Source organism: Pedobacter frigoris, from assembly GCF_032678645.1.
GTDB classification, from domain to species: Bacteria; Bacteroidota; Bacteroidia; order Sphingobacteriales; family Sphingobacteriaceae; genus Pedobacter; species Pedobacter frigoris_A.
The window spans coordinates 1,268,771-1,326,441 of sequence record NZ_JAVTSP010000001.1 but is presented as its reverse complement, the minus strand read 5'-3'; the positions used below and the strand labels follow the sequence as shown (position 1 = coordinate 1,326,441).

Here is a 57,671-nt window from a genome sequence, read left to right as displayed (position 1 = left end):
GTTAACGACGCTCCGGCGCCCTTGATTGCCTCCGGGCAAACCTCAAAATGGTGGAACCAATTCTGGAACCGGAGCTGGATTGAAATTACAGGAGATAAGAATGAGGAGTTGTCTAATTATACCCAGACGTATATCCTGTCTAAGTACCAATTGGCCTGTCAGATGCGGAATGATTTTCCTGCAAGATTTCAGGGTGGGATTTTCAATGTTGATCCGAAGTATGCCTACTATGCGACTGATGTCCGCAAAAAAAATTACTCTGCCGACTACCGGTTCTACGGTGTAAATTATTGGTGGCAGAATGTTAGGTTTTTGTATCTCCCGCAATTCGCACAGGGAAATTTTGATATGATGAAGCCTTTTTTTGATTTCTATTTTAATCAAAGGAATACTTTTGAATCAAGAGCCAAGAAATATTACAATGCGTCCGGAATATACATGCAGGAATGCATTACAACTTTTGGTCTGCCTGGAATGGGTGATTTTGGGCTGGGGGCAAAACAATATTCAGAAAGCTACACTAAGGATATATGGCAACAGGGTCTTGAAATGGCTGTAATGATGCTGGATTACTATCATTATACAGGTGATCAAAAATTCTTGCAGGAAAAGGCACTGCCATGGACCAGAAAGGCATTGGAGTTTTACAATACCCGTTTTAAAAAGGACGACAAAGGGAAGTTGCGGATTTTTCCGACACATGGACTGGAAACTTACTGGGTTGAGGTGGTAAATGATATGCCTTCTGTTGCGGGATTGCATTATGTGTTGCAGGAACTTATAAAGCTGCCTGCTGGGTTGACTACTTCAGTTGATAAAAAGAACTGGATTACAATGCAGTCCATTCTTCCAGACTTGCCGAAGAAACTGGATAAATCAGGCAACTTGATTGTTGATAATGCAGAGTCCTATAAACCTGAAAGATCAAACTATGAAGCTCCTGATCTTTATTGCCTTTTTCCTTTTAGACTATATGGGCTTAATAAGCCTAATATCAAGGAAGTAGAAGCGGCTTATTTTAATATGCCTAACCCGGGACGGGTATGCTGGTACCAGACCGGAATATTTTCTGCCCGGCTGGGTTTGGCTGATGAAGCAGCTAAAGACATTAAAGCAAGAAGTACAGCCTATTTGAAAGGATTTCGTTTTAAAGGATATATGGACAGTCCGCATGACTGGAAACCAGATTACGATGGGGTTGGAAATATGATGAATACTTTGCAGGAAATGCTGGTTCAGTGTGATGGAGATAAGATTTATCTCTTCCCGGCATGGCCCAGAGAATGGGACGTGAATTTTAAAGTTCACGCCTTTAAAAACACCATTATTGAAGGTGTTTATAAAAAAGGAAAACTGGAACAACTGAAAATCTTTCCGGAAAGCCGAAGAAAAGATATAGAGGTACTACTGCTTCAATCGCATAATTAGACGTACTCCTGAATCATTGGTGTCAGCTTTTGCCGGCTTGTTTTCAAATACCAGTTTACACCATTTCAGTATCTTGTTGTCAGGATAGCGCTTAATCTCCTTATCCAGCCATTCGCTAGCTTTTGGTTTGCCAGAAAGCTTTTCTATAGCCGAAGCTGTGATGAGGTGGTTTGCGGGTATAAAGTTATTTACTGTATTTTCAATTTTCGGTTTAAACTGGATGACCTTTTCCAGGGATGTCTGGGCCTCCTGAGTTTTTCCTGTACGCTGCTGACACAGATAAGTCATCCAGTCTTCTAATCTTTCATCGACATTTTCCTGGTAGGGTTTGCCGACTCCCAGGTTCTGTGGCCACTTTCTTGCATCCTTGATAAAAGTCAGTGCAGCAGTGTAGTCTTTATTTTGCATTTTTTCCATTGCCTGCATCAGCTTTGCTTCACGGTAAAGTTCACGCCCAATAGTAGCACCTTCGAAAGGTAGGATATTGATGCCGGCGAGTAGTTCTGAACACTCATTGTAGCGTTTGTTGAGCAGTAGTGTTTTTGCATAAAGCATGCCTGCTATATAATTTTCGGTATGAGCCTGATAGAAGGGCTCTATTACTGCCAGTGCATTTTTGTTTTGGTTTTGGCCGATGTAGTATTCACTTAGCAGTTTGTGATAGCGCCAGTCCTCTTTGCCAAGGGATACAGCTTTTTTAAGGTCTGTAGAATCAGAGGAACCCATGATCATTGCGGCACGGGCAGCGTAGAAAGGTGCGAAATCCGGTTCATCTTCACATTGCATAAACAGTTTCTTGCTTTCATTTAGGCGGTTTCTGTCTTTGTACACAAGCGCAAGGTAATACTTAGGCTTCCAGTTGTTGTTTTGTTGTTCTGCCCATAACAATACTTCCTCATCTTCAGCGCGAAAAGGAAATACAAAAGCTGGTGTCGCACTGTTTGCTTTTTCTAAGTCAGACGTATAGGATTTTTCCGCTTTATTTTGCAAAAATGCCAGCCAGTAATTAACAAGGGCATTGGCTGGTGCCAACTGCAATACTTTTTCACATTCCTGAAAACAACCGTTTCTGTAATAGTCAACGGCCAGTTCCAGGTAACTTTCCGTCGGCTGTTCGTTGCGAATCATTGAAGTGAATTTGGTTTTGTTTTCTTCTGATGGCTGTGCAAGGTATTGTTCGAATCTTGCGAAATGATTAAGTGGATCAAAAGATAAAATCGTGTCCAGAATCTGTTTGGCGTTTGAGTTTTTATTTTGGTAACGGTAGGCGATGGCTTTTACCTGTAGTGAACCAATGTCAAACCGGTTAAAATCAAGAGATTTGGTAGCAAATTCCAGTGCTTTTGTCCAGTTCTTTTCTGCCAGGTATAATTTGCTCAATGCGCTATATGCCGGGTTCCTGTATTCCATGGATAAGCTTGCGATGTCAAACCCATCTTTGGCATCTACGGTGTTTCCTAAACGGGTATTGATGATGCCGTAGTAGTAATTTGCCGCACCGTCATTGGTGTCCATGCTCAACGCCTTTTTTGCCAACTCCAATGCCTCTTTATATCTCATATTGCGATACATTAATTCAGACATTTTTACCAAAGCTGGCAGGAAATTAGGGTCTTTTTTTAATGCAGCATTCAATTTGTCTTCTGCAGCCGGATACATTTTCTGAGCCATTAATTCTTTGCCCTGAACATACAGCCCATAAACTGAATTCCAGTCAAGATTTTTAGGAGATTCAAGTGGCCTGCTTAAATTGTTGGCGTCTGGTTTAGACAGGTAAGTCAGTTTATTTCCGCCCAAAGTAGCCACCAGATCTCCCTGAGTGACATCTATTTTCATAGAATCGGCGAAAACTTTAAGCGGGGTTAGTTTGATCCTTTTACTATAAATCACTTTTGTTCCCTGTTTTACTTCGAGCGTATCAGAGATCTTTTGAACCGGGTTAAAATAGATTTTTAGCCATCCGTCTTCATGTTTTATATTCAATGCGCCATATTCATTGGCCTGAACAAATCCTTTTGTGTTTAAAACCGGATACCAGTATTCTGTCCATGTATCGGACGCACCGGGTGAAAAGCTTTTATGTTTAAAAGGCGTAAAGGTGCTCTTATCTGCTGTTTGGTTGAATAATCTGCCGGATTGAATTTCTGAGTACTGACCATCTGTGTCGGTCAGGAGTTTCTCCCAGATCATTCCCTGCTCTGATAGCCCCCAGATCCAGATCTTTTTTCCGGCTTTATCATCATGGTTGGAATACCTTGCGATTCCAAAATCATCATCATGCCAGTAAGCACCAAAAAAATCGGTGTATTTGCCAAACACATGATAGGATTTGTAACCGCCAAAATTGTTGTTCTCGTAAAAAGAAATGTCCTTGCGGTTCTGTTTATTAATAGGCCAGTCACTATGTTCGCCGTCATGTCCCAGGTAATGTGTTCCCGGATAGATATACTCCAGATTTCCGGTTACTTTTATTCCAGTATTCATCCAGTGATAATATGGCTGTTCAACAGCTGTCGAGTTGTACCAGAAGGATTTGGTAGTAAAATAAGACTTGTCCTTCGGTAAATTGACTTCCATCGTCCAGTTTGTGCGCGTTAAAAGGTCAAGAACGCCAATAAAACAGCTCACACTGCCATCGTCATTTTTTCTGGTGATGTAATCTACAGGCGTTACAGAATTGGGCGTATGACCGATGATGCCATAGTTGGGTTCAATCCCTCCGCTGGTCCAGGGCCCACGCATGGCTATATCTCTGAATTTTACTACGTGGTTATCATAAATGAAGGATCTGCCTGTTGATTTTTCAATGGCTGACCAGATCTTTCCGCCTATTTCGGGCAGTATGGTTAATTTAATATATTCATTCTCCAGCTCTATTACTTTCCATTCCTTTTGAACAGGTTTGTCTGTAAATCCGTCGTAGCGGAAATAAGGATAGATATTGGTAAAAGAAGGGATGGGATTGGGGTCTGAAAAGGGATAGGTGGTAAATACTTTGTTGTATTCACGAATGGTCGTTTTTTCCTGTCCATAAGCATTAACTATTGCTACAACTATTGAGCATATAATTAGAGTTAATTTTTTCATATTGAAGGGTCTCATTACCTGCAATATAATACTTCATTTTGAGAAGCAAGCTTATTCCTTCCAATACATAAACGATGAGTGATGACTTGAGTTCTATTGAAAAGTGAAAAAAAATGTAATGATTATGGTTTTGACTCTTTCAATTGACTAAGTGGTTCCTGCAATTCGCCTGTTTCAAACCAAATTTCGTTTTTGTCGGCATTTAATATTTCTTTGACAATATTAATTTCAGGTTTACGGACTCTAAGAGCAACTCTTTCTAATTTCTGTTTTTTGCCATCAATAGCCACATTACCTATGGTGAGCTGTACCTTTGGTATGTCTTTGTAGTAAATGGTTGGTTTGTCTAATACACGGTTTTTGGCGCCGTAGTTTATTGCAGGGCCGTACTGTTCCAAAAAGATTTCAATTCGTGGGGTCATATCTATTCTCTTACCTGGAAAAGCCATAGACCCAATTAACCACTTTTGACGGGTATCTAAATTTTCAACCGTCATGGTAATCCAGCTATGTTCATATTCAGTTAAGGGGTATTTATCATTGTATTTTAAGTTTTGACCGGGGATGGGCTTACCTTTTGTGTAGCCGGATTTGAAAAGTGTGATGCGGTACCTGCCCTTATTCCATATTGCTTTATTTCTGATGCTCACGTAAGCTGCAGAACGGGTTTCTGTAAAACCCGTCGTTTTTATCACATTCATTTCACCTTCCATCCATCTCGTAAACACAGCTCCCTGCCCGAACACTGTATCTTTGGCATTTGACGATTTAACAGGGATACCATTGGTATGTGTTGCTATGCCGGTATGGAACAGTTTTCCATTAAATCCGGAGTTTAATGCAGAAATGCAATAATGGTAACCTTCTGGGATATCTGTCTTAATTTCTATATCTACGCTTATTTTTTTGATGTCTTTTACAGCGTTCGTATCAAGAGCATATCCGGCATTTATAGGAAAAAAGGGGCTAAGGGCGATGCTGTCTGGTTGCTTTTTTTCCTGTGCAAAAAGACATTTAGTAGTAAGTCCCAGTAGAAGAATGGTTATCAGGTAAGTTTTAATGTAAAGTTTGGTCATAAAATGCAGTTAATTTAATAATTGCTCAAGTATAGGTTAATATTTTAGACACAATCACAACTGGATTATCTAATACATAAACTATCTCACCAATGACTCGTCATTAATCGTTCTCTTATTTAGATAGTTGCGGTTAATTAACTCAGAGCAACTTCTCGTAACAGAAAAAGCGAAGGCCTGGTCGTTTGGCAAGGCCGATTTCTCCGCTGAATGTGTATCCAAGCTTTGGGAAAAGTGCCCTTGTAGCCATATTTTCGCTATTGGTATCTACTCTGAGGATATTGATCCCCGAAGACCGGGCTACTGATTCTGCCTGTTCCATTAAGGCCCGCGCAATGCCCATTCCCTGACAATCCGGATCTACGGCTAATCGGTGCGTTACAACAGTTTTCTCATTGATGTCCCAGCCTGCATCGGCGTATTCCGGACTCTGATCATTGGTGATTGCTGAGACGCCAACAACATTGCCTGTTATTTCAGCTACCCATAACTGACCAATTGCGATGTCTTGAGCAAATACTTCGGGATTAGGGTAGTCGTCACCCCATTGAAAATTTCCCATAGCGTGCATCAGAGGTATTACTTTACTTACCAGTTGCATAATTGCTGGTATATCTTCGGTAAGGGCTAATCTTATTGTCATTCTGCAAAGATAACAGAATGAAGAAAAGGTTTTGATATGGCAAAAATGTATAATCAAAGCAATTGTGGATTTTTAGAGAGTTAATTGCATATATTAGCGTAACAAAAATGATAAATAGTAATTAATATGGGGCATGGTATAGAATTGAAGTGTGAATGGGAGCTTTTCCTTCATGATGGTGACCATGCCGTATACTATACTTTATACCAGCATTATTATCATTATTTGATGTTTGTCGCTCTAAAAAAAGGATTTTCGGCATCTAAAGCCAAGGATGCTTTTAATGAGGTTTTTCTGCACATATGGGAAAATCGCGAAAAATTGGGACATATAAACCATCATCATAATTATTTGGTTACGGCGTTTTTACGTAAGTTATACAAGAGGGAAAAATTGATAACTGAAGACCTCCTTGCACAAGAAATGTTGCCAGAATTCATCATTAGACCTTCTGTGGAATCCGACTATATTGCTAAAGGCACGCAACAGGAGTTAAGCCGTACGCTAAATAATTTTATTGGGAAATTGCCTGAACGCCAAAGGTCGCTCATTTACCAGAAATTTTACCTGGATCTGAGTTATCAGGAAATTGCTGATGCCAATAACATTTCGATTAATACAGTTTATAATACCATTTACAATGCTGTAGATAAACTTAAAAAATCAATTGGAGAAGAGCAGTTACGGGTAATGTCATTGGGATTAGCTGCAATCCTAACACTTTTTTTGTTTTTTTTAATAAAACACTAGTGAAAATATAAAGATTTCTGCTCTATTGACTAAAACCAAATAGTCATGCAACATCCCGATCTCCGTGATTTAACCCAAAATGAGCAATTTCTCAATTATTGTTTTAGAAATAATTTAGAAGATATTGAGTATTGGGAGAAATGGATTTCTGATAATCCAGCCTATAAAAATGAGGTTGATGAGGTGAAAAATGCAGTTTTGTTACTTGCCGGCCATATTGGGAATGCAGAGGTTGAGACACAATTTGAAAAATTAAATCATCAAATTTATAAACAGAACATTAACAAAACAAAGAGGCAGATCAATTTATCAATATGGAAAAAGCTGAGCGCTGCAGCTATTTTTGCAGTCATTGTAGGTGCTGGCTTTTATTTCTATTGGAATAAACAAAACAATAATTCTTATAAAAATGAATATGTGAGAGATGTACTGCCGGGTAGTAACAAAGCTGTACTTACACTGGCAGATGGTAGACAGATTAGTCTTGGTGATGAAAAGAATGGAACTATAGCATCGCAGGCAGGGATTAAGATTATTAAAACTGCCAACGGTAAACTGCTGTATGATTTGTCTGGTGCTACGGGTGATGCTGCGTCGCCGCAGATGAATACGTTGACCGTGCCGGTTGGCGGACAATGGCAGCTAATCCTTCCTGATCAAACTGAAGTGTGGCTGAATGCGGAGTCGAGCATTAGCTACCCTACAAAGTTTACCGGAAACGAAAGGCAAATAAAAATAACCGGTGAAGCTTATCTTGAAGTTGCCCACAATAAAGCCATGCCTTTTAAAGTAGAGAGTAAAGGGCAGATAGTAGAAGTACTGGGCACACATTTTAATATCATGGCTTATGCGGATGAGCAGATTGTAAAAACAACGTTGCTTGAAGGAGCAATAAAAGTATCCGTTAATGGGAAATCTAAATTAATGCAACCAGGTCAGCAGGCACAAGTTGGCTTGTCGGGGATAAACATGTTGGATGATGTAGATTTATCAGAAGTTATCGCCTGGAAAAATGGAGATTTTAGTTTCAATGAGCGCCTGGAAAGCGTTATGTCCAAAATCGCCCGGTGGTATGATGTAGAAATTATTTATCAGTATAAACCTGATCATGATATTTTTCTTGGGAAAATTTCAAGATCTAGAAAGCTTTCAAGCATATTGAAGATGCTCGAGTATAATGGAGATGTACACTTTAAAATAGAAGGGAGGAAGATTATCGTATCCAAATAAACCAAACCAAAAACCATTGGTGACCTAAAAAAATGGTTAAAGATGCTACGAACACCTTTAACCTGATGATGGGTTTACCATTTCCGAATATTCGGAATAAAAAATGACTTGAACCATTTATAAACTAAACCCAACAATTCAAATTTATGGATTTAAACTTACAATTAAGGTATGAAGGCCATCGTCATACATATAATAAAATTCTGCTGGTTATGAAATTGACTATTTTATTGCTGACCATTGCGATTGTTCAGGTAAGTGCAAATAGTTTTGCGCAAAAAATTACCCTGAATAAAACCAAAGTGCCTTTGCAACAAATCATAGAAGACATAAGGGCGCAGAGCGGTTATGATTTTTTATACAATAACAAACTGTTAAAAAACTCCAAGCTTGTCACTATTAATGTAAAAAATGCTAGTATCGAAGAAGTTTTGGCCATCTCTTTTGCCAATCAGCCAATAGTTTATAAGCTGGAAGATAAGGCGGTCTGGCTTAAAGAAAAAGAGAAACTACTACCGGAGCAGCTTGCAAATTTGTTGGCAGTTATTGATATTAAAGGACAGGTATTGGATAATGAAAATAATCCTTTATCTGGTGTTAGTATTAAAGTAGAAAGTACAAACAATGGCGGGCTGACCGATGTTAGAGGAAATTTCCTGCTGAAAAATGTTAAGGCTGGAGATGTAATTATAGTTTCTATGGTAGGTTATGTTCCACAGAGAATTACGTTAAGTGGTGAAGCGGATTTGAAAATTACCTTGCTGGAAGATACACAGGGCTTAACGGAGGTTGTTGTAGTGGGGCTAGGTACTCAAAAGAAAGCGAGTGTGATAGGTGCTATTTCCTCTATTTCAACTAAAGAATTGAAGCAGAGTCCTGTTGCTAATATTTCAAATGCATTAGCAGGGAGATTACCGGGGCTGATTGCCGTACAAAGAAGTGGTGCACCGGGGGTAAACGGAAATGACGGCGCCCAGCTCCTCATAAGAGGGATTGCCTCGCTGAACAATTCCAGTCCTTTAATAGTAGTTGACGGGGTAGAAGGAAGGACAATCAATGACATTGATGCAAATGATGTAGAGAGCGTAAGTATCTTAAAAGACGCAACGGCTACAGCCATTTATGGAATGCGTGGTGCCAATGGTGTTGTACTGATTACCAGTAGAAGAGGATCTGCCTCAAAAGCTCCGAGTATCAATTTTACCTCACAATTTGGAGCTCAAACACCTACACGTATACCTGAGGTTGTAAACTCGTATGAATATGCGATGCTATACAATCAGGCCAATAAGAATAACGGAACCCCGCTAACTTTTACTGAAGCACAGCTTGATGGTTACAAAAGCCAGACGGACCCATACTTATATCCGAGTAATAATTTTGCAGACCTTTTACTGAAGAAAAATTCACTGATGAACAGGCAAAACCTAACCATCACTGGTGGATCCAACTTTGCGCGTTTTTTTGTTTCTGCAGGATATCTTTCTCAACAGGGCATCTACAAGAAGTTTGACACACCGTACCCGTCTGACCAGGTATTTAGAAGATACAACTTCAGGGCTAACGTAGATATCGACGTAACAAAAACGACGCTTATTCGTTTGGATTTATCAGGTAGTTTTGGGTCTCTAAACAGACCAGCCTATCCAAATGAACCATTTTTCTCTATAGTTAGGTTTGCGCCCAATTTAAACCCTATTAAAAATCCAAATGGTACCTGGGGTGCAAATGCATTATTGCCAAGAAACCCTGTTGCTGAACTGGCTGATGTCGGCTATGTGATCAATTACGCAGGGAGACAACAAGGCACATTTATGCTGACCCAAAAACTTGACGTATTGACTAAAGGTTTGTCTGCTACGGTATCACTTTCTTATGATGCCAACTATAATCAAGATCAAACTCGTAGCAGAGACTATGATGCGTTCCAATATAGGGCGGATGGAAGCTATACAAGATTGAGGACGGGAACAAAATTAACCCCTGCTAGCGGCGCTTATGGATTGAGCCGGTTTTCAACTTACAGGGCAAATTTGGCTTATGATAGGGCGTTTGGAGATCATAATGTAACAAGTGCCATTTTTTACAGTCAGCAAAAATCCTACAGTAATGTGGAAATCGCTTCAGGTTTACAGGGGTTACAGGGACGTACTACTTATAATTTCAAAAACAAGTACTTTGCCGAGGCTACTTATGCTTACAATGGTTCAGAAAACTTTGCTAAGGGCAAGCGATTTGGATTTTTTCCAGCAGCCGCCGTAGGGTGGATCGTCAGTGGGGAGGATTTCTTTGCTAATAATGTTAAATTCATATCTTTTTTAAAGCTTAGAGGATCATATGGTATTGTAGGAAATGACCGGTATGGTCAAAGGTTCTTATTTGATGGGTATTATTCCGACGGAACTGGAACCAGTTTCGGAAGTCCCCCGGCAAATGTATCTGGACTACAAGAGACCTTTATTGGTAATAGAGATCTTACTTGGGAAAAAGGATACAAAAAGAATATTGGTGTTGAATCAAAATGGTTCAATAATATGTTGACTTTAAATTTCGATTTGTTCCAGGAAAACCGGAAAAATATTCTCGTGGCTCCTTTAGCTCCGGGATTGGCAGGATTCCCTACAACTGCTCCGATCAATAAGGGAGAGGTAATAAACAAAGGTTTAGAAGCAGAATTAGGTGTACGTAAAAGCTTTGGTGGCTTACAGGTTAATTTGTTGGCCAATGTTGGATTTAACAGAAATAAAGTATTGGATAACAATCAAGCGGTACCTAAGTTTGAATATCAATCCGGTATAGGTAAAAGAGTAGGTCAAAACTTCGGATTGATTGCGTTAGGATTATTTCAAAATGCGGAAGAAATTGCTAATAGTCCGGTTCAAACCTTTACTAACCGAGTTGTACCAGGAGATTTAAAATATAAAGATATCAATGGTGATAATAAGATTGATGATTTTGACAGAGTGGCGATAGGTTATGCTGCAACACCAGAAATGCAATATGGCGTTACCTTGAACTTGAATTATAGAGGTTTTGATTTGAGTGTATTGTTCCAGGGTTCTGCCAATTCATCTACCTATTTTGAATCTTTTGGTTACATACCGTTTTTTAGTCAGGGAACAGCACTAAAAGCCCATTTAGGGAGCTGGACTCCGGAAAATGCAGCTACTGCTACCTTCCCAAGAATTGATATTGGTTCCAATCCAAATAACAACAGAATATCGACTTTTCATTTGCTGAATGGAAATTATGTGCGGTTAAAAAATGTTGAAATTGGTTATTCATTTTCTCAAAATATACTTAAAAGAATTGGTTTACAAAGTGTGAGATTATTTGCAAATGGTCAGAATTTGCATACCTGGTCTAAAATTACACTTACTGATCCTGAGTATGGAAGTGGAGGTATAGGCAGTACTTACCCACAGCAAAAAGTTTACAATTTTGGGTTATCTCTTAATTTTTAATTTAAAAGGATTAGTTCAGATGAAGAATTATATAATTATAGCATTGTTGCTATCGACAATCGGTTTAAGTTCATGCAAAAAATACTTAGACCTTGCTCCAAACGAAAATATTCAGGAAGATCAGGTATTTAGTACCATAATCCAGGCTGAGTATTTTGCCAATAATGTGTACAGCACACTTCCTACATTTCAGACCAGGACGGGAGATGGCTTTACCTCCATCAATGCGGTAAGTGATGAGGCAGCCCCTACATTCTGGAATAATGGGATGTCTTTCAACAGAGGGGGATATTCACAGTCATCCAATCCAATAGGAAATATATGGGCAAATAGTTACAGGGGTATTAGAAAGGCAAATATCTTATTGGAAAGACTCCCAGATGTCCCTACTCCCAACGATGGTGATCCTGAATCTAAAATAAGATTAAGGGCAGAAGCGCTCTTTTGCAGGGCTTTTCTTTATTTTGACATTCTCAAGTTTTACGGGGCTTTCCCAATCGTCGATAAGCGTGTTCCGATTGACGATCCGTTTCAGCAAAAGAGAAACACTTATGACGAGTGTGTAGCCTTTATGGTAAAAGATTTGGATGAGGCCGCTGCAGTATTGCCAGATTTCTATTCTTCTACTACTACTCCCCCTACTGCCAATATGATTGGCCGTGCTACAAAAGGCATGTGCCTCGCGTTAAAATCGAGGTTATTATTATATGCGGCAAGCCCACTGAATACAGCCGATAATTCAGTAAAATGGCAAAAGGCAGCTGATGCGGCCAAAGCAGTTATCGCTCTTAATAGATTCCCTCTATATAACGTGAAGGCCAATAAGGCTGATAACTATAAGGATATATTTAATGTGTATGCGAATAGTGAAATCATCTGGTATAGAGACCTAGGCAACAACAAAAATTATGAACAGGCATTTTATCCTCCGGGGTTATCCGGATGGGCCAATACTGTACCTACACAAAATCTGGTTGACGAATATCAAATGGCAAATGGAAAAGACATCACAGATCCTACTTCTGGATATGATCCCGCAAATCCCTATTTGAACAGAGAACCAAGGTTTTATGCTTCAATTTGGTATAACGGCAGTGTAATCAGAGGGTATACAATAGCTGCCAAAACTGGCGGATTGGATGCAATCAATGGTGCAAATGTAAACACGACTACAGGATATTACACGGCTAAATTTTGTGACGGCTCGGTGAGTTTAACTTCCGGATCAGGACGACAAACCATGAGTATTTGGTTCAGAATTGGGGAAATGTACCTAAACTATGCAGAAGCAGCGAATGAAGCAAATACTTTACCGACCAACGACCCATTGATTTATACTTATATGAATTTAATAAGAAACCGCGCTGGGATTGCAGACTTGCCTGCCGGACTTACAAAAGAAGACATGCGTAAAGCGATCAGAAGAGAGCGGCGGGTGGAATTGGCTTTTGAGGAGCACAGGTTCTTTGATGACCGAAGGTGGAAGTTAAGGTCTAGCTCACCTATTTTCGCATACAGATGGAATGCTGCCGGGACGGCCTATACAAAGGAAGAAGTAGAAAACAGGCCATTTGAGGAAAAAATGTGGTATATGCCTATACCTCAAACCGAACTCGATATTCTGCGTAGTGTAGAACAGAATTTAGGATGGAAGTAAAATTGGCTTTATAGCCTGCTCTTATACACCTAACGGAGCTCCCCACTCCGTTAGGCTGTATTAAAATTTATCTATAATTATAATTATTTATCTAGCTGCTAGCAGAAAAAAAAAGTCTCTTTTTTTGAATAGATTTGTTGTACTAACTGATTAAATAAAAACAAACAACATTATCTATGAAATTTATAAAAACATTATTAGCTCTGGGATTTATCGGTATAGCAACCAGCTGTAACAATGATTCCCAAAACACAGCAAATACAGAACAGGGGCCTGTTGAAGAACAGTCTATTGCTGTTGATTTTTCTGGAAATTACGTAACGCCAGAATACCTTGACCGTGACAAAGGTTATGATTGGGTAGCAGTAACGGCAACCAAACTATCGGACAGCACACTTCACATTTCCATACGTTCGAGGGCAGACAAGAAAAAACCAACCTGTACTTTTGATGCGGATGCCAACAGACTGTCAGCCAATATTTTTAAAACAACTGTAAATGGGAAAAACATCCTATATACTTTTGGAGAAAAAAATATGACCATTGGAACAGAGAAGAAAGAAGATGTGGGAATATTGAATTTCTATTGTTCGGGCGGGGGTAGCTTAGCAGGAACATATAATAAAATAAGCGAACCATTAGATAGCTTACAGATGGAAGGGGTAAACAGAAAATAAATGACTATGTTTTGACTTTTGGTATGATTCCTGTTCTGCATTCAGAAAGGATAATATTTGAAATAATCATATAAAGGAGATATTATGATAAGGGATAGTCTAAAATTAACATATGAATTCATGGCGAATTTTTATGCTGCTCATGATTTAAGAGGAGTGTTTTTAATTTGCGAAAAGACAGAAAGTACACCAGCTTTTTATTACTCAGTAAATGACAGGTACCTATACGCAGAATCATCTGCTACGAATGAATTGATTCCGATCACCAAAAGGATTATCACTTTTGCTGATCTTGAACAATTTTGCCGATTAATATTAGGACTGAAATTTCACTATTAAAATCTGATTTCAAATCTCATTTTTAAACATATAATCATCATGCGCAGGGCTTTCATTGGTAGATGTAGAGCCTTTACATTGAAATAACGTTTAAAAGCCTGGTAACAGGAAGATAATTTGAATTTTTTTCAAAAAGATTTATAGAATGATTGAAAATGAATGACGTTTAGAAAACTGAACAAACTGAATTAACGAGATTAATTTAGTTTGTTATATTTTCGACTTCGAGAGCGTTAATAAAAAGCGGGATGTTCATAATAGGGTGATGCCCGCTTTATTATTAGAGGGATATTGTAATATATCTAATACAACAGTCAATAGTTTTAAACCATTGTATGATTTTATGATCTTACCACAAATCATAAAACTAAACTGGAAATGAGGAGATTATTATTGATCTTAATGTTGCTGCAGGTCTGTACGCAAGGTTTTACACAGAAATTTGATGCCAGACGCCTCGAAAATGAGGTTAAGCAAACCAGCCAAAAGGCACTTGCATCTGCTGTTTTAATAAAGCCATATGATACGCTTTCAAAACGGGTCTTAAGTGGTATGTTTAGTGGGGTAGTAGTCGACGCAGCCGGTTATATTTTATCCGCAGCTCATGCAGTAAGGCCTGACAGAATCTATCAGATTTATTTTCCAAATGGCAAGACATTTATAGCTAAAGGATTAGGTAGGATTCCCGCCAACGACGCAGCAATCTTAAAGATCATTGAAAAAGGAGTGTGGCCATTTGCAGAGATGGGGTGGTCCGGTTCTTTAAAAAAATATGAACCTTGTATTAGTATAGCCTATCCGGGTAGTTTGCCGCAGTTGAAACCTACATTGCGTTTTGGATATGTGGTAGATAGGAACGCAAAAAATGGGTTTATTCAGACTACTTGCCTGATGGAACCGGGAGATTCCGGAGGTCCGGTATTCGACTTAAAGGGAAGGGTAATTGGACTCCACAGTCAAATTGAACTGGGTTTGGATGGAAACTTTGAAATTGCCGTAGACCTCTATAGAAAGTACTGGAAAGCACTTACTGTAGCAAAAAGTTATTCAGAGTTGCCTCCCGCAGATAGTCTGCTGTCTTCAGATCCATTGGTAAACCAACTAAACTCAATAAGCGGCCTGGAAAATATAAACGAAAATTTTTCTAAGCTGGAGTCTGTCCTGGAACGCAGCAGTTTTACAGTAAAAAGTCAGTTGGAGGGCAAAGAAAGTACTGTTTTGGGAACGCTGTTTAATGCAGCGCCTTTTGCAGATAAGAAAATGACGACGGATAAGAGCTTTTTAATAAGTAAAAGTTCAATGGTAGGTGAGTCACCTCTGGTTGTCATAAAAGCTGACAAAGTAATTGCAGCCCGGGTAATAAAACGTGATGACGCAAATGATCTGGTGCTTTTGGAGATCAATGGCAAAATGAAGAATGGGGTTGATTTAAATGTTAGAAAAGACAGTATTGGGTTTAATGAAATAGGGAAGTTTCTAATTTCACCACATCCTGATAATTCGGGTCAAATTGGTGTACTGGGAAATGCTGGTGTCAACATAAAAAATGTTCCGAATTCGGGATTTTTAGGAGTTACAACAGAATTAAAGGACGGCCTGATCGTGCTTACCACACTTCAACGGAGGAGTCCGGCGAGTTTAGCGATGTTACGGGTAGGTGATCAGTTGTTGAGTGTTAACGGCAAAGCTATAAACGATCCCGAAGATCTTGTAAATGAAATTCAGAAATTTAAACCCGAGCAAAAGGTGAAATTACAGATCAAGAGAGGGGAAGAAGAGTTTACAAAGGACATCAAGCTGGCTTCCAGGTTAAATGTGAGAACACACATAGCCGATCAGTTTACCGATGGTAAAAGTGAGAGGAGGTTTGGTTTTGACCGGGTGTTTGTACACGACAGTAAGTTAAAGCCAACTGAATGTGGCGGGCCGGTATTTGATATGGAGGGTATGTTTTATGGGATAAATATTGCCAGATTTAGCAGAACAAGTAGTATTGCCGTGCCAGCAAAGACAGTCGCAGATTTTGTAAAAAGTAGCTTAAAAACGGGTGAAGATAAAAGCCAGGTAACTAAACTATGAGACTTTATAAATTTAAATGAAACTTTCGATAGCCAGTATTTGTTGATTTATCCAAATATATAATGGGAATAACTCAAAATGCTGATTATGAAAAATAGGAAATTGATCGAGGCTTTTTTTAGACAAAAATCTGATGGAATAGCACCAGTTGTTGCTTTAATTGGCGGACTTGCTGTAGGTGCTGTTCTGGGTGTATTGTTTGCTCCAGCAAGCGGTAAGGAGGCACGTGATAAAATACGTGATACAGCATTGCGCTTTAGAGGAAATGTTTCAGATGATGATGAAGTTGTTGAGGAAGATTTACATCCTCCTGTTGCTCATAAAAGACCTAAGTCGGATATCAAATCCATAATCCATGATGCGCATGTAGCTCATACGGAGCAGGGATTGAGTTAGGCAGCTGAAGACAAATCACGTGGAGCCAATTAGCAGCGAGATTACATTTTTTAAAGCAGGATTACGATTTGACTCTTTCCAGATTACAGATAGCTCTGTTCGCTGAGGAATGTCTTTTAATTCAATAAACTTTATAGAAAGGTTGTATCCGTGTTGTAGAGAAGTAGGGACTATCGCTACCCCCAGGCCCTGTTCTACCAGTTTGAATATAGTTAACGCACTTACTGATTTATGGAAAACTTTTGGTCTGAAGCCTTTGTCTTCACAGATACTCATGATCAGATCATAGTAGTGAGGACTGTCTTCACTGGAGAAAAATATGAAAGATTCTGTACTGAGTTGGCGGATGTTTTGAAAATTGGATGTATTGATAGGATGATTTTCAGGAAGTACCAAAGAAAATGAATCCTGAAATACCTGATGTTGAGAAATTCCGTCAGGTACCCTTGGTAATCGAACAAACCCTAAGTCTAATTTGTCTTTTTCTATAAATTCCAGCTGCATTTTGTTAGGCATTTCTTCCAGCAGTGTCTGGATACCCGGGTAATCTTTATTTAGCCTCAAAATCAATTCGGGGATCACATTTTGCGCAGCTGAACCGAGAAAACCAATTCGGAGTTCCGTTTCCTTACCCGCTCCGATATTTTCGAGGTGTTTTTTAATTGTATCCAAATGATTGAAGATAAAATCAACTTCTTCTTTCAGGTAAACGCCTGCTGTCGTTAGCTCTACTTTTCTTTTTGTGCGGTCAAACAAAGAAACTTTAAAGATCTCTTCCATTTGCTGGATTTGCCTGGTCAGTCCCGGCTGCGAAATGAAGAGCTTTTCTGCGGCCAGGCGAAATTTAAGTTCTTCTGCAAGAACCTTAAAATATTTGAGGTGGCGAAGTTCTATTTGATAACTCATGGTTATTGATTGATGATCTAAATGGTATTTATAATTATCAAAAGTATGAATTACATTTGTTTGAATCATATTAAAAATAGCAGCGTGGATAAGATTTTTAAATACGGAGCCGATATGCTTACAGTAAGCAAAGCTTTGGCAATCAGCAGAGGAACAATAAAAGGGATATTGAGTGAAGAGACCCGGGAAAGTGTACGTAAGAGCAGTGCTATTGTAGATAAGATTGCACTTTCGGATAAAGCGGTGTATGGAATTAATACCGGTTTCGGGCCGTTATGTACAGAAATGATCTCTGCTGAGGATACTAAGAAGCTACAAGAGAATATTCTTAAAAGCCACGCTGTAGGAATTGGAGAACCCGTTGCAGAAGAAATATCAAAGCTGATGCTGGTATTAAAAATCCAGGCGCTGGCTCAGGGATACTCTGGTATCCAGGAAGCTACTTTAGACCGTATGATCTGGCATTTGGAAAATGACATTATTCCAGTTGTTCCAAAACAAGGATCGGTAGGTGCGTCAGGTGACCTGGCGCCACTTTCTCATCTTTTCCTCCCGCTTATTGGTCTTGGGAAAGTACATCATGAAGGGGAGATCAAAGAAACCGGTACACTTTTAAATGCTCATGGTTTGAATCCAGTCGCATTAGGTGCCAAAGAAGGACTTGCATTGATCAATGGAACACAGTTTATAGCGGCGCATGCAGTAAAAGTTATAGAACGTTTTCATAACTTGCTTGCTACCGCAGATCTTACGGCAGCGATGATGCTGGAAGGGTTATTGGGTTCGGCCAAGCCTTTTGAGCAAAAACTACATTTACTGAGACCCTATAAAGGTAACCAGCATGTTGCAGCTCATATCCGTAGTCTGCTGGCAGATTCTCAGATTGTTGTTTCTCACGCCAATTGCTCACGCGTACAGGACCCTTATTCTTTGCGCTGTATCCCTCAGGTTCATGGCGCTTCGAGAAATGCCTGGTTGCATTTGAAAGAAATGCTTGAAATAGAAATTAATGCCGTAACAGACAATCCTGTAATATTTAGTGAAGACTTTACAGTAAGTGGAGGTAACTTTCATGGGCAGCCAATGGCCATGCCATTAGATTATGCGTGTCTTGCTGCTTCCGAAATTGGAAATATATCTGACAGGAGAATTTACCTTTCTCTTGAGGGAACCACCCCGGGAGTGCCTAAGCTATTGATGAAGGAAACCGGCTTAAATTCCGGCTTTATGATTCTTCAATATACTTCAGCTGCGTTAGCCAGCGAGAATAAAGGACTTTGTTTTCCGGCGAGTGCCGATAGTATTCCAACCTCTCTTGGACAGGAAGATCATGTAAGTATGGGATCCATTAGCGGACGTAAAGCACTACAGGTAATTGAAAACGTAGAAAAGATATTGGGAATAGAATTATTCTGTGCCGCGCAGGCGATGGATTTTCATGCTCCGTTAAAACCAGGAAAGATAATTAATGCCATCCATGAGGCTGTCCGCAAAAAAGTAAAGCATCTGGAGCAGGATCAGATCATGTACGATATAATGGAGACTACCATTGATATGGTGAAAAGTGGAGAGTTGCTACAAATTGCAAAAGCAACAGCTGCTGCCGAAAACCTAAATTATACCACTGAATTCAGCACTTACTTTGAGGAATTTTAATTTCGGGATTGATGAACTTTAAAGAACAAATCTTACAGGGAATTCCAGAGGTTTTGCCTGCAAAAAAAATATATGATACAAATGTCAATCATGCGCCGGTTCGTAAAGATATTTTAACTTCGGATGAAAAAAAGCTGAGTTTGCGCAACGCACTCAGGTATTTTCCACAGGAGTGGCACGAAGAACTCGCGGTAGAATTTTTGGAAGAACTGAAGACTTATGGTCGCATTTACATGTACCGCTTTAAGCCAGATTATTCCATGTATGCCCGCCCGGTTCATGAATATCCTTTTAACAGTTTACATGCGGGTTGTATCATGCTCATGATCCAGAATAACCTGGATCCTAAAGTAGCCCAGCACCCGGATGAACTCATTACATATGGGGGAAATGGCGGTGTGTTTCAAAACTGGGCTCAGTACCTGCTTACGATGCAGTATCTGGCTACCATGACGGATGAACAAACTTTAAATATGTATAGCGGCCATCCGCAGGGTTTGTTTCCATCTTCAAGGAATGCTCCGCGTGTTGTGGTTAGCAACGGAATGATGATTCCTAATTATTCTAAACCGGACGATTTAGAGCGGTTTAGCGCTCTAGGCGTAACCCAGTATGGACAGATGACTGCGGGTTCCTATATGTACATTGGTCCGCAGGGAATTGTACATGGTACAGCGATTACCCTGATGAATGCATTCAGGAAAAAATTGCAACCTGGTGAAACGCCAGCCGGCAGAATATTTCTAACGGCAGGGCTGGGAGGGATGAGTGGTGCACAACCTAAGGCAGGAAACATTACCGGTTGCATTACCGTATGTGCTGAAATTAATCCGGGAGCAGCGAGAAAGAGAAAAGAACAAGGTTGGGTAGATGAGCTGATTGACAATTCGGATGTATTGGTGCAACGAGTTCTTCAAGCGATAGCAGCAAAAGAAACAATATCTCTGGCTTACATAGGCAACGTGGTAGAGGTATGGGAGCGTTTCGATAAAGAAAATGTTACTATTGAAATTGGTTCCGATCAAACTTCCCTGCACAATCCATGGTCGGGGGGATATTATCCGGTAGGTCTGAGTTATGAAGAGGCCAATCAAATGATGGCTGAAGATCCTGGACAGTTTAAAAATAAAGTTCAGGAATCTCTGAGAAGACATGCGGCAGCTATCAATGCACATGTAGCTAAAGGGACATACTTCTTTGATTATGGAAATGCCTTTTTACTGGAATGCAGCAGGGCAGGTGCCGATGTGATGGCCAGTAATGGAAAAGATTTTAAATATTCTTCTTACGTTCAAGATATCCTCGGGCCTATGTGCTTCGATTATGGTTTTGGCCCATTTAGATGGGTATGTACTTCCGGAGATGAAAAAGACTTAAAGTTAACTGACCAATTGGCGCTGGAAGTAATGGAGCAAATAAAAGAAGAAGCTCCAGATGAAATCCAGCAACAGTTGCAGGATAACATTACCTGGATTAAGGAAGCAGGACAGAATAAACTAGTAGTGGGTTCGCAAGCCAGGATTTTATATGCAGACGCAGAAGGCAGGGCAAAAATAGCAGCGAGATTCAATGAGGCGGTGAATAGCGGACAACTATCTGCACCCGTCGTATTGGGACGAGACCATCACGATGTAAGTGGTACCGATTCTCCTTTTAGAGAAACAAGTAATATATACGATGGGAGCAGCTTTACTGCCGATATGGCCATACAAAATGTGATTGGCGATAGTTTTAGAGGTGCTTCCTGGGTTTCTGTTCACAATGGAGGTGGTGTAGGCTGGGGGGAGGTGATCAATGGTGGCTTTGGAATGGTATTAGACGGTACGGAAGAAGCCGATCAAAAGCTTAAAAATATGTTGTTTTACGATGTAAACAACGGGATTGCCAGACGCAGCTGGGCGCGTAATGCAGAAGCAAATTTTGCGATCAGAAGAGAAATGGAACGAACACCAAGCCTGAAAGTCACTTTACCAGTTCTTGTAAATGACGATTTATTAAATGGCTTATTTTAGAGAGAATTCAGCTTGGAGGAGGATAATTAAAATTCATTATTTACACGGAAATGTCGTCCTCCAAATCTCGATAAGTTGTAATTTAAGTTTAGTGAAAAGACCCGGGTCTGTTGTTTGTTACGGCTGTCAATAATCGTATTTCCTGAAACCATACGTGAGATATTATTGCCCTGTCCAAGAAGGTCGTTGCCACTCACAGTTAAACTCAGGTTTTTGTCTTTGAGGAAGTTTCTTCCAAGGGTTGTATTGATGATAAGAGGATTTGAGTTTGCTAAAGCATAACCGTAATTGAGCCTTTTTGAGGTATTAAAACTAATGAAATAGGATTTGATTATCGTTAGCCGGCCAGACAAATTCATATTGATATTGCTGATATCCCTGATAGCCTGATCACCAGTTGGATCACTATGACTGGTATTGTAATTAATCCCAGTATTTAATGTCAGATTTTTTAGTCTTAAGCTACCGTTAAGGGAAGAGTTAAAACTGATCGTCTTAAAGAATGTTGGGGCAGTAATCTGACCAATACCTATGGGCTGATATTCAGAAAACCGGTATAATGAATTGGTATTGTTGTTATTAGTTATGGTATAAGCGGCCTGCGTATTCAGAGTGATTTTTTTGGTTGTCATGCTTCCTGCAAACCGCTGTGAGAAATTAAGGCCTTTGCCAAAAGTTTTTTTATTGTTAAAGATGACTGCGCGGTTAGAAAATCCCATTGAACCGGAATAGCTAAACGAATACTTATTACTTTTAATCGGGATATTGAAGTTGTAATTGCCGCTAACCTGATAATTCCCATCTACATTTTCATAGCGTGTGATCTGTTTTAAGCTATTTAAGGTGTCGGGTACTAAAATTACATGGTCTACAATCTCCCTTTGTGTAGTAGAGGCGTTTACACCTACTTGCAAAGACCTGCCGGATTTTATGTGGGAATAATTGAAACTCCCATTCAGATTGTGACTGAAGGAAGGTTTTAAATCCGGATTGCCCACTATTATGTTTTGCAAACTTTGTGTGTTTCTAATGGGCTGCAATTGGTTAATTGTAGGATTATTGTTGGAGCCCTGGTAATTAAAGGAAAGCGTCTTTCCTTTAGCTATCGTTTTGCCGTAATTAAGGTTTGGCGAATAGTTGAATGTATTGTTTTTTATTGTTCTTGTCAGCCTCAGGTCACGGTTGGTCATGATATTAGGTCTTGCGTTGAAGCCAATACTATATCTGTTTTTACTCGACCCATAATTATAGTTGATACCCAATGTCTGATTGAATGAAATGGTACTGAAGGAGGTACTTAGGGAATCTACAAAGGAAACTTCGTTGGTTTTGTTGTCGAAGACAAATGTAGATACTTCGTTCATAGACTGGCTCACCGCTCCATTGTAAGAAAAATTAAGGCTTTGTCTTCCCAGTGTGTCTTTAGGTTTTTTCAATCCTATGCTATAGTTGAAGCCAAAGCTCAAATTCTGGCTATTGGACCTGCTATTCAAATCTCTGGTCAGAAGTGAATCTTTTAGGAAGGCACCCGTGTTTTTGTCGTAATAAATTGTATTTGTACTGATGTACTGATCCCTGCTATTTCCAGATAGTCCAAAAGCAGCTTTTGCAGAGAATGAGTTCTTTTGATTCCTGAGCTTTTTTGATATTGAAATGTTGGCGTTAACGTTTGGTGCGCTGCCATTTGAGCTATTGTTATTTTTCAGATCCTGGCGGATGAGACCGTATTGATTACTAAAAGATAAATTTTGATTGTCTGAGTGGTTATAACCGCCCATGACATATCCCTGAATGAAAACCTTTTTGTTGTTATAATTTATATTCCAATTGGCGTTGTGGTCGCTTCCCCCGTTTTCACCTTTACGTTTGGAACTGTTGGTGAAGTTGCCTTCAGGATTTATTGTCTCTGTGACCTGTTCATTTGAAAAAGCATTCGTATTATTATTAAAACTATACGAAAAGCCACTTTGCCCATTTTTTCCCATCTTGTCGTTATGACTCAATCCTATACCCAGAGATCTGCTGGTTCCGGCTCCGTTATTTGAGGTGCTGAGGTTTACATCAGCGGAACTTTGCCTGGTATCGTTCCATAAATTCATGCGGCCATTACTGCCGATCATGTCATTGGTTCCCGCGTTGCTGGAGAGGTTTCCAAATATACCTTTGTTCATGCCAGGCTTTGTAACAATGTTCAGCATTTTTATCGGTTCACCTATTTTGATGCCCGTAAAATTTGCCTCGTCACCAAAATCGTCTATTACCTGAATCTTGGAAACAATGCCTGCCGGTAGTCTTCCGATAAAATCTTTAACATTATTGGTAAAAAAATCTTTGCCATTTATGCGAAGTTTGATCATGTCTTTGCCCATCGTCTTGACGTTGTAATTTTCGTCGATCTCCATGCCCGGAAACTGCTTCATCAGATCGGCAACATTGTCGCCTTCATTGACCTGGAATGCGTCGGCGTTAAATTCAACCGTATCCTGCATGAATCTGACAGGATTAGGTTTCCCTTTGATTACAACTTCTTTGAGCATTTGGCTGGACATCTTTAGCATGAAAGCTTCCAGTCGCTTATGCTTTTCTTTTTCAGTAAAAGTATAATCAGCTTTCAGTCCATAATAACCTAACATGGAGACCTGTACAGAAAATTTATCAGCATTGATCTTTGACATACTGAAATTTCCGTCATCATCAGTCTGGGTTGTTAATGTATCCTTATCAAGGATGATCATCACTTTAACGTTGGGAATTGCGGCTTTAGCAGTATCTATCACAGAACCAGAAACCTTACGGTTGGTTTGTGCCGATAGTTTAAATGCATTACAGCATATAAATAAAAAGAGAATGAAAGCACATTTTTTTTTCAAGAGAGCAGATTAATATATGACCACTAAGATAAAAATTAAAATTTTACTCCAGCTTATTAATTCGCGCTGTATTACCTATTGTCCCGCCGGTGTGTTGGCGAGTGCATGAGATTGTTCCTCTAACATTATTGTGTTATAACACAATAATGTTAGAGGAACGGAGAATTGGACATCAGACCTAAAATGTATTTAAAACAATATAAGATTCTGATTGTCAGATAGAAATTGTTGCTGTTTTGGTTTTAGAACTTATATAAAATGATACAGGAATACGACTTCTCCTGTATATGCTGGTTTGGGCTGATCTTTGATTACAAGGGTAGCTTCAATAATAACCTTAGTCACACCCCTTAAATTTGCGATTGAAGTAAGTTTAGCTTTTAGTTGAACATCATTGTCTACCAGGACAGGTTGTCCGAATTTGAAATTTTCAATGCCATAGTTGATTTCCATTTTGATGTTGCGGACGTCTGCAATCTGCTTCCATAAATATGGGATTAATGATAAAGTCAGGTAGCCATGAGCGATGGTAGCTTTAAACGGGCCTTCATTTTCGGCTTTTTCCTTATCTACATGTATCCATTGGTGATCCAGTGTAGCATCTGCAAATTTATTAATCTGTTCTTGATCTATTTTATGCCAATTAGAAACACCTAGTTCTTTGCCCAGGTGCGATTGGTACTCTTCGAAATTATTGATTACAAGCATATATTTATATATCGGTTAAGGACAATTTAGTACTATTTTATACGTAAAACTTCCTTTGCGCATCATAAGCATCAATTGTGCCAGATTACAATATGGTAATTTTTCATGAAATTAAAAGAAGTTTTTGATCTTAAATCTTCTTGTGAATGCAATGGGCAGGGTTTTAAGATGTTGGAAGGAATATTCGGACTGAAAAAATAGTGTGCAAATTAAATTCGAAAAGATTATAGTGGTATGGCAGAAAATTAAGTAATTAGCAAAGAATAAGCACATCCAAAAATTATGTTCCAAAAGATCGAATACGTTAAAAGAAGAGCACTGCTTTCCACAACTCTGGGATCAGGTATTGTTCTGTTTATGGGTAATACCGAAAGTCCTATGAATTTTTTACACAATACCTACCATTTCAGGCAGGATAGTACTTTTCTATATTATTTTGGTATACAACAACCTGAACTTGCTGCGGTGGTCGATATCGAGAACGATAAAGTCATCGTTTTTGGTGACGAAATGAACATAGATGATATTGTTTGGATGGGGCGTCAGAAGACTCTACAGGAAAAAGTTTATGATTCTGGACTTACAGAGGTGCTTCCGTTGTCTGCACTTGAGGGTTATATTAAAACAGCTCAAACAAAGGGAATTGCAATTCACTTTTTACCACCATACCGAGCTGAAAATACCATTAGAGTTGCTGATCTGTTGGGGATTAGTGTACATAACGTAGGTCGGGAGGCTTCAATACCTTTGATTAAAGCAGTGGTGGCTCAGCGGTCATTGAAGTCTGAGGCTGAGATTGTTGAACTAAATAATGCGGCAGTTATTTCTGCAGATATGCATCTTTTAGCCATGAAGATTGCAAGACCTGGAATGAAAGAAAGCGAGATAGCGGCGGCCATACATCAGGTGGCCTTGAGTGAGGGAGGAAATCTTGCTTATCCGATTATTTTCACCATAAATGGGCAGATACTGCACAACCATTATCATGGAAATTTGCTCAAAGACGGTGATTTGGTGCTGAACGATTCTGGTGCTGAGACCCAGATGGGGTATGCAGGTGATTTAACCCGTACGTTCCCCGCCGGAAAAACTTTTAGTAACAAGCAAAAAGATATTTATACAATTGTTCTCAATGCCTATCATAAAGCTGTTGGCGCGTTGCGTCCAGGTACGCGTTATTTAGACGTACACAAAATGGCCTGTCTTGAGCTGGCAGAAGGATTGAAAGCTATTGGTCTCATGAAAGGAGATATGGAGGAAGCTGTTCAGCGAGGTGCGCATGCATTATTCTTTCAATGCGGAACGGGTCATATGATGGGGCTGGATGTACATGATATGGAGGATCTTGGCGAGCAGTATGTAGGCTATAGCGACGTTTTGTTGAAGAATACAGAACAGTTTGGTCTTAAATCATTGCGTTTGGGTAAAGAGCTTGAAAAAGATTATGTGTTGACTGTTGAACCTGGTATCTATTTCATTCCGGAACTGATCGATAGATGGCACACCGAAAGCAAATTTTCCGAATATATTAACTATGATCAGGTAAACGAATACCGCTCATTTGGCGGCATTCGGGTAGAAGATGATTTTGTAATCACGGCAGATGGATCTTCAATGCTGGGAAAACACCTGGCTTTGTCAATAGCGGAAGTAGAGGCGTTAAGGAGCTATAGCTTGTAGCTGTAAGATAACGCTGGTTCTTTTGCTATTTACTTCAGGATTAAAGCCTATTTTCATCAGGAAATCCCCTGAATAAATCTTTTGTGCATCAATCGGAGATGTTGTGCCGGGATATAGATTGATTTCTTTTATGTTGTATTTTTTTGCCGGATCCAATCCTTTTAATTTAATAGGCAATGCTATTCCTGTTTCATAAATAGTTGAGACATAATAATTGAAGATTATTGCCTGTTCTTTATTGGCGTTTACATAGGCAATAGACGCAGCTTTATTTTCATAGGGGTCTTGTAGTCTGTATTGATCACCATGCCAAATGATATCTTTAAAGCTATTGTATAACTTCACCGCGTTTTGGCTGAAAAGAAGATCTTTTTCAGGAAGTTCATTTACCCGTACATCATAACCCAGTTTACCCATCATGGCGACATCAGTTTTGAATTTTATAGGCTGTTTACCCATATCAGTAATATGGTTGTCAACAGCAATAGAAGGGAAGTAATAAGAATATTCCCACTGGATAAATATCCTGTCAAATGGGTTTGTATTGTCGCTAGGCCAGAATTCTGTAAAATATTTCAATGCTGCATAATCAACGCGGGTACCACCGCCAGCACAAAGCATCATCGGCACTTTCGGGTATTTTGCCCGTATTCTTTCCAATACGGCATTCAACCCTCTGACGTATTCGATATAAAAATGATCCTGATTTTTTAAAGTCGGTGAATTTGCATTATAGATAAGCGAGTTACAATCCCATTTGATAAATGCGAGTTCCGGTACTTCTTTAAAGGTTTGATCTACTACATTATATATGAAATCCTGAACTTTTGGGTTAGTCAGATCTAATACAAGTTGATTTCTCATGTAATATTCCTTCCTTTCGGGCTGTCTTATGATCCAGTCAGGATGCTTTTCATAAAGTTCGCTTTTTGGATTAACCATCTCCGGTTCGAGCCAGATGCCGAATTTTACACCATTTGCGGTTGATTCCTTACCGAGGGCACTGATGCCATTTTTGAGTTTTTGTTTGTTGTATTCCCAATCTCCCAAACCTGCATTAGCCTGATTCCTAGGATATTTATTGCCAAACCAACCATCGTCTAATAAAAAGACATCGACCCCGAGTTTTTTTGTGTCTTCAATAAGGTGTTTTAACTTTTCATCATTAAAGTCAAAATAAGTTGTCTCCCAATTGTTTAAGATACTTAACCGCTCGCCTTTGCCTTCCAGCAACTGATAAGTTCTTGCCCAATTTTGCATATTTCTGCTCGCGAGACCTTTGCCTTCAGAAGAATAAGTATAGACAAAGCGCGGTGTAATAAAATTTTCTCCCGGTTTTAGCGTATAATTGGAGGCAAAATTGTTAATTCCTGCCGTAATTCTCAGGTAATATTCATCAAAAGTTTCGAAATCCAATCTGAAATTTCCTGACCACTCTAATGATCCGGCGATTACTTCTCCGGTATCTTCGGTGGCAGGCTGGTCGACAGAAACCATAAATGATGAAGAATGTAACAGGTTGTTTCTCGTCCCAAGTTTGGAATCTAAGGTTTTAATACCATGAAGAAGTTGCTGTTCTTCAGATCTCATTTCGCGGCCCCAGCCACTGTAATGGCTCTTTAAGAAAAACTTTTTACCACTCAAAGTAAGATTTGCCGATGCATATTTGTTCAGCGTGATTGAGCTCTTTTCGTTGTGATTTATTTCAACCCATTGCTCAATAACATCTTCATCATAATAGGCAAGGTAATTTAGCCTGACTTGAAAATTGTATTTTTTGTCTTTTAGTACAATACTGGTCAACTTTCTGTTTTTATCAACCTGTTGCTCCTCAACCGTTGCAAATGAAAGTACTGTAGATTTATTACCATCGGCATGGGTTATGGACAGACCCGGCTCCAGAAGATTTAATGATCCGGATGCGATGTAAGCTTCCCGTTTATTCAAAAGGTCATCAGATCCGGGTTTAAATTTGTCTAACCCCAGTATGGTGGGGTATTCATTGATATCTGTCAGCCTTTTTCCCAGATAAGTTGATAGCAGCGAATTTTCATGATCCGTTTGTAGGATAAGCGCTGTGTTTTTAGTGAGAATTTCGATTGTTTTTTGCGCGAAAGTTTCCATTACGGTTAGTGTTGTGAATAATAGAGTTAAACTGAGTATTCTTTTTCTCATAAATATAGGTTGATATTATTGATTAAATACTTTTCATAAAGTAGATGTATCAGCTGTTGTGATTTTGATTCTTTATTTTGACCTTAGCTCGCTTATCATTTGCGATTATTGTAAAACTATCTAGAGTAGGCTTAAAACGTGTAATCGTGGCAGTACAAAATCATAACAGTGTTTTGTATTTTTAAGTGTTTGTTTTATAGTGTTATAAGTTATAATGGATTTAAATTCTGTACAGTCTGATAGTCAATTTTTCATAGATGCAATGGATGTTTGTTGCCAAAAGATTGTAGAGAAAATGGGAGATAAACCCATTTCAGAGTGGAGAAGTGCAGATTATAATACTTTAAGCGCGCTACTTGGCAAGAAAACAAAAATCTACTTGAGTGAGAATACACTTAAAAGAATTCTTGGACGACTGAAGACCTCGAAGCGTTACTACCCTCAGAAAGCTACGAGAGACGCCCTGGCACAGTTTATAGGTTATCGGGACTGGCAAGAGTTTGAATTGGTATGTATGGGATCCAGGCAGAAGACCAAAATATCAGTTGAGCCCGAAAAAACTAAAGAAACTGAGGCTGCTAAAGCAATAAACAAGGTAAAAGTTAAACCTTATGTTCAGATAGGTGTGCTTATGGCATTTGTTGTAGTAGTTGTTGCTTTATTTAATTTGTACAATCGCGATGCTGTATCAAAAGACGTCAAACTCATATGTGAGAATCCTTTCGGTACTGTTCCTCATACCGCCGTATTTAGGTTGAGTGGTAAAGCTGCTATTGATCAGGGAGAAGAATTTCAAATAGACTTTATGGATGAAGCCCTGGTTTCTAATATAAAGGGAGAGAAGAATGTGACTAAATTTTTCAGAAATCCTGGTGTGGTATACGCGACTTTACTACGTCGGGAACAGCCCATAGATACTGTTGCAGTTTTTCTGCAAACCAAAGGTTGGGTAGCCAATTCCGGGAATGATACCTCCAGAGCCTATCCGATAAACGGACTTGGTGCGTTGAATCCAAAAAATATTTATGTTTCTCCTGAACAACTTGACTCCGCAGGGTTGGATACAACTAAACCTTTTCTTGTTGGATTTAGCAATATCAGACCTTCAAAGATCAATGGTGATAATTTCGATTTTTCCTGTAAGGTTTTTGCGGAGCAAAGCAGACCGGGCACACAGTGCATTGAAACAACTTTCATTATACTGGGAGAGAAACACCGGCACTTATTGAAATTATACCGGGCGAACTGTGTTGCTTTTTCTGAATACAAATTCTCGGAAAACCGGGTTCTTGGATCAGAGCAATTTCTTGGTAACCTCGCATTTAATCCTGAAAATGGAGGGACGGTACAAATTAAGGTGGAAGATAAACGAGCCTCGGTTTTTATCAATGGTAAAAAAGCACTTTCTACAAGCTATAGGAGATCCATAGGGAGGGTTATGGGTATCAAAATCTTATTCAATGGAATAGGTAGAGCCATTTCCCCTAAACTGAGAGATCTCTCTACAGGAGAGATTTTCTAGACACATTAATAGTGCTTTTATTTATCCAAATGAAATGTACTTCTGCGTTATTTAGCTGACATTTAGCTGGTTATTTGTTCATTATTTTGTTGTGGCTTTGTATGTTTAATGCTAGATATCTTTTTTTAGATTTATCTTTATTTAGTTTAGTACAAAAATTTAATCCATATTAACACGAATCACTTAACACAATTATGAAACACTTACTTTTTATTATTTTTTTATTTATTGCCAATACGGTATCGGCACAGAAAGCGACCAGGGTACTCATTATCGGACTTGACGGATTTAGCACCGAAGGATTTAAAACAGCTAAACATCCAAATTTGGATAAAATGATTGCTGACGGAGTGCTGTCTCTGACTACCAGACCGGTAATGCCTTCAGTAACTTTGCCAAACTGGACAAGCCACATGACCGGATCTGGACCTGAGGAGCATGGAATAACTGCTAATGACTGGACGCTGCAAAAACATACCTTGACTTCAATAGAAACGGATCAGGATGGGTACTATCCATCAATATTTAAAGTTTTGAAAGATAACATGAGTAATATTAAAACAGCCTATTATTACAATTGGAAAGAATTGATCAATCCAATCAATAAAAAATACCTTGATGAGATTAATTTTGAAGAGAAAGATGAGTATAGCGTAAATTATGCTAAGGCACATGATTTCTTATTGAAAAATAAGAAAAACCCAACTCTGGTATTTTTATACAGTGTTCATACAGATCATGCTGGTCATGGTTATGGCTGGATGTCGCCGCCATATATCAAAGCAATAGAAGATGCAGACGTGGCAATCGGCGCATTGCTGGATAAGTTAAAAGCTGATGATCTATATAAAGACACGCATTTTTTGTTAATTACTGATCATGGAGGTATCAATAAAGGGCATGGAGGTGTGACTATGAATGAAATGCAGGTGCCCTGGGCAATTACAGGACCTAAAATCAAGACAAAAGGATTGATAACAGAATTTAACAGTAATAAAAACACCGCCTTGGTACTGGCTAAAATCTTTGGTGTTAAGGAAATTCCGGCTTCGTGGACAGGTAAAATACCTGATTCTATATTTAAATAATTTAATATGACTGAATAGTTAAAAAAGCTCCTGTTTGAAAAAACAGGAGCTTTTTTTATTAACAGATTGAATTCGACTGATTAGAGATAGTTATTCCGCATCTCTGAAACAAATCATTTAAAGTAGTGTTGTTAGGAAATCACATATTAGGGCTGCTATCATTGTTATTAACTATTCTTACAAATATGACTTCAATAGACTGGAACAAATTCTTTATAGGTGAGGAAGATTGGGAGTTTCTTCTAGAAATATCCCTGCGTACCATAATGATGTATTTTATCATACTGATTGGGTTGCGGCTTCTGGGAAAACGAGGTGTAAGGCAGCTTTCGGTTTTTGAACTCGTTGTGATCATCAGTTTGGGGTCTGCAGCTGGTGATCCTATGTTCTACAAAGAAATCGGTCTTCTGTTCCCCATTGTCATATTTGGTATTATAGTAGGAGCGTATAGATTTACAACTTACCTGATGGCCAAGAGTACTAAGATCGACGATTTGGTCGAAGGGAAATGTGTCTATTTCATAATTGACGGCGAATTTTCGATAAAAGAATTTAATAAAGAAGGCCTCGCGCAGGATGAGTTCTTTTCAGAACTGAGGCAGCAAAGTGTTTCTCATCTTGGCCAGGTTGAGACTGCGATATTAGAGACTTCAGGTAATTTGAGTATATTTTTCTATCCCGATGAAATGGTCAAGTATGGATTGCCGATTATGCCGGCGCTGTTTGACAAGGCGAGTGAAGAGATTCTTGAAAAGGGGAAATATGCCTGTTCGCATTGTGGGAATATTTTACAAATGAATCCGATAAAATCACATCAATGCGATAAATGCGGTCATAAGAAATGGGTTAAGGCATTGAATAATTGCAGAGTACGATGATTTACTTATATCAAACAATTTAATTCCCTGATTCAATGGAAAACTTTACTATGTTGCAATTTTTTGAATGGTATTTCCCAGCGAATAGCAGTTTGTGGAATCATTTTAAGGATCAGGCCCCACATCTGAAAGGTATTGGAATAGATACGGTATGGCTGCCTCCGGCACACAAAGGCACTGAGGGGGCCAGTTCAAGTGGATATGATGCGTATGATATTTATGACCTGGGAGAATTTGATCAGAAGGGATCTGTAGCAACAAAATATGGCACTAAGGAAGAATTGATCGCTGCAATAGCAGTAGGCAAAGAATCAGGACTGCAGATTTACGCTGATATTGTTCTCAATCATATGGGCGGGGCAGATGAAAAAGAAACCATTATCGTCAGAAAAGTCAATCCTGAAAATCGGAATGAGTTCATTAGCGAAGCTTATGAAATTGAGGGTTATACAAAATTCACATTTCCAGGGAGAAACGGAAAGTACTCTGAGTTTGTTTGGGATTTTCAGTGTTTTTCAGGTGTTGATTATGATGATAGAACTGGAGAAACAGCAATTTTTAGCATTCAGAATGAATATGGCGAAGGATGGCAGGATGTACCGGATAAAGAACATGGCAATTATGACTACCTGATGCTATCTGATGTTGATTTTCGCAATCCCAATGTAATGGAAGAACTGAAGCATTGGGGGAAATGGTTTTACGAAACGACAGGGATAAATGGCTTCAGACTCGATGCCATTAAACACATGCCGCACTGGTTTTATAATGAATGGTTGGATTACATGCGCGGAGAATTTAAGCAGGAATTCTTTACTGTAGGGGAGTATTGGGCACCGTATGATCTAGAGGCAATGATCAAATATATTGAAGTCACCGGACGAAGAATGTCTTTGTTTGATGCACCACTACAGGCCAATTTCCATGAAGCGTCCAAATTGGGGGGTGAGTTTAATTTGAGTGAGATCCTGAAAGGTAGTCTGGTATCAGTTTATCCTGAACTCGCTGTTACATTAGTCGAAAATCATGACACCCAGCCACTTCAGTCTTTGGAGAATCCTGTAGAAGCATGGTTTAGACCATTGGCCTATGCGCTTATCTTGCTTAGGACAGGTGGATATCCCTGTGTATTTTATACCGACCTTTATGGTTCAGAATATACGGATGCAGGTAAAGATGGTGAGGATCACAAGGTCACTCTCGAAAAAATGGTGGATATAGACGTTATGCTCCAGGTCAGAAAGCATTTTGCGTATGGAGAGCAGTTTGATTACTTTGATCATCCAAACTGCATTGGCTGGACGCGGCAAGGGGATGAAGATCATGAAAACTCTGGTTGTGCGGTTTTAATGTCTAATGGCGAAGCAGCTCAAAAAATGATGCACATGGGGCCGAAGTTTGCAGGGAAAATATTCAAGAACGCTTTATGTAATGAGGAGGATAGGGTCAAGATAGATGACAATGGCGATGGAGCGTTTACTGTAAATGAAGGGAAGGTTTCGATTTGGGTTTTAGCAGAAAATTAGATTTTTTGTTAAAAAATTGGCTGAAATACCCGATCTTACATGCATTAGTGTAAAACTGGGAACAACTAGTCAAAATCCTCAATAATACAGCATGCTCGATTGTAAAAAACTTTCTGACGCGGAGCTTGTAGATCTTTTGAAAGAATCGAACTACAAAGCTTACAACGAGATTTACAATAGGTATCATTACCTGATGATAACGCACGCCTATAAAAAACTGAAGGATGAGGATCTTGCTCAAGATGTGATTCAGGAAGTGTTTGCCAATCTTTGGGTGAAAAGAGAGAGTGACCTTACTGCAGTGAACCTGGTCGGTTATTTATATACCTGTACCCGAAATAAAATACTGGATATTTTTGGACACCAGAAAATAGAATCCAAGTACATTTCGTCTTTTAGTGATTTTACACTCAATAATGGTGTTGAAAATACCGATCACCTGATAAGGGAAAAGGAATTCAAGGCTTATATAGAAAAGGAAATTCAGGCTCTGCCTAAGAAAATGCGACAGATATTTGAGATGAGCAGAAAAGAGCATTATTCTCATAAGGAGATTGCAGAAATATTGAATACATCGGAATATAATGTTTCGAAACAAATAACAAATGCCCTAAAGATATTGAGAGCAAGATTGGGGATCTATCTGTTTATGGTCTTAATTCTGAATTATTTATCCTCTAAATAGAATTGTTTATTTTATTTTTTTAAAATCTTCCTGTTGGTCTATGGTTATCCGTTTTAGATTTAATTAACCCTCATTGATAATGCAAAAAGAAGAAGCAAAGCAATTATTATTAAGGTATAGCGCCGGAAATTGCAGTGAAGCTGAAAAGGCTTTAGTGGAGCGGTACTACATGCTGTATAATGAGTCTGAGCCAGCTCTTGCGGAAGACAGAGTTGAGGAGCTTGGAAGACGGATTTATGCAAAACTTCCGAAATATAATGATCAAATGACTGTAAGAAAGTTATGGCCAATGCGTTGGGTGGCTGCTGCTATTATAGCCGTATTGGGGATTGGTGTAGTATTCTATAAATCACAACAAAGTGTAACGATTCCGGCTGATCAGGTAATTAGTGCTTATGCAAATAAAGCCGTTCTCAAACTCGCGAGTGGGAAGATTATCAATCTTTCTGATGCCAAAAATGGAGTATTGGCTAATGAGTCGGGACTTGAAATTACAAAAATAAAAGATGGTGAAATTCTATATAAAATAATTGATGAGAAGTCCGGTATAGCATCAATAGGATACAATACAATTTCTACGCCTAAAGGCGGACAATATCAGATCTCTTTGTCGGATGGCTCAAAAGTATGGCTCAACGCCGCTTCCTCCCTCACATATCCCTCGACTTTCCCTTTATCCAAAGCCCGGAAAGTTACGTTGAGCGGCGAAGCCTACTTTGAAATCACCAGGATGGGTGACAAAAATCATGAGCTGACTAAAGTACCATTTGCTGTCGTAACAAAAGGACAGGAAGTGGAAGTCTTGGGTACTCACTTTAATATCAGTGCTTATTCTAATGACCTTAACGTAAAAACAACTTTACTGGAAGGTATAGTTAGAGTGGTACCATTGGTGGATTCTGATAAGAATTCAGAAAAAGATGGTATTACACTGCGACCTAACCAACAGTCTGTTTTAGTTGATCATACTTTGAAAATAAAAGAAATTGATCCCGATGAGGCTGTAGCCTGGAAGAACGGTGAATTTATGTTCAGAAACGAACCACTTGAAAATATCATGCGTGAGGTGGCCAGATGGTACGATATTGAAGTGGTTTATGAAAATAAACTCGTTGGTAAAGAGCTTTTTGGAGGTACAATTTCCAGATTTGGAAAAGTATCTGAAGTATTAACAATGCTTGAATTAACAGGAGACGTACATTTTAAAATTGAAGGAAGAAAGGTTTTTGTGACGAAATAAGCAATTTAATAGCTAAATTGTGCTTATATGCGTTTGACCTTTTTTACCATGCTTTTGGGCTTGATGCTGTTTGGGATTACAGCAAATGCTCAAAAAATTAATTATGTGCAAAAAGATGTTTCACTGGTCCGCCTTTTTAAAGAAATAAAAAGGCAAACCGGTTTTAGTGTGGTTTGGAATGAAAAAAGGCTGGATGCCAATGCGTTAATTAACGCGGATTTCCAAAACACTGATCTCATAACGGTAATGGACAATGTCCTCAATAAGTATCCTCTGACTTATATTATTGCCAATAAAACCATCATTATAAAAGAAAAAGATCCTGTCACGGTTGCTAAAACTGGTGTGGGTAGTCTCATTGGCGTCAACGGATTGGTGGTAAATGAGTCGGGTATTCCTTTGGAAGGTGCTAATGTTCAGTTAAAAGGAACTGATCGAATAGCTGTAACAGATCAGGAGGGTAGGTTTTACCTCAGGAATGTTGAAAAAGATGTGGCACTTTTGGTGTCTTTTATCGGCTATAAAACCCGGGAAATAAAAGCTGTTGCCGATTTAGGCAGGATTCAACTCTTGCCAAGCATTGATGAACTCAGAGAAGTAGAAATAGTAAATACAGGATATCAGAAAGTTCCGAAGGAGCGTGCAACAGGAAGTTTTGTGCAGATAGATACTGCACAACTAAATCGCAGGGTAAGTGCCGATATTTTAAGCCGGCTGGAAGGGATTACCAGTGGACTTTTGTTCAATAAGAATACCTTAAGCAGTAATTCGGGAAACCTCGATTTGTCTATACGTGGGCGGAGTACCATTTATGCGAATGATCAACCGCTGATCATTTTAGATAATTTCCCTTTCAATGGCGATTTTAATTCCATTAATCCGAATGATGTAGCGCACATCAATGTGTTGAAAGATGCGGCTGCGGCTTCTATATGGGGTGTAAGGGCAGGTAACGGTGTTATTGTGATAACAACGAAGAAAGGGAAATATGGGCAGGCTTTGAATTTGGGTTTCAATAGTAACCTGACGGTTGCGGGAAAGCCAGATCTGTTTTACAATCCGAATTATCTAGGCTCTTCTGATTTTATTGATATAGAGCGGTTTTTGTTCAATAACGGTAAGTACGATGCAGTACTGGCAGACAAGGTAAATTATCCGGTGGTTTCTCCGGTCGTGCAAATACTAAACAAGCAGAGACAAGGGCAATCGGCCGCTGAAACAGAAAAGCAGCTGGATGCTTTAAGGGGAAACGACGTCAGGAATGAGGAACTAAAGTACTTTTATCGTAAACCGGTTTCGCAACAGTATTTTTTGAATGCCAGTAAAGGAACTGATCAATCCAGTCATTATTTTTCTGCCGGATACGACAAATCTTTGTACACTTTGGTAAATAATGAGAATAACAGGTATACGATAAATACACAGCATTCAGTTAAATTGCTGAAGAACCTGGAGCTGAGCGCAGGCTTGAATTATATACGGAATAAAGGGATGGTTGATAGTACGATAGTGGTGACTTCTGGTTTGAATTTTACCCCTTATCATCAGTTTAAGGATGCCAGTGGTGAAGCTTCCATTTATGAACGGGATTATAATGCAGAGTTCAAAAACATTACTGCTGCCCAAGGATTCATGGACTGGACTTATGTTCCTTTGGATGAATTAAGTTTGCCGCCTACGACTGTAAAAGGTAACGACTTGCGTCTCCATGCTGGTTTGAGATATACTATTTTACCGGGTTTAAGTGCTGAATTGAAATATCAATACCAGAAAATCAGCAATAGTTCGGAACTAGTTAATGGGATAGGTGCTTATTTGACAAGAAGCTTGATTAATCAATATTCCATTTTAACAGCTGGAAAAGTGACCGGATATAATATCCCTGTAGGTGCCATTCAGTATCAAAGTACAGCAAAAGCAACGGCCCAGAATTTCAGGGCGCAGCTGAATTATGAAAAGGAATGGGAGAAACATGGTGTTTCGGCGATAGCTGGTTATGAACTTTCTGAATTTGATACCCAGTCTAATAAATATACCCGTTATGGTTACGATCCGGCCACAGGAACTTCGGTTGAAGTAGACACCGTGACGACCTTTAACCTTAATCCATCGGGTAGTGCTAAGATTAATTCTGGTGCGGATCTTTTTGGTAGGCTTGATCGGATTCGCTCCGCTTTTGCAAATGTGGCTTACACCTATGATTATAAATATACGGTATCAGGTAGTGCTAGGATAGATGGTTCGAATTATTTTGGGGTGAAGACCAACCAGAAAGACGTGCCGCTATGGTCGGTAGGTGCCTTATGGCATCTGGATAAAGAAAGCTTTTACAAGTCGGAATGGCTGCCGGTATTGAAGTTGAGGGCTAGTTACGGTTTTAACGGAAACCTTGATAAGAACAATACAGGAATAACAACATTCAAGTATAGTGTGGTGAATGCAATGTATAGCAATTTGCCTTATGCTAGTATTATGAATATTGGCAACCCCGAATTGCGATGGGAAAAGATAGGTATTGCGAATTTTGGACTGGATTTTGGTTTAAAGAACCAGATCATCACGGGAAGAGTAGAGTATTTCTTTAAAAAGGGCTTAGATATGCTGGGGGATAAATCATTTCCTTCAAGTGCGGGGATAAAGTTATTGAGAGGCAATTACTCCGAAATGAAATCCAATGGATTCGACATTGGCCTGAATTCGAATAACTTAAAGGGTAAATTAAAATGGCAAACTAATTTGCTTTTTTCTACAGTAAATGATAAAGTAACGCTTTATGATGTAGTTGAACCTAATAACCTTTATTATGTGGGGAGTTATAACGACAGTCCGGTATTGGGTAAACCTGTGTATGGTATTTATAGTTATCGTTGGGCAGGATTGGATCCTTTAAATGGTGATCCCAGAGGCTATGTAAATGGTCAGATTAGCACAGATTACGCGAGTATAGTTAATAAAACTAATCCTGAGGATTTGGAATATAATGGCGCAGCAAGACCCACTGTTTTTGGCGCTTTGAACAATACTTTTGCTTATCGTAAATTTACTTTGGGAATAAACATTAGTTATAAAATGGGCTATTATTTCAGAAAATCATCTATAAATTATTCTGGTATGTATAGCACCAGTTTAAGCAGATACATGCATGCTGATTTTGCCTTGCGCTGGCAAAATCCAGGAGATGAAAACCGAACAAATATACCTTCGATGGGAAATTACGGTAATGATGAGGCCAGGGATAGATTTTACAATGGATCTGCTGCAACTGTATACAAGGGGGATCACATCCGTTTGCAAGACATCAGCTTAAGTTATTACTTTGATACCTTTAGTTGGAGATCTATTCCGCTGAAGCAGATTCAACTTTATCTTTATGCAAATAATTTGGGCCTACTCTGGAAAGCCAATGATGCAGGTTTGGACCCTGATTTAATTGCAGGACAAGGGGAACGTTTGGTAAATCCATTTCCAAAGAGTTTTTCATTTGGTTTGAAAGTGGATTTTTAATTAAAAGAATTGGATAATGAAAATAAGTTCGAGCCGTATATTGAGTTTCTTATTAGTTTTACTGTTACTTCAATCATGTAAGAAAGAATGGTTGGAAGCCAAGCCCGATAAATCGTTGGTGATTCCTGAGACCATAAAAGACTACCAATCATTATTGGATAATGTGGGTTTGTTTAATACTGCACAGGCTTGCGGACTTGGTGAAGCAGGAGCAGGAGATTTTTACATTACCGATGCAAATTGGCCTGCAGTAAATGTGAACCAGGAAAAAGCTGCTTATACATGGTCGAAAACAGAAGGCTTTTATAATGGCGAGTTAAGCCAGGATTGGGAAAGTGCATATAAAAGGGTGCTGAATGCCAATGTGATCTTAAATGGGATAGAGAAAATAAAGCCTATGAATTCTGCACAGCAAAACTGGAATAATGTAAAAGGAAGTGCACTGTTTTTTCGGGCATTTGATTTCTTTAATCTGGCGCAAGGATACTGTGTTAATTATAATTTTGCTTCGGCAAATCAGGAATTAGGATTGCCCTTGAAACTGGACTATGATGTAAATGTTAAACTCAAACGCAATACGCTTCAACAAACTTATGATCAGATTATAAAGGATCTGGAAACAGCCGTCGACTTATTAGGCATTAAGCCCGCTGTTAAAACTAGGCCATCAAAACAAGCAGCTTATGCTTTGCTGGCCAAAACTTATCTAGTGATGGGGAATTATGAAAAGGCTGGTAGATACGCTAACCTGACCCTACAGATACAGGGTAATTTGTTGGATTACAGCAAATTGAACAGTGCTGCTGCTTTTCCAGTAACAAGATTTAATGCTGAAGTTATTTTTCATAGCCTTTTTTACTTTGGAATTTTTAATCCTACCAGAATGAATGTGACACCTGGGTTATATGGTGAATATGTAGCTGGAGATTGCCGGAAAACCATATTCTTTGGATCAACGGGATTAAACTTTAAAGGTAGTTATAATGGTGACAGGAATTTATTTGGCGGGTTGACTACTGGAGAAATGTATCTGATCCGTGCGGAAACTAGGGCTAGGGCAGGAGAACTTACAGATGCTTTGAATGATTTAAATATTCTTAGAAAAAGTAGGTGGATGGGTGTTTATGTGGATTTAAGTAGTACAGACCCGGAATTGGTGCTGAGCTTCGTGGTGAAAGAACGGCGCAGGGAGTTGCCTTTTAGAGGAATAAGATGGTCTGATCTGAGAAGGCTGAATCCTGACAGCAGGTTTGCAACAACCTTAACCAGAACTATTTTTGGGAATACCTATACCTTGCCGCCGAATGATAAAAGATATGTTTTGCCGATAGATGAGCAGGAAATACGCCTAAGCGGGATTCAACAAAATGAGCGTTAAATAAAAACAGAGGCTGCTCTATTTGCAGCCTCTGTTGTATCGTGTTGGTGAGTAGGCGTTACAGATCTACGTGACCGCTATATACTGACCCTGTTTGAAAAGTTACCCCTGTTGTAGGCAGAGGCTCTCCATCCCCAACTGGAGGTACGTGTGTTCCTATATCCCATTGAGCTGAGCAGGTATTGCCACCTGATGCGCACATATCTCCTTCGTAATACATGTAGCCTCTTGGATCAGTAGCGCTTGGATAGGTCGTGTCTACTTTATAATAAATCAATACATTTCTTTTTTTAACTGTCGTAAATGCGCTGAAGCCAAATGCCAGGCCAGCCATCAAAATTCCTAATGCTACTTTTTTAATCTTGTTCATAATTGTGTTGTTTTGTTTATTAATCCCCTTGCCGTATTTTTAGGCTACAGCATTTACCTTTTTTACATGTAAAATCTTTATTTCTTATTTGTATTAATTCCTATAATGCCCAAGGCTACAAAGCCCAGATTAAACCAGATGTGTTGCTGCCAGGTCATCCTGCTGATTACGCCTCCGCAATGGCAAGGCAACTCACTTCCTGAAAAGACCATGTACATCAGGTAAGTGGTAAAGGCAAGCATGAGTATAAGAGATGCCCATAAACCAGTTTTTCTTATCGTTGGAAAGATCAGTGCCATGCTAATGGCGATTTCAATGATTGGTATCGCCCATGCAACGAATAAACTATAACTTCCGATCAGCGGAGACTTAGCCAGCGTACTTGCAAATGATTTTACCGTCAATAGTTTACTCGCTGCGGTGTACATAAACAGTACTATGAATAAATAAACCACGGTGTCAAAAATAATCTCCTTGTTTTTTGTAGAGAGCTGAAAATGAATCTGTTTAATTGATGTTGTTCCCATGTCTTACATTTTTAGTGTTTTTGATTAATTCAAAGTTGCACCAGATTTTTGTTAAATAAAATGAACGATTCTGCCAAAAGATCTAGCTGAGTTGTTGGCAGGATTGTACACCTAAAAGCGCATGTAAAGCATTGTCTTTGGTACGGTCTACCTGGCTTGGTGGCATACCAAAATGCTTCTTGAATGCCTTGCTGAAATAGTGCGGATCCTGATAACCATTTTGTCTGGCTATTTCATAAATTGGTTTCTTTGTCTCGATCATCTGATGCAGGCTGGCCTTCATCCTTGTTTTTATTACATGTTCATGGAGCGGGATCCCAAAAGCCAGTTTTGCGATCCTGGCTAAGTTTCTTTCTGATACCATAAATCTCGAAGCCAGTTGCGGTAAGTCCTGAGCAATCTCTGTAGCAAAATGCTCTTCAATAAATTTCGCTATATCCTCCGCTTTCTGTTGATGGTAGGTCTTTGTAGTCTTTTTAGAAATTAATTTGCTGTAGTATTTATTGAAGGTGTCATTTATAAAAACGTGGATGTCTGCATCAACATCCAGGTGATTCGTCTTATGATCCAGTTTACCAAGTGTTTTAAAAATGCTGCTTGCTAATCCCGAGTGAGGTAGACTGAAGTATTGATCCGGCGCATTTTGAAAATGAGTGATCAATGGCTGCATTTCCGGCAGTCTTTTGCACTTTCTCATGGTCCAGTCGATACTAAAAGTGAGGATCAGGACAGCATGGTCTCCCCGAGGTATATTCTTTTTGTAATCGCCCGGCGGACTGTAGCAGAGATGGCTGCCCTGGGCGGTCACGAACATCAGGAATGAAGGTTCGCTGACAGAGAAGTTGATGACCGAGTCGGTGGTTAATGAATATTCAAACAGTTCTATGTTTGCGAGGTAATGTGCAATAGACTGAATGAGGATGTTCCCTTCGTTGATTTTAATCCTGTTTGCATCCGCCCATTTTAATGGCAGTTTGCAGAAATGTGGAAGGCAATCAAAAGCCGTAGCTTCTGCTTTAGCAGAAACTAAATCAAGTTTAATGTTTGAGTACATTGTTAAAGCCCCTATAGTTTTTTAAATCCCTTTAATGTAGGATAGGTTTACAGGCTTTAAACGAGAACTTTAATATGAATATTTATTAAAATCTTACTTGAAAATGCTTTTTCTTAAAAACAATGTGCAAAAAAAATCCGGAACTCTTGTGAATTCCGGATGTAAATATTGAGTTAACTCACCTTATGCTCGTTTTTCTTCCAACCATTTTCTGGCATTTACAAATGCTTCCATCCATGGTGATACCTCATCTTTACGGCCCTGAGGATAGTTTGCCCAATGCCATTGAAACAACGAACGTTCTATGTGTGGCATCATTACCAGGTGACGGCCAGATTCATCGCACATCATAGCAGTGTTATAGTCAGATCCGTTAGGATTAGCTGGGTAGCTCTCATAAGCATATTTAGCTACAATGCGATATTTGTCCTCAGCATATGGCAATTGGAACCTTCCTTCGCCATGTGAAACCCAAACTCCTAGTGTACTTCCTGCAAGTGATGAAAGCATTACAGAATTGTTTTCCTGTAAAGTAAGTGAAGTAAAAATACTTTCGTGTTTATGACTTTGGTTGTGAAGCATCTTTGGTTTTACTTCATGGTCTTTATTGATCAATCCAAGCTCTACAAATAACTGGCAACCATTACAAACCCCAACTGATAGCGTATCCGGACGGTTAAAGAAGTTCTCCAGCGCAATTCTGGCTTTTTCATTGTACATGAAAGCACCGGCCCAGCCTTTGGCAGAACCTAAAACATCTGAGTTAGAAAAACCACCGACAGCACCAATAAATTGAATGTCTTCCAATGTTTCTCTGCCAGAGATGAGGTCAGTCATGTGCACATCCTTTACGTCGAAGCCTGCCAGGTACATGGCATTTGCCAGTTCACGTTCGGAGTTACTTCCTTTTTCGCGGATGATTGCGGCTTTGAGTCTTGGTTTGCTGTTGTCAATAACCGGTTTTTTGCCGTCAAACTGAGCAGGGAAAGTATAATTTAATACATGATTCTTATAATTTTCAAAACGTTCTTTAGCTTTTGCCGGACCACTTTGTTTGATGTCAAGCAGGTAAGAAGTTTTGAACCATACATCACGAAGGTGATCAATGTCAAAGTTTAATGTTGCAGCATCACCATTTTTAATAGATAAAGACGCTTGTGCGGAAACTTTTCCGATTTTATGGAAGACAATACCGTTTGCCGATAATATTGCTTCTGCTGAAGCGTCTGCCTGGAATACAATACCTATGTTTTCCGCGAAAAGCAATTTAATGATGTCGCTTTCTCCTAATGCAGAAAGATCCAGATCAGCACCCAAGTTGCGGTTAGCAAAACAAAGTTCCAACAAAGTAGTGATCAGACCGCCACTGCCTATATCGTGTCCAGCCTGGATTTTATCTTCCCTGATTAACTGTTGTAAAGTATCGAAAGTAGTTTTGAACTGAACAGCATTCTTAACATCTGGAGTTTCATTCCCTACCTTATTTAAAATTTGCGCGAATGAAGAACCCCCAAGTTTGTAACTGTCATCAGATAAGTTGATGTAGTAGATAGACCCGCCATCTTTTTGTAATACCGGTTCTACAACCTTGGTGATATCATCACAGTTTCCTGCGGCAGATATGATTACAGTTCCAGGTGCAATTACATCACCATCTTTATATTTTTGTTTCATTGACAGGGAATCTTTTCCTGTTGGAATATTGATTCCCAGTTCGATTGCAAAATCTGAACACGCTTTTACAGCTTCGTACAACCTCGCATCTTCACCTTCATTTTTACATGCCCACATCCAGTTTGCAGAGAGTGATACACTTTTTAAACCATCTTTTAAAGGGGCCCAAAGTATATTTGATAAAGACTCAGCGATTGCAATGCGGCTACCTGCTGCAGGATCAATCAGCGCAGAAACAGGAGCGTGCCCTATTGAAGTAGCAATACCCTCTATTCCCTGAAAATCCAGAGCCATCACGCCGCAGTTGTTCAAAGGCAATTGTAAAGGACCTGCACATTGCTGTTTCGCAACGCGTCCACCTACGCAACGGTCAACTTTGTTAGTCAACCAGTCTTTAGATGCTACGGCTTCCAATTGTAATACCTGCTCCAGGTAAGTGTTTAACTGGGCCGCGTCATAAGTTACCGGCTGATATGCCCTGTCTACCGCTTTATCTTCCATTACTACTTTAGGAGAACTGCCGAACATATCTTTCAGTTCAAGATCCATAGGCTTCACACCCGTAGAAGCAGATTCAAAAGTGAAACGGTGATCGTCTGTAACGGTACCTACAGTGTACATAGGTGAGCGTTCACGGTCGGCAATTTTCTGAAGTGTATCTATGTCTTTCTGGCCAATCACCAAGCCCATACGTTCCTGTGATTCATTGCCTATAATTTCTTTTGATGAAAGGGTAGGGTCTCCTACTGGAAGCTTATCCAGGTCAATTTTTCCACCGGTTTCTTCCACAAGTTCTGAAAGACAGTTTAAGTGACCACCTGCGCCATGATCATGTATAGATATGATCGGGTTATGATCAGACTCAACCATTCCTCTTACTGCATTTGCAGCTCTTTTTTGCATTTCAGGATTAGAACGTTGTACTGCGTTCAGCTCAATTCCAGTACCTAAAGCACCAGTATCGGCAGATGAAACTGCTGCACCACCCATTCCGATTCTGTAGTTTTCACCACCCAGGATTACAATTTTATCACCTTCGGCAGGCTTTTGCTTTTGAGCCTGACTGGCTTTGCCGTATCCGACACCACCAGCAAGCATAATTACTTTATCGAAACCAAGTTTACGTGAATGCTCTTCATGTTCAAAAGTCAGTACAGAACCAGTGATCAGTGGCTGGCCGAATTTGTTTCCGAAATCAGTAGCCCCATTGGAAGCTTTGATCAGGATGTCCATTGGAGTTTGGTATAGCCATTGTCTTTCTTCTACGCCTTTTTCCCATGGACGGTTTTCTTCAAGACGTGATAAAGCGGTCATGTAAACAGCAGTGCCGGCCAAAGGTAACGAACCCTGTCCACCAGCCAGCCTGTCTCTGATCTCGCCTCCAGAACCTGTAGCAGCACCATTAAATGGCTCTACTGTAGTAGGGAAGTTATGCGTTTCAGCTTTTAATGATATTACTGATTCAAAATCACTTAAGGTGTAATAGTCAGGCACATCTGCGCGTTTTGGTGCAAACTGCTGAACTTTAGGGCCTTTGATAAAAGCAACATTATCTTTATAAGCAGAAACAATATCGTTAGGATTTTCTTCAGAAGTTTTTCTGATCAGTTTAAACAGAGAAGTAGGTTGCTCTACACCGTCGATCACAAATTTACCATTGAAGATCTTATGGCGGCAATGCTCCGAGTTTACCTGAGAGAAGCCAAATACCTCTGAATCTGTAAGTGGTCTTCCTAATCTGTCGGCCAGGGAGTTCAGGTAATCAACCTCTTCGTCACTTAAAGATAGGCCTTCCTGTTTATTGTATGCTGCAATATCTGTAACCTCAAGAATTGGTTCAGGCTTGATGTTTATAGTATATATATTCTGATTTAGCGCTTCATACTTTTGTGAAAGCATTGGGTCATAACCAGAGAAATCTGCTTCAACTTTATTGAATTCTTCAATACGGATGATACCCTGTATGTCCATGTTTTGGGTGATCTCCACTGCATTTGTACTCCACGGTGTTACCATAGCTGCACGAGGCCCAACAAAAAAATCAGTTAATGTTGTTTCTTGTTGTAGTTTCGCGCCGCCAAACAGCCATTCTAGTTTTGTAATATCAGTTGTGGATAGTTCTCGTTCTATTTGTAAAGCGAAAACCGTATTGGATGGGCTTAAGAAGAAATAAATCATGCTTTTTTTTTGAAGATGCAAATTTAGTGTTAAAATTTTAAAACACCGACGTTAGTGTGCAATATATCAGCGCTTTTTTAACTTTGTCGGAATCTGATGGATATGGGAAGCATTTTTAAGTTCAAACAGTTTGAAGTAGACCAAGATGGTTGCGCCATGAAGATCAATACCGACGGTGTAATATTGGGTGCTACAGCCATGCATCATACTCCCAAAAGAGTGTTAGATATCGGTACAGGAACAGGGGTCATTGCTATGATGCTTGCCCAGCGTTTTCCCGATGCTTTTATTGATGCTGTAGAAATAGACGAGTCAGCAGCTGTAACGGCAGGCCGTAATTTTGAAGCATCGGCTTTCAGTGCGCGTTCGGTTGTTTACCATTCAGATATAAATTCTTATGTTGCAACCTCCAGGTACGACCTGATTGTTTCCAACCCGCCTTATTTTGTGAATGATTTAAAAAATACTGAGCAAAGAAAGACCATTGCAAGGCATGCAGATGAAACTTTTTTTGAGGCATTGCTGGCTAAAGTGACAACATTGTTGAGCGAAGACGGGAGTTTTTGGGTGATTTTGCCGGTAAAACAAGCAGATTTTCTAGTGGAAAAGTCTTCGAAATATCGCCTTGATTTATATCGGCAGATTAATATTTGTTCAGATGAACGCAAGCCGGTGATCCGAAAGATAATTTGTTTATGTAAAGCAGGTGGTGAAAAAATAGCGGTGGTTCCTGAGACTTTTTATATCTATGAAAAAGAAGGTGTTTATACAAATGCCTATAAGGTGTTGCTTAAAGATTTCTTCCTCGCTTTTTAGTCCTGATACCTATCTTTATGTATAGCTTTGTTGCATAAAATATTTAAAATTGATCAAAATAGGCTTACTTTCTGATACGCATGGTTTTTTAGATGATGCGGTTTTTAAACATTTCGATGATTGTGATGAGATCTGGCATGCCGGCGACTTCGGTCAGGATGTAGCAGAGCGGCTTGCTGATTTTAAACCTCTAAAAGGAGTTTATGGGAATATAGACGGTAAAGAAATCAGAAATATGTATCCGGAACACCTGAGGTTCAACTGCGAGCAGTTGGATGTATGGATGACTCACATCGGTGGTTATCCAGGAAAGTACGCGCCACAGGTAAAGGGTGAAATATACACTAAGCCTCCGAAATTGTTCATCTGTGGGCATTCACATATTTTAAAGGTGATGTACGATAAAAAAATTGATTGCTTGCATATAAATCCAGGTGCCGCCGGAAATTCAGGCTGGCATAGGGTAAAGACACTAATTAAATTTTGTGTTTCAGATGAAAAAATACATAACTTAGCCGCCATAGAAATAGGTAATAGATAACGTATAAAATACACTAAGTATATGTCGGGCATCAAAACATTAGGTCAGTTTATCATCGAGAAGCAGGCTGATTTCCCTTACGCCAAAGGTGAGCTTTCAAGATTATTAAGAGATATAGGCATAGCTGCCAAAATTGTGAATCGTGAGGTAAACAAAGCAGGTCTTGTAGATATCCTGGGGGCTGCAGGTACCATCAATATACAGGGCGAGGGTCAGCAGAAGTTAGACGTGTTTGCAAATACGCAGTTTATCAGTGCACTGACAAGTGGGGGAGAGTGTTGTGTAGTCGCTACTGAAGAAGAAGATGACCTGGTACAGATTGATTCTCCGGTTTCAAAAAATGCTAAATACATCGTATGTATTGACCCATTGGATGGGTCGTCAAACATCGATTGCAACGTAGCTATTGGTACTATTTTTTCCATTTACAGGAGAAAATCAACAAACGGAGAAGCAACTTTGAATGATGTGCTACAAAAAGGAACTGAACAAGTAGCTGCAGGTTATGTGATTTATGGCTCTTCGACTATGATGGTTTACACCACAGGCAAGGGCGTGAATGGCTTCACACTAGATCCCTCTATCGGAGAGTTTTGTTTGTCGCACCCCAATATGAAATTGCCTGAGCACGGAAGTATCTATTCTATCAATGAAGGAAATTACGTTCATTTCCCTGAAGGCGTAAAAAAATACCTGAAATACGCGCAGGTAGAAGACAAAGAGACCAATCGCCCTTACACATCCAGATACATTGGTTCTATGGTGGCTGATATACACCGAAATCTGATTAAAGGCGGAATCTATATTTATCCTACAACATCTGCTTCACCAAAAGGTAAACTGAGATTGCTTTATGAATGTAATCCTATGGCCTTTATAGTTGAGCAGGCAGGTGGTGTTGCTTCAGATGGTTTCAACCGGATACTGGATATAGAGCCTACAGAATTACATCAGCGGACGGCTATATTTATTGGATCAGAGCAAATGGTGAGGACCGCAGAGCAATTGATGGCTGAATTTTCTCCTGAAAAAAATGTGAAAACTATTTCTGAAGTTGCAATAGACCAAAAACTGGAGCAATTAGGTGTAGTAGGTGGGATTGATTAGTTAAGGGTGGAATATGGGGCTCGCACCCAAAAATAATTAAAGCAGGGAAGGCTTGTCCTTTTCTGCTTCAAATTGAGCGTCAATGCCTAATGCTGAGCGGTTTTTAGAGGCAGCTACCGCAAGTTGGTCACAGCGTTCGTTTTCAGGGTGATTGTTATGCCCTTTTATCCACACAAATTTCACGTGATGCTGTTTATAGATATTCAGAAATAACATCCAAAGGTCTTTATTCTTTTTTCCTTTAAATCCGGTTTTCACCCAGCCAAATACCCATTTCTTTTCCACGGAATCAATTACATACTTGGAATCGGAGAAAATGGTGACTTGCTGTCCCGGAGTTTTTAATGCATTTAACCCGACGATAACAGCCAGTAGCTCCATGCGGTTATTGGTGGTCATCCTAAAGCCTGCACTCAACTCTTTATAGTGCGAACCAGAGCGTAAAATTACGCCATAACCACCTGGTCCTGGATTTCCGCTTGCTGCTCCGTCAGTATAAATCTCAATCATAATCTTTAGCAAATCTAGGTTTTTAAGCCATAAAAGCAACTTGTAGTGCTGTATTTGTTCTATAGCTAAAATTAAATGGGCTGAAATTTAGGTGATTAAAAGAAATTGTTAAGCAAAGTTTAAAATTATTTGAATAAAATATTTTTAATCGTACTTTTGTAGCGTTGAAAAACACATGGTGGTTTTAGCTCAGTTGGTTAGAGCATCGGTTTGTGGTACCGAGGGTCGTGGGTTCGAGCCCCATATTCCACCCAGTTTTTAAAGCAGTTCTGAAAAGAGCTGCTTTTTTTGTTTCCTTTGATTTTCAATCCCCTTTTATTTTTCAATCCCTCTTTGTCATTCTGAGCGTAGTGAAGAATCTGTTTGCAAGTGCGTATAGAGGCTATAAAGAGATAAAAGTCCTTTTGATGAGCTATAATTTAATATATTAGCAATACAAAACCAGCAAATCTAATGCTCCAATACAACTACTTATAGCTGCATTGGAGAATGTTTATGGCTCGTATAAGAGAGTTGGCGGTCAGGCTAAACAGACATTCCATAACAAACAGAAAAATAAAATTGGGACTATTTGACATTTTTAAACGGCAAGATAAATCTAAAGGTGAAACTGAACAATCAGCGACACCGACCGATTTTAAAACTCAACTTGACATAGTTGAGAAGGACGTATTTGCTAAACTCAAACCACTTGGCTTCAAGAAAAACGGCAGGACATTTAATAGACGGCTCGACGATGGAATAATTCAAGTGATAAACTTTCAAAGCGGACAATATCCTATTGGACAAGGTTATGAAATACCAGGGCTACGGGAGAATTTATACGGAAAGTTTGTTGTAAACCTTGGAGTTTGTATTGAAAGTCTTTACAGATTTCAATCACCGACAGAAAACAAAAAATATTACAAAGAATATGATTGCCAAATCAGAAATAGGCTTGGAAAACTATTAACAGGACAAGACTATTGGTGGACAATTGCGGACGACAACACGAAAATTACTGAAGAAATTATAAGTGGACTTGAAACAAAAGGCTTTGAATGGTTTTCGGGTTTGGACACGAAAGACAAAATAATTTCTAACAACGGACACTTGCCTTATGATGCTTCACCAAGAGCAAAGCTAGACATAGCATTGATGGTGTGGTTTGACGACAAAGAAAAAGGTTCTGAATTATTCAAAAATTATTACAATACCATTCAACCAGCCAAATCATCGCATAAAGAGTATGTCAGAGATTTAGCAAAAGAACTAAAAATTGAACTATGACGACAAAAGCCCGAACCGCTAACATCGTATTGGATTTTTTTAGCTTTCAATAATAATTGCAATTGATGGAAACTGAAATTAAGTAGTTCTTAGGGAACGATATTTGATGTAAACATTTTTGTTTATATTTGATGCATGGAAGCTTTGATCGAAAAGTATAAAGGAATACATCCTGGAATGGTTTTAGAAAGAGAACTCACGAAGAGAGGTCTAAAAAAAAGACCGTTTGCCCTCGATTTGCATATTTATCCTCAGCAGTTGAACGAGTTAACGAAAGCTAAACGCGGAATTACCGCCGAATTGGCAATTAAGATTGATGAGGCACTTGGGCTTGAAGAAGGAACCATGTTTCTGTTGCAGGCTTACTATGAGTTAAAGAAAGCGAAGATTAAAATGCAGTCTCGTCCTAACTTTGAAATACTTCGTAATGCACTTTTTTGGGACGCTAATATTGATCAGATCGACTGGCAAAATCAAGCTAATTGGGTAATAAAAAGAGTTTTCGAACGGGGTAATGAAGACGAAAAAACCGAAATATCCCGATTTTACGGTAAGAAGAAAATTAAGGAAGTGACTGGTAGCGATAAAATAAATGGAAACCAGCCTCTAATTATGGCACATTTACGACTTAGCAAATGATGAATTGGAATACTGTTAATGATCAGTTAAAGAATATTTTGCTTCGTTTGATGCAGGAGCCAATCTTTAATGATTTTCGCCTCGTTGGCGGAACAGCCCTAAGCTTGCAATTAGGTCATAGAAAATCGGTTGATATTGATCTCTTCACAGATGCTGTTTATGGATCTGTAGATTTTAATATAATTGAACAGTACATGCTAGATAATTTCACTTATGTAAGTACAAGCTTCGGAGTAAATCCTGCATTTGGAACTTCCTATCTAGTGGGGTCTGATAAACAAAATGCTGTAAAAGCAGATGTTTATTATTCAATGGATCCATTTTTTCAGCCAGCTATCGAGGTAGAAGGTGTTAGAATGGCCAGCACAGAAGAAATAGTGGCGATGAAAATCGATGTCATACAACGGGGTGGCCGTAAGAAAGATTTTTGGGATTTACATGAATCAATGGAACATTACTCAATAGATTCCATGCTCGAATTACATCGGTTACGTTACGAGTGGACGCACGAGCGAGAAAAAATACTTGAAAATTTTGTTGATTTTAGTATTGCGGATCAGGATCCTGATCCAATTTGTCTTAAAGAAAAGGAATGGGCTTTTATAAAAGAAGATTTTGAAGCTGCAACTAATTCTAAATGATCTTGTCACCGCTTTCCAAGCTCGCCCATTTTTCTCTTGGTATCAGCCAACCGGTTTAAATCACTCACAAAATGGTTCGAATTATACACCGTCACTGACCCAGATTTTTAAAGCAGTTCTGAAAAGAGCTGCTTTTTTTGTTTCTATAGGGGTCGATTCCCTTTTTCTTCAAATTATCTTTCTTTAACCTTCCGCCAATGAAGACAAGTTGAAATATTCAACAATGATTTCCATATAGCTTTTTTCTAAAAAGTAGAGATTATCAATAAATGATCTGGCATTTCGCCGCGGAAAATACATAACTTAGTTTTTGAGAGCGTTAATAAGCTATTAGGTACCCTCATTTATATCATTTATTAACTATTGTTATTCACATTAATGAACTTAAAGCCTTTACTAACTCTGTTCTGTCTTATCATCTACCACAGTGCAGCCGCGCAGAAGCCGGAGATAAGCCATGTCGTTACGCATAATCGTTCTACCATTATTTGCGATGCTACTAAAGGTGAAAAGTCCTACCCTGCCTGGGGTATATTTCCTAAAAATGATCACCCTTTGAGGAAAATAACCATGCACGTTACGCTGGGAAGCCCCGATAGCCTAAATACTGCGCATTGGGATTACCTCGACCATATTGTACTGCGACGCAAGGGTGGAAAAGATGGTCCGGAGCTCAACTATGAATTGGGCAGGATGCTTACGCCTTACGGCAGTATTTACAACAAGGGCTGGAACTGGAAATGGCAGGTAGATGTTACGGACTTCGCTCCCTTCCTGCGAGATAGTGTAGAAGTTGTTTATGTACATTCCGGTTATGAAGATAAGACTGTAGGCTGGGCACTCACTATAGACTTTGAAATCCTCTCTGGTCCTCCTGTTGTTACACCACTCGGTATAACGGCCTTGTGGAATAAGGGGTATAAATATGGAGATTCCAAGGAGAAGATTGAAGAGAATCTTTTACCGATAAGTTATCAGTCGATAAGCGGTGCGTCGTTAAGCCGGATACGTATCCAGCATACCGGACATGGTATGGACAGGCCACGCGGTTGCAGTGAATTTTGTAGTCGCTGGCGTGAACTCAGGCTGGATGAAAAAGTAGTTGACCGGCGGGATATGTGGAAAAAGTGCGGTAACAATCCGCTGTATCCGCAGGGGGGGACCTGGATATATGACCGGGCGTACTGGTGTCCAGGTGATCTACAACAGCCTGATGTGATCGATGTGTTCACAAAGCCGGGAAGCCATAAGGTATCATTGCAAATGGAGCCTTATACAGCCACGGGCAACATACAGGCTGTTGAAAATATTTCAGCCTATTTGTTTCATTATTCGGCTCCTAAGCAAAAAATAGATGTGGCGGTTGAATCCATTATGGTACCTAGCGATGAGCAACGGTTTTTCCGTTTGAATCCGGCCAGCTCCGGGCCTCGCATATCCTTCAGAAACCTGGGGTCCGATCCGGTTCGTTCACTTACTATTGTGTATGGGACTGATGGATTTCCCACCAAAACATTCCATTGGAAAGGAATTCTTCCTTTTAATAAAGTAGCCGAAATCGTGTTGCCGGGGGAAATTCAGGAAAAAGACGGCGAAAATATATTTAATGTAAAGCTTATCCAACCCAATGGTAAGAAAGATGCTTGGTCTGGAGATAATGAAATGAAAACAGTTTTTACTGCACCGGAGAAATTTCCTTCAGAATTTGTCATACAATTTCTTACGAATAACAAGCCCAAAGACAATAGTATTTTTCTTGTCAATTCACAACAAGACACGATTTTCAAAAAAACGGCATCGCAGTTAACTGCTGCAACACTTTATACTGATACCATACGCCTCGCAGAGGGCAACCATTCCCTTTGTCTGGTAGATACTTCCGGTAATGGGTTGCAGTTCTGGGCACAGCCAGCAAACGGTGATGGTTATCTACGTTTATTTGATATGAAGGGAAATCTTATCCATGCTTTTGAGAGTGATTGCGGGAATGGTGAGATGTTTAGCTTTAAAGTAGTTCCGGGCTTTGAAGTAGACACGACAATAGCTCAGTATGCATTTTCACTGTATCCAAGATCGGTAGTCGACCAAACGCAATTGAGAGTAGTATCAAACAAGGTCAGCGATATGACCGTACAGATTACGGTCGATGGTGTACTGTGGCAAAAGCACGAATACAAATCTATTAAGAATGCTGTATTCAGTTACGATCTTAACCATCTTCCTAAAGGAAGAATAGTTGTGGAAGCTTTTATGGATGGTATCAGTAAATTTAAAGGACGGATCAATAAAAGATAGTGGGGGAGGCGGATCAGGAATCACTCTTTCCTGCATGCACATTCGTGATGCTCGTTAAGGTAGTTAATTGATTCCATGCAGATTTCCTTTAATACCGATGTATCAATATCGGATAGCTTTTTCACATACATACAGGCTTTGCCCATTTTGAACTTACCCAGGCTGGCTAACAGCTGCTCACCACTTTCTGTGTCGGAATAAACATAGAGTGAAAATGCCGCTTTTCTGGGTGAAAACCCAAGCATTGGTGCATCGCCTTCATGTCCGCTGGCATATTTGTAATGGTAATTACCGAAGCCAATAATCGTTGGCCCCCACATTTTTGGTTCAAATCCTGACCATTCCCTTAGTAGCGTTACCAGTTGCAAACTGTCCGCTTTCTTTTGCTCATTATCAACGTATGAGTTTATAAAATCCAATACATCTGCTCCGGTATATTCAGTTTTGGTCTTTTTCATCTTTATACATTTCGCCAGTTAATTTACGAATTAAATTCATCTATAGCCCTGATGGTACACTGGTGGTAGACTGGCAGTAGATTGCTTCGCAAAAAGGTACCTGTTTTGTGAAGCAGGCCCGAGGCAGTCTGCCAGCAGTGTGGAAGCAAGTTTTACTAATATTTTATCTTGATTTATAATGTCTGAATCTCTTCGATTGAAAGGCTGGTCAATTCAGCAATTTCTTCAATTGACATATTTTTGGCTTTCAGCTTTACAGCCATTTCAATGGCTTTATCGTGCTGTCCTTCAGCTCTTCCTTTTTCAATTCCACGTTCAATTCCACGTTCGATTCCGGTTTCTTCTGCAAAATCAAGGGCATTCTGATTATCCCATCTTACTTTTTGGCTTTCGTAATACATATCCATTTCCTCTTTAGTTAAATTGGCAAAATTAGCCAGGTTGAATAGTTTTTCAAATTCAGGGTAAACTACAACATAATAAATTGAAAAACCTGAGAATTCCAAAACAAATTTATTTTGTTTAAATAACTGATATACAGTTTAGTATATTGGTTTTTTTGACAGAATTTTGAATTTCATTTTTATAATTTTGAATGTTATTTTTATAATTCTGAATAACATTTATTCTTATCAATCCGTCATCTCGAACGAATGTGAGAGATCTCTTGAGCTATGCTTGAACAAGAGATTTACCTGGCTTACGAGCCAGAAGAAAGGCTAGCTATGGCTTATACTACAAACGCAAAGATTTATCCGGTTGCCAAGATCGTGGCTGGTGTTTTCGACATCTACTGGAACAAATCATATGAGGTGCCCACTTTTGATGCGCTGGAGGTAAGTCCTGAGATACTTGACCAATATATAGGCGTATATGTGGTGGCCGGAACTCCTGCGAAGATGACGGTGATTAGAACCGGCTCAACAATTTCTATCGGGAATGGCGGAACTCCTATCCCGCTCGAAGCGACCGCTCCCAATAAATTCAGCCTTGGTCCCGGAGTTACTATTGAATTCGACGCTGCAAAAAAACAAATGACCATTAAGCGTCCCCAGGGTGAACGCGTATTTACAAAAGAAAATTAAGAACAATATCTTAAATTTATATTATGACCAAAACATTTGTTCCCGCTGTCAATGTTATAAGCTATGCAATGATGGGTCTGTTGCCACAATTTCAGCGAGACGAAAAAACTATAGCTGAAGTGGTGTCACTATTGATGAAAGAGGCCTATGATATCGATTATACACTTCCAAATGTGCCCAATGCCTATCTGGCTAAATCATAAATTCTGGCAAATCACGAATGCAGAGTCTCTTCTAATCCCTTTTAGCAAGAAAAATTAAAATTTATTTTTCATTGTAGTTGGTTTATATCGAAGAACTTATATAATCTTGCAAAAGATTTTTAGTAAATTAGTACAACGGGGGTAACTTATAAAATTCATGGCTAATTATAGCGCATCATCGGATATGGATTTGATCGGCTTTGTTAAAGCGGGCGATCAGGCTGCGTTTCATGAAATTTACAACCGTTATGCACCAAAGGTATTTTACCAGATGAATCAGATGCTTCGGGATAGGGAGGCTGCTCAAGATTTAGTTCAGGAACTCTTTATTACCTTATGGAGCAGGGTTGCTTATTTAAGACCCGATACCAAGCTGGGTGCTTATCTTTATATAGCTGCTCAAAATAGCGTGTTTAAGCAAATTCAAAAAGGCAAGCTTAAAAATGATTTCCTGGTTTCGCTGGCAAAGTTTACTGAAGAACTGGATCTTGCGGGTGATGAACTGCTGATGGAAAAAGAACTGGAACAGTTGATTGATGCTGCGATTGAAAAATTGCCGCCAAAAATGAAGCAGGTTTTTGAGCTAAGCCGTAAGGAAAATCTGAGTTACCAGGAAATTGCCCAGCAATTGAATATTTCGACCCAGACAGTAAAGAACCAGGTAAGTACTGCTTTGCGGATTTTACGTGAAGATCTGGGGCCAAACGCAACGGCAGGCTTACTGTTTATTACCATGTTGCCCAAATAAATTTGATTTTATTGTGTTGATTTTCAGTTTATTAAATGTTTTCGATAAACTTTTAATAATTCTATCTAGTACCGCACAGGCGGTTTGGGGTTATACTTATAAATAGGCAAATTAATTATGTCTGTTTACATAGGGATGAATATTAATGAGGCTAAATCACTTTTAGAAAAATATAACCGGGGCAAGGCCAGTAAGGCTGAGTCTGCTTTACTAAAATATTGGTTTTTGCATGAGGCTACCCAGCAAGAAGCAGAACTAAGTGAAGAAGAATACGAGCAAATCCATGCTTTGATGTGGAAGCTGGTAGCTGAGGGAATCAATAAGCCAGTAAGAAGAAAGCTTTGGCCAAGGATCGCGGCGGTAGCCGCTGCGGTTGCGCTGATAGTTCTTGGAGTTTATTTCTTTAATGCTCCTTCTCGTCATTCTGACCCCGCTTTGTCATCCCGAGTTTCGAGGGATCTAAACGACATAGCACCTGGAAAGAACGGAGCAACGATTACGCTGGCTAATGGTAAGGTGATACAGTTAAGTGATGCGAAGAGTGGGGTAGTAATAGGAACTGATAAGCTTGCCTATAATGACGGCTCTTCCGCTTTGTCATCCAGAGCGAATGCGAAGGATCTAAATAAAGACATGACGGCCTCTACAACCAAAGGCCAGACTTATATATTCACATTGCCGGATGGCACCAAGGTATGGCTTAATGCCGCCAGCACATTAACAATCCCTTCAAATTTTTCTGGGATAGAGACCAGGAAGATTTCGCTGGAGGGCGAAGCCTACTTTGAGGTAGCCAAGAATAAAAAACGGCCATTTGTAGTGGAGAGTAACGGGCAAGAAGTCACAGTATTGGGTACGCATTTTAATGTAAGTGCGTACGCAGATGAAGGAAGTATAAAGAC

At 39.4% G+C, this 57,671-nt stretch carries 45 protein-coding genes and 1 tRNA gene (2 of these 46 running past the window's edge); 32 read left to right on the top strand and 14 right to left on the bottom strand.

Going from position 1 to position 57,671, the window contains the following annotated elements; all coding sequences use genetic code 11:
- A protein-coding gene (locus R2Q78_RS05790) for a DUF5703 domain-containing protein (protein ID WP_316789758.1) crosses the window boundary here: on the top strand, window positions 1–1,428 show its 3' portion. It extends 846 nt beyond the left edge of the window; the window shows 1,428 of its 2,274 coding nt (coding positions 847–2,274); its start codon lies off the left edge, out of view; its stop codon occupies window positions 1,426–1,428.
- Here R2Q78_RS05790 and R2Q78_RS05785 read toward each other — a convergent pair.
- The 3 genes from R2Q78_RS05785 to R2Q78_RS05775 form a co-directional block, all read right to left on the bottom strand.
- Window positions 1,405–4,515: a DUF5107 domain-containing protein gene (locus R2Q78_RS05785; RefSeq protein ID WP_316789757.1), complete on the bottom strand. Its 3,111-nt coding sequence runs from the start codon at window positions 4,513–4,515 to the stop codon at window positions 1,405–1,407. The genes R2Q78_RS05790 and R2Q78_RS05785 overlap by 24 nt on opposite strands.
- A 122-nt stretch (window positions 4,516–4,637) precedes the next feature.
- Window positions 4,638–5,591: a hypothetical protein gene (locus tag R2Q78_RS05780; RefSeq protein WP_316789756.1), complete on the bottom strand. Its 954-nt coding sequence runs from the start codon at window positions 5,589–5,591 to the stop codon at window positions 4,638–4,640.
- Window positions 5,592–5,733: 142 nt separating this feature from the next.
- Window positions 5,734–6,234, bottom strand: coding sequence for a GNAT family N-acetyltransferase (locus tag R2Q78_RS05775; protein WP_316789754.1), 501 nt, complete (start codon window positions 6,232–6,234; stop codon window positions 5,734–5,736).
- Between the two features lie 126 nt (window positions 6,235–6,360).
- On the opposite strand from R2Q78_RS05775, the gene R2Q78_RS05770 reads away from it, so the two are divergent.
- The 8 genes from R2Q78_RS05770 (at window position 6,361) to R2Q78_RS05735 (ending at window position 16,826) form a co-directional block, all read left to right on the top strand.
- Window positions 6,361–6,984: an RNA polymerase sigma factor gene (locus tag R2Q78_RS05770; RefSeq protein ID WP_316789753.1), complete on the top strand. Its 624-nt coding sequence runs from the start codon at window positions 6,361–6,363 to the stop codon at window positions 6,982–6,984.
- A 45-nt stretch (window positions 6,985–7,029) separates the two neighbouring features.
- Complete coding sequence (locus R2Q78_RS05765; RefSeq protein WP_316789751.1) at window positions 7,030–8,214, top strand: FecR family protein; 1,185 nt, start codon at window positions 7,030–7,032, stop codon at window positions 8,212–8,214.
- 212 nt (window positions 8,215–8,426) lie between these two features.
- The gene (locus tag R2Q78_RS05760; RefSeq protein WP_316789749.1) at window positions 8,427–11,678 is read left to right on the top strand and encodes a TonB-dependent receptor; all 3,252 of its coding nucleotides are present in this window, start codon (window positions 8,427–8,429) and stop codon (window positions 11,676–11,678) included.
- Between the two features lie 19 nt (window positions 11,679–11,697).
- On the top strand, window positions 11,698–13,335 hold the full coding sequence (locus R2Q78_RS05755; protein ID WP_316789747.1) for a RagB/SusD family nutrient uptake outer membrane protein: 1,638 nt from the start codon (window positions 11,698–11,700) through the stop codon (window positions 13,333–13,335).
- Window positions 13,336–13,511: 176 nt separating this feature from the next.
- A complete protein-coding gene (locus tag R2Q78_RS05750; protein ID WP_316789744.1) occupies window positions 13,512–14,012 on the top strand; it encodes a hypothetical protein in 501 nt (166 codons plus the stop codon).
- A gap of 120 nt (window positions 14,013–14,132) precedes the next feature.
- Entirely contained in the window at window positions 14,133–14,351 is a 219-nt protein-coding gene (locus R2Q78_RS05745) for a hypothetical protein (protein WP_316789742.1), read from the top strand.
- A 378-nt stretch (window positions 14,352–14,729) separates the two neighbouring features.
- A complete protein-coding gene (locus tag R2Q78_RS05740) occupies window positions 14,730–16,430 on the top strand; it encodes a S1C family serine protease (protein ID WP_316789739.1) in 1,701 nt (566 codons plus the stop codon).
- Window positions 16,431–16,517: 87 nt separating this feature from the next.
- Window positions 16,518–16,826: a YtxH domain-containing protein gene (locus R2Q78_RS05735; RefSeq protein WP_316789737.1), complete on the top strand. Its 309-nt coding sequence runs from the start codon at window positions 16,518–16,520 to the stop codon at window positions 16,824–16,826.
- Between the two features lie 15 nt (window positions 16,827–16,841).
- On the opposite strand, the gene R2Q78_RS05730 is transcribed toward R2Q78_RS05735, so the two are convergent.
- Entirely contained in the window at window positions 16,842–17,732 is an 891-nt protein-coding gene (locus tag R2Q78_RS05730; RefSeq protein ID WP_316789736.1) for a LysR substrate-binding domain-containing protein, read from the bottom strand.
- Between the two features lie 84 nt (window positions 17,733–17,816).
- Between R2Q78_RS05730 and hutH the strand changes: the two genes are divergently transcribed.
- The gene (hutH, locus tag R2Q78_RS05725) at window positions 17,817–19,388 is read left to right on the top strand and encodes a histidine ammonia-lyase (RefSeq protein ID WP_316789734.1); all 1,572 of its coding nucleotides are present in this window, start codon (window positions 17,817–17,819) and stop codon (window positions 19,386–19,388) included.
- An 11-nt stretch (window positions 19,389–19,399) separates the two neighbouring features.
- On the top strand, window positions 19,400–21,400 hold the full coding sequence (locus R2Q78_RS05720; RefSeq protein WP_316789731.1) for a urocanate hydratase: 2,001 nt from the start codon (window positions 19,400–19,402) through the stop codon (window positions 21,398–21,400).
- Window positions 21,401–21,426: 26 nt separating this feature from the next.
- Here R2Q78_RS05720 and R2Q78_RS05715 read toward each other — a convergent pair whose 3' ends face one another.
- Window positions 21,427–24,270, bottom strand: coding sequence for a TonB-dependent receptor (locus R2Q78_RS05715; protein ID WP_316789729.1), 2,844 nt, complete (start codon window positions 24,268–24,270; stop codon window positions 21,427–21,429).
- 249 nt (window positions 24,271–24,519) lie between these two features.
- A complete protein-coding gene (locus tag R2Q78_RS05710; protein WP_136836468.1) occupies window positions 24,520–24,978 on the bottom strand; it encodes a MaoC family dehydratase in 459 nt (152 codons plus the stop codon).
- Window positions 24,979–25,260: 282 nt separating this feature from the next.
- Between R2Q78_RS05710 and R2Q78_RS05705 the strand changes: the two genes are divergently transcribed.
- On the top strand, window positions 25,261–26,658 hold the full coding sequence (locus tag R2Q78_RS05705; RefSeq protein WP_316789727.1) for an aminopeptidase P family protein: 1,398 nt from the start codon (window positions 25,261–25,263) through the stop codon (window positions 26,656–26,658).
- On the opposite strand, the gene R2Q78_RS05700 is transcribed toward R2Q78_RS05705, so the two are convergent.
- Entirely contained in the window at window positions 26,638–28,833 is a 2,196-nt protein-coding gene (locus tag R2Q78_RS05700; RefSeq protein WP_316789724.1) for an alpha-galactosidase, read from the bottom strand. The genes R2Q78_RS05705 and R2Q78_RS05700 overlap by 21 nt on opposite strands.
- A gap of 214 nt (window positions 28,834–29,047) precedes the next feature.
- Here R2Q78_RS05700 and R2Q78_RS05695 point away from each other — a divergent pair, with 214 nt between their 5' ends.
- The 8 genes from R2Q78_RS05695 (at window position 29,048) to R2Q78_RS05660 (ending at window position 40,654) form a co-directional block, all read left to right on the top strand.
- Window positions 29,048–30,355 (top strand): hypothetical protein, encoded by a 1,308-nt coding sequence (locus R2Q78_RS05695; RefSeq protein WP_316789722.1) that lies wholly within the window; start codon window positions 29,048–29,050, stop codon window positions 30,353–30,355.
- Window positions 30,356–30,549: 194 nt separating this feature from the next.
- A complete protein-coding gene (locus R2Q78_RS05690; RefSeq protein ID WP_316789720.1) occupies window positions 30,550–31,443 on the top strand; it encodes an ectonucleotide pyrophosphatase/phosphodiesterase in 894 nt (297 codons plus the stop codon).
- Between the two features lie 185 nt (window positions 31,444–31,628).
- Window positions 31,629–32,321 (top strand): YetF domain-containing protein, encoded by a 693-nt coding sequence (locus tag R2Q78_RS05685; RefSeq protein WP_316789719.1) that lies wholly within the window; start codon window positions 31,629–31,631, stop codon window positions 32,319–32,321.
- Between the two features lie 35 nt (window positions 32,322–32,356).
- On the top strand, window positions 32,357–33,847 hold the full coding sequence (locus R2Q78_RS05680; protein WP_316789718.1) for an alpha-amylase: 1,491 nt from the start codon (window positions 32,357–32,359) through the stop codon (window positions 33,845–33,847).
- A gap of 91 nt (window positions 33,848–33,938) precedes the next feature.
- Window positions 33,939–34,532: an RNA polymerase sigma-70 factor gene (locus R2Q78_RS05675; protein WP_316789716.1), complete on the top strand. Its 594-nt coding sequence runs from the start codon at window positions 33,939–33,941 to the stop codon at window positions 34,530–34,532.
- A 79-nt stretch (window positions 34,533–34,611) separates the two neighbouring features.
- Window positions 34,612–35,772: a FecR family protein gene (locus tag R2Q78_RS05670; RefSeq protein WP_316789714.1), complete on the top strand. Its 1,161-nt coding sequence runs from the start codon at window positions 34,612–34,614 to the stop codon at window positions 35,770–35,772.
- A gap of 27 nt (window positions 35,773–35,799) precedes the next feature.
- Window positions 35,800–39,276: a SusC/RagA family TonB-linked outer membrane protein gene (locus tag R2Q78_RS05665; protein WP_316789712.1), complete on the top strand. Its 3,477-nt coding sequence runs from the start codon at window positions 35,800–35,802 to the stop codon at window positions 39,274–39,276.
- A gap of 16 nt (window positions 39,277–39,292) precedes the next feature.
- Entirely contained in the window at window positions 39,293–40,654 is a 1,362-nt protein-coding gene (locus R2Q78_RS05660) for a RagB/SusD family nutrient uptake outer membrane protein (protein ID WP_316789710.1), read from the top strand.
- A 58-nt stretch (window positions 40,655–40,712) separates the two neighbouring features.
- On the opposite strand, the gene R2Q78_RS05655 is transcribed toward R2Q78_RS05660, so the two are convergent.
- The 4 genes from R2Q78_RS05655 to purL form a co-directional block, all read right to left on the bottom strand.
- Entirely contained in the window at window positions 40,713–41,024 is a 312-nt protein-coding gene (locus tag R2Q78_RS05655) for a hypothetical protein (protein WP_316789708.1), read from the bottom strand.
- 77 nt (window positions 41,025–41,101) lie between these two features.
- On the bottom strand, window positions 41,102–41,551 hold the full coding sequence (locus tag R2Q78_RS05650) for a MauE/DoxX family redox-associated membrane protein (RefSeq protein WP_316789706.1): 450 nt from the start codon (window positions 41,549–41,551) through the stop codon (window positions 41,102–41,104).
- Window positions 41,552–41,633: 82 nt separating this feature from the next.
- Window positions 41,634–42,605, bottom strand: a complete 972-nt coding sequence (locus R2Q78_RS05645; protein ID WP_316789704.1) for an AraC family transcriptional regulator — start codon at window positions 42,603–42,605, stop codon at window positions 41,634–41,636.
- A gap of 183 nt (window positions 42,606–42,788) precedes the next feature.
- Window positions 42,789–46,457, bottom strand: a complete 3,669-nt coding sequence (gene purL / locus R2Q78_RS05640; RefSeq protein ID WP_316789702.1) for a phosphoribosylformylglycinamidine synthase — start codon at window positions 46,455–46,457, stop codon at window positions 42,789–42,791.
- 102 nt (window positions 46,458–46,559) lie between these two features.
- Between purL and R2Q78_RS05635 the strand changes: the two genes are divergently transcribed.
- Genes R2Q78_RS05635 through fbp form a run of 3 tightly spaced genes read left to right on the top strand, consistent with a single transcriptional unit; the run spans window position 46,560 to window position 48,921 of the window.
- On the top strand, window positions 46,560–47,273 hold the full coding sequence (locus R2Q78_RS05635) for a tRNA1(Val) (adenine(37)-N6)-methyltransferase (protein WP_316789700.1): 714 nt from the start codon (window positions 46,560–46,562) through the stop codon (window positions 47,271–47,273).
- Window positions 47,274–47,322: 49 nt separating this feature from the next.
- Complete coding sequence (locus tag R2Q78_RS05630; protein ID WP_316789698.1) at window positions 47,323–47,814, top strand: metallophosphoesterase family protein; 492 nt, start codon at window positions 47,323–47,325, stop codon at window positions 47,812–47,814.
- A 21-nt stretch (window positions 47,815–47,835) separates the two neighbouring features.
- Window positions 47,836–48,921: a class 1 fructose-bisphosphatase gene (gene fbp / locus R2Q78_RS05625; RefSeq protein ID WP_316789697.1), complete on the top strand. Its 1,086-nt coding sequence runs from the start codon at window positions 47,836–47,838 to the stop codon at window positions 48,919–48,921.
- 36 nt (window positions 48,922–48,957) lie between these two features.
- On the opposite strand, the gene rnhA is transcribed toward fbp, so the two are convergent.
- Window positions 48,958–49,431 carry a ribonuclease HI gene (rnhA, locus tag R2Q78_RS05620; RefSeq protein WP_316789695.1) on the bottom strand — a complete coding sequence of 158 codons (474 nt, stop codon included), beginning with the start codon at window positions 49,429–49,431 and terminating at the stop codon, window positions 48,958–48,960.
- 177 nt (window positions 49,432–49,608) lie between these two features.
- Between rnhA and R2Q78_RS05615 the strand changes: the two genes are divergently transcribed.
- The 5 genes from R2Q78_RS05615 to R2Q78_RS05595 all read left to right on the top strand — a co-directional run bounded on the left by R2Q78_RS05615 (window position 49,609) and on the right by R2Q78_RS05595 (window position 54,275).
- Window positions 49,609–49,684: transfer RNA gene (locus tag R2Q78_RS05615), tRNA-His, on the top strand.
- A 242-nt stretch (window positions 49,685–49,926) separates the two neighbouring features.
- Window positions 49,927–50,700 (top strand): DUF4304 domain-containing protein, encoded by a 774-nt coding sequence (locus R2Q78_RS05610; RefSeq protein ID WP_316789693.1) that lies wholly within the window; start codon window positions 49,927–49,929, stop codon window positions 50,698–50,700.
- A gap of 135 nt (window positions 50,701–50,835) precedes the next feature.
- Window positions 50,836–51,339 carry a HigA family addiction module antitoxin gene (locus tag R2Q78_RS05605; RefSeq protein ID WP_316789690.1) on the top strand — a complete coding sequence of 168 codons (504 nt, stop codon included), beginning with the start codon at window positions 50,836–50,838 and terminating at the stop codon, window positions 51,337–51,339.
- The gene (locus tag R2Q78_RS05600) at window positions 51,336–51,980 is read left to right on the top strand and encodes a nucleotidyl transferase AbiEii/AbiGii toxin family protein (protein ID WP_316789688.1); all 645 of its coding nucleotides are present in this window, start codon (window positions 51,336–51,338) and stop codon (window positions 51,978–51,980) included. The genes R2Q78_RS05605 and R2Q78_RS05600 overlap by 4 nt, the downstream gene beginning before the upstream one ends.
- 378 nt (window positions 51,981–52,358) lie before the next feature.
- A complete protein-coding gene (locus R2Q78_RS05595; RefSeq protein ID WP_316789686.1) occupies window positions 52,359–54,275 on the top strand; it encodes a peptide-N-glycosidase F-related protein in 1,917 nt (638 codons plus the stop codon).
- 20 nt (window positions 54,276–54,295) lie between these two features.
- Here R2Q78_RS05595 and R2Q78_RS05590 read toward each other — a convergent pair whose 3' ends face one another.
- Window positions 54,296–54,733 carry a DUF1801 domain-containing protein gene (locus tag R2Q78_RS05590; RefSeq protein WP_316789684.1) on the bottom strand — a complete coding sequence of 146 codons (438 nt, stop codon included), beginning with the start codon at window positions 54,731–54,733 and terminating at the stop codon, window positions 54,296–54,298.
- A 173-nt stretch (window positions 54,734–54,906) separates the two neighbouring features.
- Window positions 54,907–55,239 carry a hypothetical protein gene (locus R2Q78_RS05585; RefSeq protein WP_316789682.1) on the bottom strand — a complete coding sequence of 111 codons (333 nt, stop codon included), beginning with the start codon at window positions 55,237–55,239 and terminating at the stop codon, window positions 54,907–54,909.
- 168 nt (window positions 55,240–55,407) lie between these two features.
- Between R2Q78_RS05585 and R2Q78_RS05580 the strand changes: the two genes are divergently transcribed.
- From R2Q78_RS05580 to R2Q78_RS05565, 4 genes are all read left to right on the top strand, one after another.
- Window positions 55,408–55,818: a hypothetical protein gene (locus R2Q78_RS05580; RefSeq protein WP_316789680.1), complete on the top strand. Its 411-nt coding sequence runs from the start codon at window positions 55,408–55,410 to the stop codon at window positions 55,816–55,818.
- 23 nt (window positions 55,819–55,841) lie between these two features.
- Window positions 55,842–56,021, top strand: coding sequence for a hypothetical protein (locus R2Q78_RS05575; RefSeq protein WP_316789679.1), 180 nt, complete (start codon window positions 55,842–55,844; stop codon window positions 56,019–56,021).
- 157 nt (window positions 56,022–56,178) lie between these two features.
- Window positions 56,179–56,769, top strand: coding sequence for an RNA polymerase sigma-70 factor (locus R2Q78_RS05570; RefSeq protein WP_316789677.1), 591 nt, complete (start codon window positions 56,179–56,181; stop codon window positions 56,767–56,769).
- 117 nt (window positions 56,770–56,886) lie between these two features.
- Window positions 56,887–57,671, top strand: partial view of a FecR family protein gene (locus R2Q78_RS05565; RefSeq protein ID WP_316789675.1) — the 5' portion only. It continues 439 nt past the right edge of the window; 785 of the gene's 1,224 nt are visible here — the first part of the coding sequence; the start codon lies at window positions 56,887–56,889; its stop codon lies off the right edge, out of view.

What these genes read in the sequence shown, in the direction of transcription:
- R2Q78_RS05720 (WP_316789731.1), top strand. Translation starts at nt 19,400, where the DNA reads ATGAACTTTAAAGAACAAATCTTACAGGGAATTCCAGAGGTTTTGCCT.
- R2Q78_RS05745 (WP_316789742.1), top strand. Translation starts at nt 14,133, where the DNA reads ATGGCGAATTTTTATGCTGCTCATGATTTAAGAGGAGTGTTTTTAATT.
- R2Q78_RS05735 (WP_316789737.1), top strand. Translation starts at nt 16,518, where the DNA reads ATGAAAAATAGGAAATTGATCGAGGCTTTTTTTAGACAAAAATCTGAT.
- R2Q78_RS05700 (WP_316789724.1), bottom strand. Translation starts at nt 28,833, where the DNA reads ATGAGAAAAAGAATACTCAGTTTAACTCTATTATTCACAACACTAACC.
- R2Q78_RS05570 (WP_316789677.1), top strand. Translation starts at nt 56,179, where the DNA reads ATGGCTAATTATAGCGCATCATCGGATATGGATTTGATCGGCTTTGTT.
- R2Q78_RS05610 (WP_316789693.1), top strand. Translation starts at nt 49,927, where the DNA reads ATGGCTCGTATAAGAGAGTTGGCGGTCAGGCTAAACAGACATTCCATA.
- R2Q78_RS05755 (WP_316789747.1), top strand. Translation starts at nt 11,698, where the DNA reads ATGAAGAATTATATAATTATAGCATTGTTGCTATCGACAATCGGTTTA.
- R2Q78_RS05655 (WP_316789708.1), bottom strand. Translation starts at nt 41,024, where the DNA reads ATGAACAAGATTAAAAAAGTAGCATTAGGAATTTTGATGGCTGGCCTG.
- R2Q78_RS05690 (WP_316789720.1), top strand. Translation starts at nt 30,550, where the DNA reads ATGAAACACTTACTTTTTATTATTTTTTTATTTATTGCCAATACGGTA.
- R2Q78_RS05600 (WP_316789688.1), top strand. Translation starts at nt 51,336, where the DNA reads ATGATGAATTGGAATACTGTTAATGATCAGTTAAAGAATATTTTGCTT.
- R2Q78_RS05710 (WP_136836468.1), bottom strand. Translation starts at nt 24,978, where the DNA reads ATGCTTGTAATCAATAATTTCGAAGAGTACCAATCGCACCTGGGCAAA.
- R2Q78_RS05730 (WP_316789736.1), bottom strand. Translation starts at nt 17,732, where the DNA reads ATGAGTTATCAAATAGAACTTCGCCACCTCAAATATTTTAAGGTTCTT.
- R2Q78_RS05645 (WP_316789704.1), bottom strand. Translation starts at nt 42,605, where the DNA reads ATGTACTCAAACATTAAACTTGATTTAGTTTCTGCTAAAGCAGAAGCT.
- R2Q78_RS05635 (WP_316789700.1), top strand. Translation starts at nt 46,560, where the DNA reads ATGGGAAGCATTTTTAAGTTCAAACAGTTTGAAGTAGACCAAGATGGT.
- rnhA (WP_316789695.1), bottom strand. Translation starts at nt 49,431, where the DNA reads ATGATTGAGATTTATACTGACGGAGCAGCAAGCGGAAATCCAGGACCA.
- R2Q78_RS05685 (WP_316789719.1), top strand. Translation starts at nt 31,629, where the DNA reads ATGACTTCAATAGACTGGAACAAATTCTTTATAGGTGAGGAAGATTGG.
- R2Q78_RS05580 (WP_316789680.1), top strand. Translation starts at nt 55,408, where the DNA reads ATGCTTGAACAAGAGATTTACCTGGCTTACGAGCCAGAAGAAAGGCTA.
- R2Q78_RS05750 (WP_316789744.1), top strand. Translation starts at nt 13,512, where the DNA reads ATGAAATTTATAAAAACATTATTAGCTCTGGGATTTATCGGTATAGCA.
- R2Q78_RS05650 (WP_316789706.1), bottom strand. Translation starts at nt 41,551, where the DNA reads ATGGGAACAACATCAATTAAACAGATTCATTTTCAGCTCTCTACAAAA.
- R2Q78_RS05665 (WP_316789712.1), top strand. Translation starts at nt 35,800, where the DNA reads ATGCGTTTGACCTTTTTTACCATGCTTTTGGGCTTGATGCTGTTTGGG.
- R2Q78_RS05670 (WP_316789714.1), top strand. Translation starts at nt 34,612, where the DNA reads ATGCAAAAAGAAGAAGCAAAGCAATTATTATTAAGGTATAGCGCCGGA.
- R2Q78_RS05775 (WP_316789754.1), bottom strand. Translation starts at nt 6,234, where the DNA reads ATGACAATAAGATTAGCCCTTACCGAAGATATACCAGCAATTATGCAA.
- R2Q78_RS05695 (WP_316789722.1), top strand. Translation starts at nt 29,048, where the DNA reads ATGGATTTAAATTCTGTACAGTCTGATAGTCAATTTTTCATAGATGCA.
- R2Q78_RS05675 (WP_316789716.1), top strand. Translation starts at nt 33,939, where the DNA reads ATGCTCGATTGTAAAAAACTTTCTGACGCGGAGCTTGTAGATCTTTTG.
- purL (WP_316789702.1), bottom strand. Translation starts at nt 46,457, where the DNA reads ATGATTTATTTCTTCTTAAGCCCATCCAATACGGTTTTCGCTTTACAA.
- R2Q78_RS05605 (WP_316789690.1), top strand. Translation starts at nt 50,836, where the DNA reads ATGGAAGCTTTGATCGAAAAGTATAAAGGAATACATCCTGGAATGGTT.
- R2Q78_RS05785 (WP_316789757.1), bottom strand. Translation starts at nt 4,515, where the DNA reads ATGAAAAAATTAACTCTAATTATATGCTCAATAGTTGTAGCAATAGTT.
- R2Q78_RS05705 (WP_316789727.1), top strand. Translation starts at nt 25,261, where the DNA reads ATGTTCCAAAAGATCGAATACGTTAAAAGAAGAGCACTGCTTTCCACA.
- R2Q78_RS05780 (WP_316789756.1), bottom strand. Translation starts at nt 5,591, where the DNA reads ATGACCAAACTTTACATTAAAACTTACCTGATAACCATTCTTCTACTG.
- R2Q78_RS05590 (WP_316789684.1), bottom strand. Translation starts at nt 54,733, where the DNA reads ATGAAAAAGACCAAAACTGAATATACCGGAGCAGATGTATTGGATTTT.
- R2Q78_RS05660 (WP_316789710.1), top strand. Translation starts at nt 39,293, where the DNA reads ATGAAAATAAGTTCGAGCCGTATATTGAGTTTCTTATTAGTTTTACTG.
- R2Q78_RS05740 (WP_316789739.1), top strand. Translation starts at nt 14,730, where the DNA reads ATGAGGAGATTATTATTGATCTTAATGTTGCTGCAGGTCTGTACGCAA.
- R2Q78_RS05770 (WP_316789753.1), top strand. Translation starts at nt 6,361, where the DNA reads ATGGGGCATGGTATAGAATTGAAGTGTGAATGGGAGCTTTTCCTTCAT.
- fbp (WP_316789697.1), top strand. Translation starts at nt 47,836, where the DNA reads ATGTCGGGCATCAAAACATTAGGTCAGTTTATCATCGAGAAGCAGGCT.
- R2Q78_RS05760 (WP_316789749.1), top strand. Translation starts at nt 8,427, where the DNA reads ATGAAATTGACTATTTTATTGCTGACCATTGCGATTGTTCAGGTAAGT.
- R2Q78_RS05575 (WP_316789679.1), top strand. Translation starts at nt 55,842, where the DNA reads ATGACCAAAACATTTGTTCCCGCTGTCAATGTTATAAGCTATGCAATG.
- R2Q78_RS05765 (WP_316789751.1), top strand. Translation starts at nt 7,030, where the DNA reads ATGCAACATCCCGATCTCCGTGATTTAACCCAAAATGAGCAATTTCTC.
- R2Q78_RS05680 (WP_316789718.1), top strand. Translation starts at nt 32,357, where the DNA reads ATGGAAAACTTTACTATGTTGCAATTTTTTGAATGGTATTTCCCAGCG.
- R2Q78_RS05595 (WP_316789686.1), top strand. Translation starts at nt 52,359, where the DNA reads ATGAACTTAAAGCCTTTACTAACTCTGTTCTGTCTTATCATCTACCAC.